Annotated in this window: 47 protein-coding genes and 2 pseudogenes; 32 read left to right on the plus strand and 17 right to left on the minus strand. The window is 60.2% G+C overall.

The genetic code is table 11. The annotated features are described in order from the left end of the window. Positions 1–134: 134 nt before the first annotated feature. Positions 135–1,541, minus strand: coding sequence for a type I glutamate--ammonia ligase (glnA, locus tag KGB25_RS22300; protein WP_008028021.1), 1,407 nt, complete (start codon positions 1,539–1,541; stop codon positions 135–137). 330 nt (positions 1,542–1,871) lie between these two features. Here glnA and thiI point away from each other — a divergent pair, with 330 nt between their 5' ends. Continuing rightward, positions 1,872–3,326, plus strand: a complete 1,455-nt coding sequence (gene thiI / locus KGB25_RS22305; RefSeq protein ID WP_223436690.1) for a tRNA uracil 4-sulfurtransferase ThiI — start codon at positions 1,872–1,874, stop codon at positions 3,324–3,326. 139 nt (positions 3,327–3,465) lie between these two features. Beyond that, a complete protein-coding gene (typA, locus tag KGB25_RS22310; RefSeq protein WP_008028025.1) occupies positions 3,466–5,286 on the plus strand; it encodes a translational GTPase TypA in 1,821 nt (606 codons plus the stop codon). A 202-nt stretch (positions 5,287–5,488) separates the two neighbouring features. On the opposite strand, the gene KGB25_RS22315 is transcribed toward typA, so the two are convergent. Further along, entirely contained in the window at positions 5,489–5,929 is a 441-nt protein-coding gene (locus KGB25_RS22315; RefSeq protein WP_085988407.1) for a YkgJ family cysteine cluster protein, read from the minus strand. A 259-nt stretch (positions 5,930–6,188) separates the two neighbouring features. Between KGB25_RS22315 and KGB25_RS22320 the strand changes: the two genes are divergently transcribed. The 5 genes from KGB25_RS22320 to KGB25_RS22340 all read left to right on the plus strand — a co-directional run bounded on the left by KGB25_RS22320 (position 6,189) and on the right by KGB25_RS22340 (position 15,710). Continuing rightward, positions 6,189–8,639: a glycogen/starch/alpha-glucan phosphorylase gene (locus tag KGB25_RS22320; protein ID WP_008028030.1), complete on the plus strand. Its 2,451-nt coding sequence runs from the start codon at positions 6,189–6,191 to the stop codon at positions 8,637–8,639. 215 nt (positions 8,640–8,854) lie between these two features. Next, on the plus strand, positions 8,855–12,448 hold the full coding sequence (locus KGB25_RS22325) for a DUF2339 domain-containing protein (RefSeq protein ID WP_223436692.1): 3,594 nt from the start codon (positions 8,855–8,857) through the stop codon (positions 12,446–12,448). Beyond that, positions 12,445–13,818 (plus strand): DUF3999 domain-containing protein, encoded by a 1,374-nt coding sequence (locus KGB25_RS22330; RefSeq protein ID WP_223436694.1) that lies wholly within the window; start codon positions 12,445–12,447, stop codon positions 13,816–13,818. Before KGB25_RS22325 ends, KGB25_RS22330 begins: the two co-directional genes overlap by 4 nt. A gap of 276 nt (positions 13,819–14,094) precedes the next feature. Beyond that, entirely contained in the window at positions 14,095–15,105 is a 1,011-nt protein-coding gene (locus KGB25_RS22335; RefSeq protein WP_008040991.1) for a class 1 fructose-bisphosphatase, read from the plus strand. Between the two features lie 2 nt (positions 15,106–15,107). After that, on the plus strand, positions 15,108–15,710 hold the full coding sequence (locus tag KGB25_RS22340) for a DUF924 family protein (RefSeq protein WP_223436696.1): 603 nt from the start codon (positions 15,108–15,110) through the stop codon (positions 15,708–15,710). A 147-nt stretch (positions 15,711–15,857) separates the two neighbouring features. Here KGB25_RS22340 and KGB25_RS30645 read toward each other — a convergent pair whose 3' ends face one another. Together KGB25_RS30645 and KGB25_RS30650 are read right to left on the minus strand one after the other, a co-directional pair. After that, on the minus strand, positions 15,858–16,622 hold the full coding sequence (locus tag KGB25_RS30645) for a methyl-accepting chemotaxis protein (protein WP_371927683.1): 765 nt from the start codon (positions 16,620–16,622) through the stop codon (positions 15,858–15,860). A gap of 93 nt (positions 16,623–16,715) precedes the next feature. Beyond that, positions 16,716–17,750 (minus strand): annotated as a pseudogene (locus KGB25_RS30650) (cache domain-containing protein); the annotation flags it as partial. Positions 17,751–18,033: 283 nt separating this feature from the next. Between KGB25_RS30650 and KGB25_RS22350 the strand changes: the two are divergent. After that, positions 18,034–18,288 (plus strand): hypothetical protein, encoded by a 255-nt coding sequence (locus KGB25_RS22350; RefSeq protein WP_008028040.1) that lies wholly within the window; start codon positions 18,034–18,036, stop codon positions 18,286–18,288. Between the two features lie 31 nt (positions 18,289–18,319). Next, complete coding sequence (locus tag KGB25_RS22355) at positions 18,320–18,889, plus strand: lipocalin family protein (protein ID WP_192417185.1); 570 nt, start codon at positions 18,320–18,322, stop codon at positions 18,887–18,889. Between the two features lie 112 nt (positions 18,890–19,001). Here KGB25_RS22355 and KGB25_RS22360 read toward each other — a convergent pair whose 3' ends face one another. Next, positions 19,002–20,366, minus strand: coding sequence for a formimidoylglutamate deiminase (locus KGB25_RS22360; protein ID WP_008036578.1), 1,365 nt, complete (start codon positions 20,364–20,366; stop codon positions 19,002–19,004). A gap of 146 nt (positions 20,367–20,512) precedes the next feature. On the opposite strand from KGB25_RS22360, the gene hutC reads away from it, so the two are divergent. The 20 genes from hutC (at position 20,513) to KGB25_RS22460 (ending at position 45,055) form a co-directional block, all read left to right on the plus strand. Next, positions 20,513–21,223, plus strand: coding sequence for a histidine utilization repressor (gene hutC, locus KGB25_RS22365; RefSeq protein WP_172435301.1), 711 nt, complete (start codon positions 20,513–20,515; stop codon positions 21,221–21,223). Beyond that, positions 21,220–21,789: a HutD family protein gene (locus KGB25_RS22370; RefSeq protein ID WP_223436700.1), complete on the plus strand. Its 570-nt coding sequence runs from the start codon at positions 21,220–21,222 to the stop codon at positions 21,787–21,789. The genes hutC and KGB25_RS22370 overlap by 4 nt, the downstream gene beginning before the upstream one ends. Before the next feature lie 445 nt (positions 21,790–22,234). Beyond that, positions 22,235–23,938: a urocanate hydratase gene (gene hutU, locus KGB25_RS22375; RefSeq protein ID WP_223436702.1), complete on the plus strand. Its 1,704-nt coding sequence runs from the start codon at positions 22,235–22,237 to the stop codon at positions 23,936–23,938. A 134-nt stretch (positions 23,939–24,072) separates the two neighbouring features. Continuing rightward, positions 24,073–25,542 carry a purine-cytosine permease family protein gene (locus KGB25_RS22380; protein ID WP_207284660.1) on the plus strand — a complete coding sequence of 490 codons (1,470 nt, stop codon included), beginning with the start codon at positions 24,073–24,075 and terminating at the stop codon, positions 25,540–25,542. Positions 25,543–25,611: 69 nt separating this feature from the next. Next, on the plus strand, positions 25,612–26,580 hold the full coding sequence (locus tag KGB25_RS22385) for an ABC transporter substrate-binding protein (protein ID WP_008025265.1): 969 nt from the start codon (positions 25,612–25,614) through the stop codon (positions 26,578–26,580). Between the two features lie 70 nt (positions 26,581–26,650). Further along, positions 26,651–27,502, plus strand: a complete 852-nt coding sequence (locus KGB25_RS22390) for an ABC transporter permease (RefSeq protein WP_008025264.1) — start codon at positions 26,651–26,653, stop codon at positions 27,500–27,502. Next, a complete protein-coding gene (locus KGB25_RS22395) occupies positions 27,499–28,329 on the plus strand; it encodes a glycine betaine/L-proline ABC transporter ATP-binding protein (RefSeq protein ID WP_008036590.1) in 831 nt (276 codons plus the stop codon). Before KGB25_RS22390 ends, KGB25_RS22395 begins: the two co-directional genes overlap by 4 nt. 127 nt (positions 28,330–28,456) lie before the next feature. After that, positions 28,457–29,980 carry a histidine ammonia-lyase gene (hutH, locus tag KGB25_RS22400; protein WP_207284661.1) on the plus strand — a complete coding sequence of 508 codons (1,524 nt, stop codon included), beginning with the start codon at positions 28,457–28,459 and terminating at the stop codon, positions 29,978–29,980. Between the two features lie 131 nt (positions 29,981–30,111). Beyond that, on the plus strand, positions 30,112–31,644 hold the full coding sequence (gene hutH, locus KGB25_RS22405) for a histidine ammonia-lyase (RefSeq protein WP_223436704.1): 1,533 nt from the start codon (positions 30,112–30,114) through the stop codon (positions 31,642–31,644). Between the two features lie 87 nt (positions 31,645–31,731). Beyond that, a complete protein-coding gene (hutI, locus tag KGB25_RS22410; RefSeq protein ID WP_223436707.1) occupies positions 31,732–32,937 on the plus strand; it encodes an imidazolonepropionase in 1,206 nt (401 codons plus the stop codon). 10 nt (positions 32,938–32,947) lie between these two features. After that, a complete protein-coding gene (gene hutG / locus KGB25_RS22415; protein ID WP_008036594.1) occupies positions 32,948–33,751 on the plus strand; it encodes an N-formylglutamate deformylase in 804 nt (267 codons plus the stop codon). Positions 33,752–34,018: 267 nt separating this feature from the next. Further along, positions 34,019–34,966: a choline ABC transporter substrate-binding protein gene (locus tag KGB25_RS22420; RefSeq protein ID WP_207284664.1), complete on the plus strand. Its 948-nt coding sequence runs from the start codon at positions 34,019–34,021 to the stop codon at positions 34,964–34,966. A 145-nt stretch (positions 34,967–35,111) separates the two neighbouring features. Further along, positions 35,112–36,041 (plus strand): alpha/beta hydrolase, encoded by a 930-nt coding sequence (locus KGB25_RS22425; protein ID WP_223436709.1) that lies wholly within the window; start codon positions 35,112–35,114, stop codon positions 36,039–36,041. A 104-nt stretch (positions 36,042–36,145) separates the two neighbouring features. Continuing rightward, positions 36,146–37,117, plus strand: a complete 972-nt coding sequence (pip, locus tag KGB25_RS22430) for a prolyl aminopeptidase (protein WP_008025251.1) — start codon at positions 36,146–36,148, stop codon at positions 37,115–37,117. Further along, positions 37,114–37,551, plus strand: a complete 438-nt coding sequence (dtd, locus tag KGB25_RS22435) for a D-aminoacyl-tRNA deacylase (RefSeq protein ID WP_008025248.1) — start codon at positions 37,114–37,116, stop codon at positions 37,549–37,551. The genes pip and dtd overlap by 4 nt, the downstream gene beginning before the upstream one ends. Before the next feature lie 321 nt (positions 37,552–37,872). Beyond that, a complete protein-coding gene (locus tag KGB25_RS22440) occupies positions 37,873–39,690 on the plus strand; it encodes a glucan biosynthesis protein G (RefSeq protein ID WP_008041899.1) in 1,818 nt (605 codons plus the stop codon). Beyond that, positions 39,683–42,253, plus strand: a complete 2,571-nt coding sequence (gene mdoH, locus KGB25_RS22445; protein WP_223436711.1) for a glucans biosynthesis glucosyltransferase MdoH — start codon at positions 39,683–39,685, stop codon at positions 42,251–42,253. The genes KGB25_RS22440 and mdoH overlap by 8 nt, the downstream gene beginning before the upstream one ends. Before the next feature lie 189 nt (positions 42,254–42,442). Then, positions 42,443–43,240 (plus strand): transporter substrate-binding domain-containing protein, encoded by a 798-nt coding sequence (locus tag KGB25_RS22450; RefSeq protein ID WP_008041897.1) that lies wholly within the window; start codon positions 42,443–42,445, stop codon positions 43,238–43,240. Positions 43,241–43,368: 128 nt separating this feature from the next. Then, positions 43,369–44,328: an amino acid ABC transporter permease gene (locus KGB25_RS22455; protein ID WP_008025242.1), complete on the plus strand. Its 960-nt coding sequence runs from the start codon at positions 43,369–43,371 to the stop codon at positions 44,326–44,328. After that, positions 44,321–45,055 (plus strand): amino acid ABC transporter ATP-binding protein, encoded by a 735-nt coding sequence (locus KGB25_RS22460; protein WP_008025241.1) that lies wholly within the window; start codon positions 44,321–44,323, stop codon positions 45,053–45,055. The genes KGB25_RS22455 and KGB25_RS22460 overlap by 8 nt, the downstream gene beginning before the upstream one ends. Before the next feature lie 86 nt (positions 45,056–45,141). Here the strand turns inward: KGB25_RS22460 and KGB25_RS30655 are convergent, their stop codons facing one another. From KGB25_RS30655 to ubiE, 11 genes and pseudogenes are all read right to left on the minus strand, one after another. Further along, positions 45,142–46,014 (minus strand): methyl-accepting chemotaxis protein, encoded by an 873-nt coding sequence (locus tag KGB25_RS30655; protein ID WP_404943240.1) that lies wholly within the window; start codon positions 46,012–46,014, stop codon positions 45,142–45,144. Continuing rightward, positions 46,000–47,058 (minus strand): annotated as a pseudogene (locus KGB25_RS30660) (methyl-accepting chemotaxis protein); the annotation flags it as partial. The gene KGB25_RS30655 and the pseudogene KGB25_RS30660, both read right to left, overlap by 15 nt. A gap of 80 nt (positions 47,059–47,138) precedes the next feature. After that, entirely contained in the window at positions 47,139–47,846 is a 708-nt protein-coding gene (locus KGB25_RS22470) for a 16S rRNA (uracil(1498)-N(3))-methyltransferase (protein ID WP_192226843.1), read from the minus strand. Further along, positions 47,843–48,637: a twin-arginine translocase subunit TatC gene (gene tatC, locus KGB25_RS22475; protein ID WP_008025235.1), complete on the minus strand. Its 795-nt coding sequence runs from the start codon at positions 48,635–48,637 to the stop codon at positions 47,843–47,845. Before tatC ends, KGB25_RS22470 begins: the two co-directional genes overlap by 4 nt. Next, the gene (tatB, locus tag KGB25_RS22480) at positions 48,634–49,095 is read right to left on the minus strand and encodes a Sec-independent protein translocase protein TatB (protein ID WP_008041893.1); all 462 of its coding nucleotides are present in this window, start codon (positions 49,093–49,095) and stop codon (positions 48,634–48,636) included. The genes tatC and tatB overlap by 4 nt, the downstream gene beginning before the upstream one ends. Positions 49,096–49,105: 10 nt before the next feature. After that, positions 49,106–49,378, minus strand: a complete 273-nt coding sequence (locus KGB25_RS22485) for a twin-arginine translocase TatA/TatE family subunit (RefSeq protein WP_008025233.1) — start codon at positions 49,376–49,378, stop codon at positions 49,106–49,108. Between the two features lie 25 nt (positions 49,379–49,403). Beyond that, on the minus strand, positions 49,404–49,736 hold the full coding sequence (locus KGB25_RS22490) for a phosphoribosyl-ATP diphosphatase (protein ID WP_008025232.1): 333 nt from the start codon (positions 49,734–49,736) through the stop codon (positions 49,404–49,406). After that, complete coding sequence (gene hisI / locus KGB25_RS22495) at positions 49,729–50,130, minus strand: phosphoribosyl-AMP cyclohydrolase (protein WP_007899278.1); 402 nt, start codon at positions 50,128–50,130, stop codon at positions 49,729–49,731. Before hisI ends, KGB25_RS22490 begins: the two co-directional genes overlap by 8 nt. An 80-nt stretch (positions 50,131–50,210) precedes the next feature. Further along, positions 50,211–51,815: a ubiquinone biosynthesis regulatory protein kinase UbiB gene (gene ubiB, locus KGB25_RS22500; protein WP_223436713.1), complete on the minus strand. Its 1,605-nt coding sequence runs from the start codon at positions 51,813–51,815 to the stop codon at positions 50,211–50,213. Next, positions 51,812–52,435, minus strand: coding sequence for an SCP2 domain-containing protein (locus KGB25_RS22505; RefSeq protein WP_223436716.1), 624 nt, complete (start codon positions 52,433–52,435; stop codon positions 51,812–51,814). Before KGB25_RS22505 ends, ubiB begins: the two co-directional genes overlap by 4 nt. Beyond that, positions 52,435–53,205 carry a bifunctional demethylmenaquinone methyltransferase/2-methoxy-6-polyprenyl-1,4-benzoquinol methylase UbiE gene (ubiE, locus tag KGB25_RS22510; protein ID WP_007948968.1) on the minus strand — a complete coding sequence of 257 codons (771 nt, stop codon included), beginning with the start codon at positions 53,203–53,205 and terminating at the stop codon, positions 52,435–52,437. Before ubiE ends, KGB25_RS22505 begins: the two co-directional genes overlap by 1 nt. A gap of 155 nt (positions 53,206–53,360) precedes the next feature. Between ubiE and KGB25_RS22515 the strand changes: the two genes are divergently transcribed. The 3 genes from KGB25_RS22515 (at position 53,361) to KGB25_RS22525 (ending at position 55,162) form a co-directional block, all read left to right on the plus strand. Next, on the plus strand, positions 53,361–53,636 hold the full coding sequence (locus KGB25_RS22515; RefSeq protein ID WP_008041889.1) for a polyhydroxyalkanoic acid system family protein: 276 nt from the start codon (positions 53,361–53,363) through the stop codon (positions 53,634–53,636). A 244-nt stretch (positions 53,637–53,880) separates the two neighbouring features. After that, positions 53,881–54,303 (plus strand): phasin family protein, encoded by a 423-nt coding sequence (locus KGB25_RS22520; protein ID WP_008025226.1) that lies wholly within the window; start codon positions 53,881–53,883, stop codon positions 54,301–54,303. A gap of 10 nt (positions 54,304–54,313) precedes the next feature. Next, on the plus strand, positions 54,314–55,162 hold the full coding sequence (locus KGB25_RS22525; RefSeq protein WP_008041887.1) for a phasin family protein: 849 nt from the start codon (positions 54,314–54,316) through the stop codon (positions 55,160–55,162). Positions 55,163–55,353: 191 nt separating this feature from the next. On the opposite strand, the gene KGB25_RS22530 is transcribed toward KGB25_RS22525, so the two are convergent. After that, entirely contained in the window at positions 55,354–55,974 is a 621-nt protein-coding gene (locus KGB25_RS22530; RefSeq protein WP_008025224.1) for a TetR/AcrR family transcriptional regulator, read from the minus strand. Positions 55,975–56,081 lie beyond the last annotated feature (107 nt).

Raw genomic sequence — 56,081 nt, forward strand, 5'->3', positions numbered from 1 at the left:
GCGATGGCGTTCTCACGGGCGCCATCGCCGGCAAGCCGGCTCCTACAAAGGGGCACCCGTTAATTGCGGGCACAAAAAAGGCCTCCCGAAGGAGGCCTCTTTTTTGTCACGCCGCTTGCGCAGGCGCTACCGGATCAGCAGCTGTAGTACAGCTCGTATTCCAGTGGGTGTACGAAGGTACGTACCTTGATTTCTTCTTCGCTTTTCAGAGCGATGTAAGCGTCGATGAAGTCATCGGAGAACACGCCGCCTTTGGTCAGGAACGCACGACCTTTGTCCAGCTCTTCCAGGGCTTCTTTCAGGCTGCCGCAAACTTGTGGGATCTCTTTCGCCTCTTCAGGCGGCAGGTCGTACAGGTTTTTGTCAGCTGCATCGCCAGGGTGGATCTTGTTCTGGATACCGTCCAGGCCAGCCATCATCAGTGCTGCGAAGCACAGGTACGGGTTGGCAGCCGGATCCGGGAAGCGTGCTTCGATACGGCGGCCTTTCGGGCTCGACACGTAAGGAATACGGATCGAAGCGGAGCGGTTACGGGCCGAGTAGGCTAGCATTACTGGAGCTTCGAAGCCTGGAACCAGACGCTTGTAGGAGTTGGTCGCCGGGTTGGTGAAGCCGTTCAGGGCCTTACCGTGTTTGATGATGCCGCCGATGAAGTACAGAGCGGTATCGGACAGACCGGCATAGCCTTCACCTGCGAAGGTGTTCTTGCCGTCTTTCCAGATGGACATGTGCACGTGCATGCCCGAGCCGTTGTCGCCGTACAGAGGCTTAGGCATGAAGGTAGCGGTGCGGCCGTAGGCATCGGCCACGTTGTGCACGACGTACTTCAGGGTTTGGGTTTCGTCGGCTTTCTTCACCAGGGTGTTGAACTTGACGCCGATTTCGTTCTGGCCGGCAGTTGCCACTTCGTGGTGGTGAACTTCGACGGTCAGGCCCATTTCTTCCAGTGCGTTGCACATGGAGGTACGGATTTCGTGGTCGTGGTCGAACGGCGGAACCGGGAAGTAACCACCTTTGACGCCTGGACGGTGGCCTTTGTTGCCGCCTTCCACGTCCTGGTCGGACATCCACGAGCCTTGTTCAGAGTAGATCTTGAACATGGAGCCGGAGATGTCGGACTTGAACTTCACTTGGTCGAAGATGAAGAACTCTGGCTCCGGACCGGCATACACAGTGTCGCCGATGGCGGTGGATTTGAGGTATTCCTCTGCGCGCTTGGCGATCGCACGTGGGTCGCGATCGTAGCCTTGCATGCTCGAAGGTTCGATGATGTCGCAGACCAGGATCAAGGTCGGCTCTTCGGTGAACGGGTCCAGTACGGCAGTGCTGTCGTCCGGCAGCAGGATCATGTCGGAGGCTTCGATGCCTTTCCAGCCAGCGATGGAGGAACCGTCGAACATCTTGCCGACTTCGAAGAAGTCTTCATCCAGCGCGTCGCGAGCCGGCATGGTCACGTGGTGCTGGGTGCCTTTGGTGTCCGTGAAGCGCAGATCAATCCACTTGACGTCATGATCTTTGATGAGTTGAACCGACTTCGACATAGTGTCCTCCGGGTGGCTTCGGGCTTAGTAGTGGATGCCCTTAGAATGTGGGTGATGCCGGCGCGAATACTCTGCCAAGGCAACCTGCCTCACAAGGGAGCAAATTGCATGCCAGTGCCCCACCATGGGTTTTTTGCCCCAATATCACGCTTATAAAGGTGTAATGCGCATTAATGGAGAAAATCCCGCCCTACAATGTGGCGCTAAAATCAATAAATGACCTGTTTTGGTGCGTGCAAAACCTTCTGCACATTAACTGGTTAAACCTTGAGCAATTTCCGCTATAATCCGCGCCCCCCTTTTTCGGCAGGCCTCGCGCGCGCTGTTTCCATGAAATTAATCGTAAAAGTCTTCCCAGAGATCACCATCAAGAGCCGCCCGGTACGGATGCGTTTCATCCGCCAGTTGGCCAAGAACATCCGTGCCGTGCTCCGCGATCTGGATCCGGCTGTGGTGGTGAACGGCGTGTGGGACAACCTCGAGCTGGAAACCCGCGTCAGCGATCCCAAGGCTCTGAAGGAGATGGGCGAGCGTCTGAGCTGCATGCCGGGCGTCGCGCACTTCCTGCAAATCGATGAGTACCCGCTGGGTGATTTCGACGACATCGTTGAAAAATGCAAGCAGCACTACGGTGACGCACTGGCCGGCAAGATTTTCTCGGTGCGTTGCAAACGCGCTGGCAAGCACCCATTCAGCTCGATAGATATTGAGAAATACGTCGGCAGCCAGTTGCGCCGCCAGTGCGGTGCCGCCGGGATCGACCTGAAAAAACCTGAAATCGAAGTCCGAATCGAAGTTCGCGACCAACGGTTGTTCGTGATCCATAGTCAGCACAACGGCATCGGCGGTTATCCGCTGGGTGCCCTGGAACAGACGCTTGTGCTGATGTCCGGCGGCTTCGACTCCACTGTGGCGGCCTACCAGATCATGCGTCGCGGCCTGATGGCCCACTTCTGCTTCTTCAATCTGGGCGGAAGGGCCCACGAACTGGGCGTGATGGAAGTCGCGCACTTCATCTGGAAGAAGTACGGCAGCTCCCAACGCGTGTTATTTGTCAGTGTGCCGTTCGAGGAAGTACTGGGAGAAATTCTCGGTAAAGTCGATAACAGTCATATGGGCGTAGTATTGAAGCGTATGATGTTGCGCGCTGCGACCCAAATTGCCGATCGACTGCAAATCGAAGCGCTGGTGACCGGGGAGGCGATCTCCCAGGTGTCGAGCCAGACATTGCCGAATCTGAACGTGATCGACTGCGTGACCGAGAAGCTGGTGCTGCGCCCGCTGATCGCCAGTCACAAGCAGGACATCATCGATCTGGCCAACGAAATCGGTACCGCCGATTTCGCCCGGCACATGCCGGAGTATTGCGGGGTCATTTCAGTCAACCCGAAGACGGCTGCCAAGCGCCACCGGGTGGAGCATGAAGAGAAAGAATTCGACATGGCAGTCCTTGAGCGTGCGCTCGAGAACGCCAAACTGGTGCCGATCGATCGCGTGATCGACGAATTGGGCCAGGACTTGCAGATCGAAGAAGTCAGCGAAGCACTGGCGGGCCAGATCATCATCGACATCCGTCACCCGGATGCCGCTGAAGACGAGCCGCTGGAACTCGCTGGCATTGAGGTACAGACGATGCCGTTTTATGCATTGAACGCTCGTTTCAAGGAACTGGACCCTACTCGCCAGTACCTGCTGTATTGCGACAAAGGCGTGATGAGTCGCCTGCATGCCCACCATTTGCTCAGTGAGGGGCATGCCAATGTGCGCGTTTATCGACCGAGCTAAGAGCCCGGGGCTGTTTGCCTGTGGCCTGCGTCATCGGCCCCCCGACTCTGCCGTCAAGCTGTAACGGCAAGGCCTGACTCTACTGTTAATCGCTGCCAAGACTTGTCAGCACACCGAATCCTCTGATCGAGATACACAAGTGATCGAAAATCTACGCAACATCGCCATCATTGCTCACGTTGACCATGGTAAAACCACCCTGGTAGACAAACTCCTGCGTCAATCCGGCACTCTGGAGCGCAACGAGCTCAACGACGAGCGCGTGATGGACTCCAACGACCAGGAAAAAGAGCGCGGTATTACCATTCTGGCGAAAAACACCGCCATCAACTGGAACGGCTACCACATCAACATCGTGGACACCCCGGGCCACGCCGACTTCGGCGGCGAAGTTGAACGCGTAATGTCGATGGTTGACTCCGTTCTGCTGCTGGTTGACGCTCAAGACGGCCCTATGCCGCAAACCCGTTTCGTGACCAAGAAGGCTTTCGAAGCCGGCCTGCGTCCGATCGTGTGCATCAACAAGGTTGACCGTCCAGGCGCGCGTCCGGACTGGGTTCTGGACCAGATCTTCGACCTGTTCGACAACCTGGGTGCCACCGAAGAACAGCTGGACTTCAAAGTCGTCTACGCCTCGGCCCTGAACGGCATTGCCGGTCTGGACCACACCGACATGGCTGAAGACATGACCCCGCTGTACCAGTCGATCGTCGACAACGTACCTGCGCCGAAAGTTGACCGTGAAGGCCCGTTCCAGATGCAAATCTCGGCACTGGACTACAACAGCTTCCTGGGTGTTATCGGTGTTGGCCGTATCGCTCGTGGTAGCGTCAAGCCGAACACTCCGGTTGTCGCCATCGGCGCCGACGGCAAGAAACGCAACGGCCGTATCCTGAAGCTGATGGGTCACCACGGTCTGCACCGTATCGACGTTGAAGAAGCGTTTGCCGGTGACATCGTGTGCGTGAGCGGTATGGACTCGCTGTTCATCTCCGACACCCTGTGCCAGCCGGACAACGTCGAGGCGATGAAGCCTCTGACCGTTGACGAGCCAACCGTTTCCATGACCTTCCAGGTAAACGACTCGCCATTCTGCGGTAAAGAAGGCAAGTTCGTGACTTCCCGTAACATCAAGGAACGTCTGGACAAAGAGCTGCTGTACAACGTTGCTCTGCGCGTTGAAGAAGGCGACTCGGCTGACAAGTTCAAGGTTTCCGGCCGTGGTGAGCTGCACCTCTCGGTACTGATCGAAACCATGCGTCGCGAAGGCTTCGAAATGGGCGTTGGTCGTCCTGAAGTGATCATCCGTCAGGTTGACGGCGTGAAGCAGGAACCGTTTGAAAACGTCACCATCGACACCCCTGAAGAATCCCAGGGCAAGGTCATGGAAGAGATGGGTCTGCGTAAGGGCGACCTGACCAACATGGTGCCGGATGGCAAAGGCCGTGTGCGTCTGGAATACAACATCCCTGCTCGTGGTCTGATCGGTTTCCGTAACCAGTTCCTGACCCTGACCAACGGTGCTGGCATCCTGACCTCGATCTTCGATCGCTACGACACCATGAAGTCCGGCGACATGTCCGGTCGTCAGAACGGTGTTCTGGTATCGGTAGAAACCGGCAAGGCTCTGACCTACTCCCTGGAAACCCTGCAGGCACGTGGCAAGCTGTTCGTTGAACACGGTCAGGAAATCTACAACGGTCAGATCGTTGGTCTGAACAGCCGTGATAACGACATGGGCGTCAACCCAACCAAAGGTAAGAAGCTCGACAACATGCGTGCTTCGGGTAAAGACGAAACCATCGCTCTGGTTCCACCTGTTCGCTTCACCCTGGAACAGGCCCTGGAATTCATCCAGGACGACGAGCTGTGTGAAGTTACTCCTAAGTCCATCCGTCTTCGCAAGAAGATCCTGGACGAAGGCGAGCGTACCCGCGCTGCCAAGAAAGCCAAGAACTGAGTTTTAGTTCAGGCTGAATGAAAACGCCCCCGGTCGAAAGGCCGGGGGCGTTTTTGTTTGTCTGCGATTTGTGTGGTGTTTTCAACGGCCCCTTCGCGGGCAAGTCGGATCGCCGCATCGCTCGCTCCTACAGGTTATGCGCTGCCCTTGTAGGAGCGAGGCTTGCCCGCGAAGGCGCCCGTTCAGGCGCCGATAATCCAGATCAGAATTTCTCGAGAGGCCGACGGCTGCTGCTGGTCTCGCGCGCCACTTCTTTCGGCTTGTAAGCGCAATACCCCGGTCGCGGCCCGATCTTCGGGTGATTGCGGCAAGTATCCGGGCGCTTTTCATAAATAGTGCACAGACGGCTCTTACGATCCAGATACAGGCAATCGTTGTTGCTCATGCGCTGGAGGGTGAAGATCTCGGTCTTCTGGCTGTAACGCTCGACGATCCCTTCCTTCTGCAAACGCTTGGCGATGTTCTTCGCCGGTTCGCCGCGCTCGAACTCGTCGACGATGCCGATGCGGATCAGGTCCTTGATCTTGACCTCGACCGGCAGGGTGCAGCAGCTGGATATGCAGGAACCGCACATCGGCGCAGAGTATTTGGCCCAGGTATCGAGACGATCGATCTCTGCGGCGGCGATCAGGTTGGGCTTCATCATCGGTTGTTACCAGCGTGTGCATCAGGGCGCGCGATCATACCGGGACTGGTGGATTTTTGAACAACCTTTCGCCAGATTTTTTTAACTGTGGTCAACAACCCTTGAATTCCGGCACGGCCCCTGCATTGATTCAGGTACACGACAAGGTAATGCCGACCTATCTCGCACTAACAGGAAAAACTGCCGAACCAGAGCCTCTACCGCCTGTCAGACCGTCTAGGCTCAGACAACTCAAAGCTCGCTCGAGGTCTTATCGATGACTCAAGAACCACTTGTTCGCGAAGCAGAGGTGGCCGCATTCCGCGACGCCGTCTTGACCAAACTCACCTACGCGGTGGGTAAAGACCCGGATCACGCCTTCGACCACGACTGGTTCGAAGCCATTGCGCTGGCTGCGCGCGATCACATGGTCGAGCACTGGATGGACCACACCCGGCAGATCTACCGCAAAGGTCAGAAGCGGGTTTATTACCTCTCCCTGGAATTTCTCATCGGCCGGCTGCTCTACGACAGTTTGAGCAACCTCGGCCTGCTCGACGTCGCCCGCGAAGCGCTGACCGAGCTCGGCGTCGACCTTGAACGTATCCGCTTGCTGGAGCCCGACGCAGCCTTGGGCAACGGCGGCCTCGGTCGTCTGGCGGCGTGCTTCATGGAAAGCATGTCGACCCTCGGCATCGCCGGCCACGGTTATGGCATCCGTTACGAACACGGCTTGTTCCGCCAGGCGATTGTCGATGGCTGGCAGCAGGAACAGACCGAACACTGGCTGGATTTCGGCAACCCGTGGGAATTCGAACGGCCGGAAGTGGTTTACCCGATCGGCTTCGGCGGCAGCGTCGAAACCGTGACCGACTCAAACGGCAAGTCCAAGCAAGTCTGGTCCCCGGCGGAAACCGTGCGCGCCATTGCTTATGACACTCCGGTAGTCGGCTGGCGCGGGGCGAGCGTCAACACGCTGCGCCTGTGGCGTGCCCGTGCGATGGAAGATTTGCACCTCGAACGCTTCAACGCCGGCGACCACCTCGGCGCGGTCGCTGAAGTGGCGCGGGCGGAAAGTATCTCCCGCGTGCTGTATCCGGCGGACAGCACCGAAGCCGGACAGGAACTGCGCCTGCGCCAGGAATACTTCTTTGTCGCGGCATCTCTCCAGGATTTGCTGCGCCGTCATCGCAACATGCACACCTCGGTGCTGACCCTGGGCGACCACGCGGCAATCCAGCTCAACGACACTCACCCGTCCATTGCCGTGGCCGAGCTGATGCGCCAATTGGTCGATGTCTACGACGTGGCGTGGGACGCCGCGTGGCAGGTCACCGTCGACACGCTTTCGTACACCAACCACACGCTGTTGCCGGAAGCGCTGGAAACCTGGCCGGTCGGTTTGATGGAGCGGATGCTGCCAAGGCACATGCAGATCATTTACCTGATCAACGCCCAGCACATCGATTCGCTACGCGCCAAAGGCATTCACGATTTTGACGTGCTGCGCGCGGTATCGCTGATCGAAGAGGACAACGGTCGCCGTGTGCGCATGGGCAACCTGGCGTTTCTCGGCTCCCACAGCGTCAACGGCGTGTCCGGACTGCACACGCAACTGATGCGCAAAACCGTGTTCTCGGAACTGCACAAGCTCTACCCGGAGCGGATCAACAACAAGACCAACGGCATTACCTTCCGCCGCTGGTTGTATCAGGCCAACTCGGAATTGACCTCGATGCTGGTCGATGCCCTCGGCCCTGATCTGTTGGATAACCCGGAGGAGCGCTTGCTCGATCTGGAACCGTTCGCGGAAAAAGCCGCGTTCCGCAAGGCCTTCGCCGAACAGCGCTTGCACAGCAAAAAAGCGCTGGCGTACATCATTCACGAGCGCCTTGGGGTCGCGGTCAACCCGGCGGCGATGTTCGACGTGCAGGTCAAACGGATCCACGAATACAAACGTCAGTTGCTCAACTTGCTGCACACCGTCGCGCTGTATCAGGCGATTCGCGCCGAGCCGGAAATCGACTGGGTGCCGCGGGTGAAGATCTTCGCCGGCAAGGCCGCCGCCAGTTATCACCAGGCCAAACTGATCATCAAACTGACCAACGACATCGCCCGGGTGGTGAACAACGACCCGACCGTGCGCGGCTTGCTCAAAGTGGTGTTCCTGCCTAACTACAACGTCAGCCTGGCGGAGAGCATCATTCCGGCGGCGGATTTGTCCGAGCAGATTTCCACCGCAGGCTTCGAAGCGTCGGGCACCAGTAACATGAAGTTCGGCCTCAACGGCGCGCTGACGATTGGCACGCTGGACGGCGCCAACGTGGAAATGTGCGAGCGCATCGGCGCCGAGCACATGTTCATCTTCGGCCTCAGTGCGCAGCAGGTTGAAGCGCGCAAACAGAATCATGAATTCAATGCGACGCCGGACATTGCCGCGTCCCATCGGCTCAATGATGTGCTGCAAGCGATTCGTGGCGGGGTGTTCTCGCCGGATGATCCGTCCCGTTACACCGGCTTGATCGATTCGCTGATCGACTACGACCGCTTCCTGGTCTGCGCCGATTTCGATTCCTACTGGGACGCGCAGATGCGTGTTGAAGCCCATTGGCACGATTCGAACGAGTGGTGGCGTTCGGCGGTGTTGAACACGTCCCGGATGGGCTGGTTCTCCTCGGACCGGACCATTCGCGAGTACGCGACGGATATCTGGAAAGCATTGGAGTAACTTTTAGCCACAAATGTGCGCAAGGTCCGACGGTTGTTGGACCTGACCGATATACTAAGCACCAGTTTGCCAGATGTTTCAGTGATGTCCTTGTGGGCATCTTCGCGGGCAAGCCTCGCTCCTACAGGATTTACGCATACCTGTAGGAGCGAGGCTTGCCCGCGAAAGCATCAGCGCAGACGCCACAGGCAATGGGCCGCTTAGGGATATCGACCATGCAATGGATGTTCATGCTGATTGGGCTGGTGCTGGGCTGGATACTCGACGAGTCGTTCAGCGACGCGCTGTTGGGGGCGTTACTCGGGTTGGGTATCGGCCAGGCCATTCGCATCGGCCGTTTGGGTTCACAGGCGGCTGAACAGCGCGCTCTGCTGGAGCAGGCGCAGGTCGCACTGAATGCGGTCCAGCAACGCCTGGCCACGCTGGAGGTGTCTGGCGTCAAGGCGCCTGAAACCAGCGAGCCGCTTGCCGAGGAACCGCTTGCCAGCGAACCGGCCCCGTCCCCCGTATTCATTCTCGAAGAAGTCCCTGTCTCTTCCCCGGAGATGGTCTGGGAACTCCCGCCCGAACTCGAACCGATCACCGCGACAACGACGCAAACCAGCCGTCCGCTGCCCGACGATGCCTGGAAATCCGAACCGGTTGCCCGCGAGCCCGCCGTCCCGCGCGGCCCGAACTTCATCGAGCGCGCCATCAGCGGTGCCCGTAACTGGCTGTTCGGTGGCAACACCGTGCTGCGGGTCGGTGTGGTGCTGTTGTTCCTCGGTCTGGCGTTTCTGCTGCGCTATGCCACCGAAGGCATGGTGGTGCCGATCGAACTGCGTTACGCCGGGGTGGCGGCGGCTGCGTTGGCCCTGCTCGGTCTGGGCTGGTGGCTGCGTCATCGCAACACTAACTATGCGTTGATGCTGCAAGGCACCGGGATCGCCGTGTTGTACCTGACGGTGTTCGCGGCCATGCGTTTGCATCCGCTGCTTGATCCGACGGCGGCGCTTGGGCTGCTGGTGGCGGTGACGGTGTTCTCGGCCATTCTGGCCATCACTCAAGACTCGCTGGCACTGGCGTGCGCCGCCGCGTTGGGCGGTTTCGCCGCGCCGATCCTGACGTCCACCGGCGCCGGCAACCATGTCGCGCTGTTCAGCTATTTCGCCTTGCTCAACGCCGGCATTCTCGCCATCGCCTGGTTCAAGGCCTGGCGGCTGCTCAACCTGATCGGCTTTGTCGGCACCTTCGGCATCGGTTTCGCCTGGGGCCTGCGCTCCTACACACCGGAGCTGCTTTGGAGCACCGAGCCGTTCCTGATTGTGTTTTTCCTGATGTACCTGGTCATCGGGCTACTGTTTGCACGACGCAAGTTGCTGGAAATGAGCGACGCGCCCGAGGACGACAGTCGCGAGGCGCTGCTGCACTGGTCGGCACGCAAAGGTGACTACGTCGACGGGACGATGTTGTTTGGCCCGCCGCTGGTGGGTTTCGGTTTGCAGTTCGCGCTGGTCCAGCATCTGGAGTTCGCTGCCGCTTTCAGTGCATTGGCGCTGGGCATGATTTACATGGGCCTGGCCCGCTTGCTGATGGGTGGCCGAGCGTTGTTGCTAGCGGAAACCTGTCTGGCGTTGGGCGTGATCTTCGCCAGTCTGGCGATCCCGTTGGGGCTTGATGCGCGCTGGACAGCGGCCGCTTGGGCGGTGGAAGGCGCCGGGATTTTCTGGCTCGGATTGCGTCAGCAACGACCGCTGGCGCGCGCCTTTGCATTGCTGCTGCAACTGGGTTCGGCGCTGGCGTTCCTCAGTGAGCTGCGGTTCGGCGAAAGCAGCCTGCTGGAAGGTGCGCCGCTGGGCGCGTTGATGCTCGGCGTGGCGCTGCTGTTCAGTTTCTACCAACTGCTTAACGCCTTGCCTGAGCAGACGTTGGCGTGGGAGCGCAAAGGCTTGCCGGTGCTGGCCTGCCTCGGTTTGACCTTCCTCTATCTGCTGGCGCCGCTGTTCTTCTTTACCCATGGCACGGCGATCAGTTGGGCGCTGGCCGGTCTGGCGACGTTGTTTGTCGGTCTGCGCCTGCAATCGCGCACCTTCCTCTTCACCGCGTTCGCTGTGCAATTGCTGGGCGGCGCGTTGTTCCTGCTGCGCCTGCAAGGTGCGAGCGGTGAGTCTGGCGCGGTGTTCAGCGCGGGCTGGAGCGGTTTGCTCAGCGCGTCGCTGATCGGTCTGGCGTTGATCGCCGGTATGTTGCTGGCTGCGCGCGATGACATGGTGCGCAGCGATGTTCGGCTGTTGCGCGGTTTGTCGGTGGTGTTGCTGGCCGGCCTGGTGCTGATCAATCTCGCTGTTCTGTTCGTGCTGCCGTGGCAAACCGCAAGTGCGGTGTGGGCGGCCAGTGGTCTGTTCATTGTCTGGCTGAGCCTTTATCTGAAGCAGCGCGTGAGTTTCGTCTTCGGTCTGCTGTTGCAGGTGATTGGCGGGGCGGCGTTCCTGTTCGCCGGGCCGGACCTGCTGGGGCCGCTGGCCAGCGAAGGGCTCAAACCATTGGCGCATAGCGGATTCTGGACGCCGTTGGTGCTGGGGCTGGCGGCGTTGGTCGGCGCCTGGCGCTTGCAGCTCGGCAACCATGCTTCGGCGTTCGATGTCCTGAGTTTGCAGCGTTTGTCCGAAGTGCTGCTGGTGTGGGGCGCGGGTTGGTGGGCGTTGGCGTGGATCAGTGAAGTGCTGCGTTTTGCACCGATGAATCTTCAGGCGACGTTGCTGCTGGCAGTCGCGGCGCTGAGCGTCGCGCTGTGGGCCGTGTTGGCGTTGCGCCTGAAATGGCCGTCGCTGGGTTTGCTCTGCACTTTGCTGATTCCTGTGGCGGGTGTGGTATTGCTCGGGGCATGGCACGCGCGTTACCACCCGGCGGCTGACTTCGGCTGGCTCGCCTGGGCGGCGGTGTTCGTCGTGCATTTCATCTCGCTGCGGCGTCTGGCGCCGATGCTCCCCGAGCGGGCTTTGAGCACCGCTCATGTACTCGGTTGCTGGCTGTTGATCGGTGTGCTGGCGCTGGAGTTGCGTTACGGGTTGCTGCTGTTGTCCGAGCAATACAACGCCTGGCGTTGGTTGGGTTGGGCGATTCTGCCAAGTGTTTATCTGGTGTTGATGGCCGCACCGCGTGCCTGGCCGTGGCCGGTGTCGGCTTATCCGCGCGAGTATCGACTGTACGCGGCGGCGCCGCTGGCCTTGCTCATGCTCGGCTGGTTCTGGCTGGCGAACATTGTCAGCGACGGCACCGCCGAGCCGCTGCCCTATGTGCCGCTGATCAATCCGCTGGAGTTGGGGCTACTGTTTGCGCTGTTCGGCGTTTATGTGTGGGCCCGCAGCGCCGTGACGCAACTGGCGATCCGCAAGGACATCTTCGATCACGCCACGCAGCTGATCGCAGGTGTTTCGCTGTTCGCGTTTTTCACCGCGCTGGTGAATCGCACGGCTCACCATTGGGGCGGCGTACCGTTCGAGCTGGATTTGCTGCTCGCGTCGATGCAGGTGCAGGCCGGTCTGTCGATCGTCTGGACCTTGATGGCGCTGAGTCTGATGATCGGCGGCCATCTACGTCATCGTCGCGAAGTCTGGCTGATTGGCGCGGCGCTGATCGGCGTGGTGGTCGCGAAACTGTTCTTTGTCGAATTGAGTAACCGTGGCGGACTCGCCCGGATCGTCTCGTTTATCGGTGTTGGCGTGTTGCTGTTGGTGGTGGGCTATTTCGCCCCGTTGCCGCCCAAGCGCGTCGATGCTGCGCCGGAATCTGAAAAACCGGCCCCGGAAACCGAAGGAGTGTCGTCTTGAGTCAGAAGCTGAACCTGGTCTGGTTGGGCGCTGTTGCGTTGGGCGTGGCGCTGTCGGCCAACGCGCAGGAAAAACCGGCGGACTTCGCCACGCAAGTGCCGTTGACCGTGAGCGGCGAAGGTCCGTGGTATCGCCTCGAATTGCCCTTGGCTGTGCAACTGAATGCGCGACAAACCGACCTTAGCGATGTGCGCGTGTTCAACGCGGCCGGTGAGGCTCAGGCCTACGCCGTGGCGCGGGAGACCGCGAAAACCGGCGAACCCCCCACCCTGACCGACGTGAAATGGTTCCCGTTGTACAACTCGGCGGACGCCACCGAGCGCGCGCCGAGTGTGCGGGTGCAATCGAGCGCCAATGGCACGCTGGTCGAAGTGCAGCCGTCGAGTCAGCTGGAGGTGGGCGAAGAAGTGCTGAGCGGTTGGCTGCTCGACGCCAGCGGCATCAAGGCGCCGTTGCAGCAATTGATCCTCGACTGGACCAGCGAGCGCGATGGCTTCCAGCGCTTCAGCATCGAAGCCAGCGACGATTTGCAGCATTGGCAGTCGTGGGGTGACGGGCAGGTGGCGCGGCTGACGTTTGCCGACGAGCGGGTCGAGCAGCATGAGGTCGGCTTGCCGGGACAATCGGCGCGTTATCTGCGTTTGTTGTGGAGCACGCCGCAATCGGCGCCGATATTGACCTCGGCGCAATTGCAAAGCGCCATCACGCGCAGCCTGCCGCTGCCATTGGTCTGGTCACAGCCGTTGGCGGGTGCCAGCGTGAAGGCGGGTGAATACACCTGGCAATTGCCGATGGGGTTGAACGTCGAGCGCGTGCAGGTCGAGCTGAATCAGCCAAACAGCCTGGCGCCGGTGACGTTGTCCGGTCGTCGGGAAAGCAGCCTGCCGTGGCAGCCGTTGAGCAGTGGTTTGCTCTATCGCCTGACCCAGAGTGGCCAGGACGTGGTGCAGAACGAATTGCAGTTGCCGGGGCAAACCGTGCAGCAGTTGAAGTTGACGGTGGACGAACGCGGCGGTGGCTTGGGCGTTGAGGCGCCGACGGTGCGTTTCGCTGTGCGTTCGACGCAACTGGTGTTCCTGGCGCGCGGTGCCGGGCCTTATACGCTGGCGCTGGGCAATGCGACGGTGAAAGCGGCGAACCTGCCGCTGGCAACGTTGATTCCGGATTACAGCGCGGCGAAGTGGGCGGCGTTGGGCAAGGCGACGGTGTCGGGCGGGGTGGTAGAGACGCCGAGCTCCACACTCACATCCGTTGCACAGGCTGAACCGAACTGGAAGAAGTTCGGGTTGTGGGCGGTGTTGTTGCTGGGTGTTTTGTTTTTGGCGGCGATGGCGTTCAGCTTGTTGCGTAAACCTCCGGCCAATTCCTGAGAAAGGCTGGCGCTACGCGCCATTCGCGGGCAAGCCTCGCTCCTACAGGTGTACGCGTTCCACTGTAGGAGCGAGGCTTGCCCGCGAAGACTGACTGTCAGGCACCAAAAATCCCAAAACTGCCGCCCGTCGCCGGCCCACATCCGGCCGGTTTCGATCTACGCTAAACCCGGCACATGAACTCTGTTGGACGTATCACGTCTGATAGGAGGAAATACGCCCCGACTCGCGTTAAACTGCGCGGGTTTTTAGCCCCCCATTCCACCGGAGCCTTCCATGTCCCGCGTTACCCTGAGTCGCTATTTGATTGAGCAGACCCGTAGCAACAACACCCCTGCCGATCTGCGTTTCCTGATCGAAGTGGTGGCGCGCGCCTGTAAAGAAATCAGCCACGCCGTCTCCAAAGGCGCCCTGGGTGGTGTTCTGGGCAGCATGGGCACTGAAAACGTCCAAGGTGAAGTGCAGAAGAAGCTGGACGTGATGTCCAACGACATCCTGCTCGAAGCCAACGAATGGGGCGGTCACTTGGCCGGCATGGCGTCCGAAGAAATGGACAATGCCTACCAGATCCCGGGCAAATACCCGAAAGGCGCGTACCTGCTGGTATTCGACCCGCTGGACGGTTCGTCGAACATCGACATCAACGCGCCGGTCGGTACGATCTTCTCGGTGCTGCGTTGCCCGAACGAATACCTGACCCAGAACGAGCCTTTGAACGAAAAGGCCTTCCTGCAGCCAGGCGCTCAGCAGGTTGCCGCCGGTTACGCGATCTACGGTCCACAGACCATGCTGGTGCTGACCCTGGGCAATGGCGTCAAAGGCTTCACCCTGGACCGTGAAATGGGCAGCTTCGTACTGACCCACGAAGACATCACGATCCCTGAGTCCACTCAGGAATTCGCGATCAACGCCTCCAACCAGCGTCACTGGGAAGCGCCGGTACAGCGTTACGTCAGCGAATTGCTGGCTGGCGATGAAGGCCCGTTGAAAAAGAACTACAACATGCGCTGGGTTGCCGCGATGGTTGCCGACGTGCACCGCATCCTGACCCGTGGCGGTCTGTTCATGTACCCACGCGACAGCCGTGAGCCGTCGAAGCCGGGCAAACTGCGCCTGATGTACGAAGCCAACCCGATGTCGTTCCTGGTTGAACAGGCGGGCGGCGCGTCCACCGACGGCCACCAGCGCATCCTCGACATTCAACCGGAAGGCCTGCACCAGCGCGTAGCAGTGTTCCTCGGTTCGAAAGAAGAAGTCGCACGCGTCACGGCTTACCACAAGGAATAAACATGACCGCGCCCTGGCAGCCGTTGCTCGAATGGTGGTTCGGAAATTCCGAATCGCCGAACGAAGTAGCGGCTGAGAAGGGCAGGTTATGGTTCGGCAAGCACGACAGCCAGGACCTCGAAGCGCAGTCGCGTTTCGGGGACTGGGTCGAGCAGGCACTGGCCGGTGGATTGACTGACTGGGCGCAACGCCCGGAAGGTTGGCTGGCCTTGGTGCTGCTGCTCGATCAACTGCCGCGAATGATCTTTCGCGAAACACCCAAATCCTTTTCCGGCGATCTCAGGGCTCAGGCACTGGTGGCGCAAGGCATTGCTGCGGATTTCGATCGGCAGTTGAAGCCGATTCAGCGGGTGTTCATCTATCTGGTGTTCGAGCACTGCGAGAATCTGGCGGTGCAGAATGAGGCCGTCTCACGCTATATCGATCTGGTGGCGCAACAGCCAGAGGGCGAGCGGAAACTCTTTAGCCATTATCTGGGCTACGCCGAGAAGCACCAGCAGGTGATTGCGCGGTTTGGACGGTTTCCGCATCGCAATGCGGTGTTGGGAAGGGAGTCTACGGTTGAGGAGTTGGTGTTTCTTTTGCAGCCTGGGTCAAGGTTCTAAATCTTCATTGCGGCTGATGCCGTCTTCGCGGGCAAGCCCGCTCCCACAGGTATCTCGTCGTACACATAATTTGTGTCCACCGAAGATCACTGTGGGAGCGGCGGTGCGACGATTCGACTTGCCCGCGAAGGGGCCCGCAAGAGCGCTTTAGATCCTGAAGCTACCGACCAACTGCTTAAGACGCGCCGCCTGCTGCTCCAGATCGGAACACGCCCGCAACGTCGCCTGCAGGTTCTCCACCCCTTCCTGGTTCAGCGTGTTGATCTCCGTGATGTCGACATTGATCGACTCCACCACCGCAGTCTGCTCTTCCGTCGCCGTGGCCACGGACTGGTTCATCCCGTCGATCTCGCCAATACGCTGTGTCACGCTACCCAGACGCTCGCCCGCCTGATTGGCGATGCCGACGCTGCTTTCACTCTGACGCTGGCTGTCGGTCATGGTGCTCACCGCTTCACGGGCGCCGACTTGCAGCTCCTCGATCATCTTCTGCACTTGCTGCGCCGAGTCCTGGGTGCGGTGGGCGAGGTTGCGCACTTCGTCTGCCACCACGGCAAAACCGCGCCCGGCTTCACCGGCACGGGCGGCTTCGATGGCGGCGTTCAGCGCCAGCAGGTTGGTCTGCTGCGAGATACTGGTGATCACTTCCAGAATCTGCCCAATGTTCACCGTGTTGCTGTTGAGCGTCTCAATGTTGCCGCACGAATCGCTGATCTTCGCCGAGAGCTGCTGCATCGCCGCGATGGTTTTATCCACCACTTGCTGACCGTCTTCGGCCAAGGCGCGTGCATCGCTGGAATGCTGCGAGGCGAGGGCGGCGTTCTGGGCGATTTCCTGAGCGGCTGCGCCCAGTTCATTGATGGCGGCGGCCACGCTGCTGGTGCGCGAGGCTTGCTGATCGGAGTTGAACATCGACGAGTTGGACGCGGCGACAACGCGCAGGGCGACCTCGTTGACCTGGCCGGTGGCCGAGGACACTTCGCGAATCGAGGTGTGAATCCGCTCGACAAAGCGGTTGAACGAAGTACCCAGCGCGCCGAATTCGTCGTGGCCGTGAATGGTCAGGCGTTTGGTCAGGTCGCCTTCACCTTCGGCGATGTCATGCATGGCGCGGCCCATGGTCAGCAGAGGCTGCATCAGGAAACTGATCAGCATGCCCAGCAGCGCGATGATGATCACTACGGCGATAACCATGGCGATGATCGCCGAGGTGCGGAATTCGCTGAGCATCGAGAACGCGGTGTCCTGATCCAGCACCAGCGCCACATACCAATCCGCCGACGGCACGCCGTTGACGTGGGTGAAGGAGATGAACTGGCGTTTGCCGTCGATCTCGACCTCTTTCATGCCCGGGCTGACTTGCGGCGCGCCGTTCGGGTAGGCCTCGGCGAGGTTCTTGAGCACCAGTTTGCTGTCCGGGTGAATCAGGATCTTGCCGTCGGCGCTGACGATAAACGCATGGCCGTGACCGCCGAAGTTCAGTGAGTTGATGATCGCGCTGACGCTGGACAGGTCAATGTCGGCGCCGGCGACGCCGATCATCTGGTTCTGATGCTTCACCGGTGTGGCCACGGTGATCACCAGTTTGCCGGAGGACGCAGCGATGTACGGTTCGGTGACGATGGTCTGTTGCGCGCCGTTGGCCGCCTTGTACCAGCCGCGTGCGCGGGGGTCGTAATCGGCGGCGCGATTGCCGGCCGGAACCGAGAACATCACGCCGTCAGTGCCGCCGAAGTAGCTCAGCTGGAAATTGCTGGTGTAGGCCGGCAGGTCGATGGCGCGCTTGAGGCTGGCCTGGACGCTGCCGTCCACGGCGATCTGTTGGGACAACGATTGCAACAGCTGGATGCGGCTTTCCAGCCAGGTTTGAATGTTGCTGGTGGTCAGGCTGCCGAGTTCCTGCATCGACGATTCGGTACTGCTGCGCAAGGTCTGGCGCTGGCGGTAGTCGTTGAAGAGGATGAAACAGGCGAATGCAACGGCCACCACGAGGGCAGCAGCCAACAAGATTTTGTGGCTGAACTTCATGTTTCTGGTCATTAAATGAACTACCGCGGAGGTGCTGGTCGACAAGGGGCGTCAATTTGCCACAGGAACGGGCTTTGCGCTGCCTTTTATGTCGACTGAGCGGCGCCAAAGATTAGGCGAATTCTGTCAAAACCGACGAAATGCTCAACAACGCGAGAAAGTGGCTGATTTTTCGGCAAAAGGCAGACGAGCGGCCCGATAAATAGGCACTCGGTCAGGGAACCAGACAGGGGTTTTCTCTTCTAAGCTTCAGCTTGGCTGTCATGCCATTCCCCTTTGTCCCAGGAGCTACACAATGTCGCTGCGTTCCATCGCCCTGCTTTCGTTCTGCGTCTTGCTGGCCGCGTGCGGCAAAATCAATCAGGAAAACTACTCCAAGTTGTCGACAGGCATGGCCAAGGCCGAGGTGGAAACCTTGCTGGGCAAACCTACCGACTGCGCGGGCGCGCTCGGCATGTCCAGTTGCACCTGGGGCGACAAGAACAGCTTTATCAGCGTGCAGTACGCCGGTGACAAAGTGTTGATGTTTTCCGGCCAAGGCCTGAAGTAAACCGGGGCGATATGCCCACGGGAGAAAAACAATGAAGCGGTTATTGATCCTCCTTTTTGCCAGCCTGGTATTGGCCGGCTGCGCCACTTCTGGTGAAAATCCGTTGGCGCCGAAAACGGTCAACAGCGTCAATCTCAAGAAGTACCAAGGGACCTGGTACGAGTTGGCGCGTCTGCCGATGTATTTCCAGCGCAACTGCGCGCAATCCGAAGCGCATTACACGCTCAAGCCGGACGGCAACATCCTGGTGCTGAATCGCTGCCTGACGGCGGATTGGCAATGGGAAGAGGCCAAGGGCACGGCTTATCCACAGGTGCCGGGCAAGACTGACAAGTTGTGGGTCGAGTTCGATACCTGGTTTTCGCGGTTGATACCGGGCGTGGCGAAGGGCGAGTACTGGGTGTTGTTCGTCAGCGACGACTACAAGACTGCGATCGTCGGCGACCCGAGCCGCCGCTATCTGTGGCTGCTGTCGCGAACCCCGACGGTCAACGGTGTAGTGCGCGAAGAACTGCTGAGCAAGGCGCGCCAGCAGGGGTATGACACCACGCGGCTGATCTGGCGTGCGACGGATACGCAGATGGCCAAGACCTCGAATTGATTACGCACCCTTTGTAGGAGCCGGCTTGCCGGCGATGGGGCCGTCATGTTCAACATCACTTTTGACAGACAGTCCGCCATCGCCGGCAAGCCGGCTCCTACAAGGGTTTGTGTTAACCCAAGAGGTCGCGCAGGACCTGGGTGAACGCGCGGTTACTTTCTTCTTCTGCGGCATGTCGCCCATCGCGCACAACCCACTGGCCATTGACCAGCACATCGCGCACCTGGCGATCGCCGCCGGCAAACAACCAACGATTGAGAATCCCGTCACCACTGGCGGTCGCCAGGTACGGATCGTTGCCGTCCAGCACCAGCCAATCTGCCCGTTTGCCAACTTCCAGCGCACCGATCGGCTGCCCCATCGCCTGCGCGCCGCCGTCGAGTGCCGCGTCGTACAGCGTGCGGCCGACCATCGGCTGATCCGCGCCATACAACCGGTTGCGCCGCTGATCCCGCAGGCGCTGGCCGTATTCCAGCCAGCGCAATTCTTCCACCACGCTCAGCGACACATGGCTGTCAGAACCGATGCCCATGCGCCCGCCTTGAGCGAGGAAGTCCACCGCCGGGAAAATCCCGTCGCCGAGGTTGGCTTCGGTGGTCAGGCACAAACCGGCAATGGCGCGACTCTTGGCCATCAGCGTGACTTCTTCCGGGTTGGCGTGGGTCGCGTGGACCAGGCACCAGCGTTGGTCGACTTCGGTGTTTTCATACAGCCATTGCAGCGGGCGGCGACCGCTCCAGCTCAGGCAGTCGTCGACTTCCTTCTGCTGTTCGGCGATGTGAATGTGCACCGGGCACTGCTTGTCGCTGGCCGCCAGCACTTCGCTGATCTGCTGCGGTGTTACCGCGCGCAACGAGTGGAAACACAGACCCAGCGATTGCGCCGGTTGCTGCGCCAGGATCGGCTGCAAGCGCGATTGAAGCTTCAGGTAGTTTTCAGTGCTGTTGATAAAGCGGCGCTGGCCGTCGTTCGGCGTCTGGCCGCCGAAACCGGAATGGCTGTAGAGCACCGGTAGCAGGGTCAAACCGATGCCGGCCGAGCTGGCCGCCTGGCTGATGCGCAACGCCAGTTCGGCCGGATCCGCATACGGTTGGCCGCTTGTGTCGTGGTGCACGTAATGAAATTCCGCCACCGAGGTGTAACCGGCCTTGAGCATTTCGATGTACAGCTGACGGGCGATCACGCCGAGTTGATCCGGGCTGATTTTTCCGACGAGACGGTACATCAAATCGCGCCAGGTCCAGAAACTGTCGTTCGGATTACCGGCCACTTCCGCCAGCCCGGCCATCGCTCGCTGGAACGCGTGGGAGTGCAGATTCGGCATGCCTGGCAGCAGCGGACCGCTTAGCCGTTCGGCGCCATCTGCGTGGGAATCGGCCTGGATATGGGTCAAAACGCCGTCGGCGCTGACCTCAAGACGTACATTGTTGGCCCATCCACTAGGCAGCAGCGCGCGTTCGGCAAAGAAGGCGGACATGGTTCAGCACCCCATCGTGTGTTATTTGTATATACATATACAGACGTTTGCCTGCCCGGTAAACTCCGGCAAGCTAGCAACCTCTCTTCAACGAACAAGGATTAACCGTGCCGACTCCGCCTGCAGTGTCACCGTTGGCCGCGAACATGGGCGACAGTCCGGCGCCCTTGTACGCCCGCGTCAAACAGATGATCACCCAGCAAATCGACAGTGGAAACTGGCCACCGCACTACCGCGTTCCGTCGGAAAGCGAGCTGGTCAGCCAACTCGGTTTCAGCCGCATGACCATCAACCGCGCGCTGCGCGAGATGACTGCCGACGGTCTGTTGGTGCGTATGCAAGGCGTCGGCACGTTCGTCGCCGAGCCGAAAAGCCAGTCCGCGCTGTTCGAAGTGCACAACATCGCCGACGAAATCGCCTCCCGTGGCCATCGCCATACCTGCAAGGTCATTACCCTTGAAGAAGAGGCCGCCGGTTCCGAGCGCGCCCTGGCGCTGGACATGCGTGAAGGTCAAAAAGTCTTCCACTCGCTGATCGTGCATTTCGAAAACGATATTCCGGTGCAAATCGAAGACCGTTTCGTCAACGCGCTGGTCGCCCCGGACTACCTCAAGCAGGACTTCACCCTGCAAACGCCTTACGCCTATCTGAACCAGGTCGCTCCGCTGACCGAAGGCGAACATGTGGTCGAGGCGATTCTGGCCGAGGCCAGCGAGTGCAAGTTGCTGCAGATTGAGAAAGGCGAGCCGTGCCTGCTGATTCGTCGCCGCACCTGGTCTGGCCGTCAGCCAGTGACCGCCGCCCGTTTGATCCACCCTGGTTCCCGTCATCGTCTGGAAGGTCGGTTTCATAAATGAGTCAGATAAAGGTTTTACGTGCCGTTGATTACCCGCGCATGCCGTGGAAAAACGGCGGCGGCAGCACTGAAGAAATCACCCGCGATGCGGGTACTGGCCTGGATGGTTTCGGCTGGCGCCTGTCGATTGCCGATATTGGTGAGTCGGGCGGCTTCTCGACGTTCACTGGCTATGAGCGGGTGATCACCGTGCTGCAAGGCGACGGCATGACCTTGCGCGTCGATGGCCAGGACACGCATCCGTTGTTACCGCTGGAACCGTTTGCGTTCAGTGGCGAGAGCCAGGTGTCGTGCACTCTGCTTGGCGGGCCGATTCGCGACTTCAACCTGATTTATGCGCCGCAGCGTTACAGCGCACGGTTGCAGTGGCTGGACGGCGAACAACGGTTTTTCAGTTCGGCGGGCACGGTGTTGGTGTTCAGTGTCGGCGAGGCGCTGGAAGTGCAGGTTGGTAACAACACCCAGCAATTGGGTCGCCATGACTGCCTGCAACTCGACGGTAATAACGGCCTGCTGGAAGTCTCCAGTAAAGGCCCGTGCTGTGTGGTCGAGCTGACTGCACGCTGATCCAAAATCCTTTCGCGGGCAAGCCTCGCTCCTACAGTGGACCGCAGATCCCCTGTAGGAGCGAGGCTTGCCCGCGAAGTTTTTCCACCGATCAAATCCGTTCCCTAATGCGCACCACTTTGTTACCGAACGCCCCAGCGTGGCGCAAAACCACGCTCAAGTAACAACAGTCCTCCCCTCCGCAAAATCCTCCCGAAAAATTTCATCTTCTCCAAAACCCTTGATCCAGGGGGCTTCCAGCCTTCCAAAAACTTTTCTTGAACACCCATCCAACAAGTTGGCCGCTTGATTGCATATGCTTGTATGTACAAGTAAAGACGTATGCGTATGAGTCGATCGAGACTCTCCGCAGCGTCCACTGATTCGCTTGTGTCGCGTTGACGCGCACAGGCTGGCTTACCCACCGCCAGGGTTGGTTTGAATTGATCGCTGAGGAGTCTTTTTCGTGACTGACAATACCCAGAAACCTACTACCGCCTCTTTTACAAAGTACCGTGATGTTGAAATACGTGCGCAGCGCGGTAACAAGCTGACCGCCAAGAGCTGGCTGACCGAAGCGCCGCTGCGCATGCTGATGAACAACCTCGACCCGGAAGTCGCCGAGAACCCTAAAGAGCTGGTGGTTTACGGTGGTATCGGTCGTGCGGCGCGTAACTGGGAATGCTACGACAAGATTGTCGAAAGCCTGACCAACCTGAACGAAGACGAGACCCTGCTGGTGCAATCCGGCAAGCCGGTCGGCGTGTTCAAGACCCACAGCAACGCTCCGCGCGTACTGATTGCCAACTCCAACCTGGTGCCACACTGGGCGAGCTGGGAACACTTCAACGAACTCGACGCCAAAGGCCTGGCCATGTACGGCCAGATGACCGCCGGCAGCTGGATCTACATCGGTAGCCAGGGCATCGTTCAAGGCACCTACGAAACCTTCGTCGAAGCCGGTCGCCAGCACTACAACGATGACCTCAAAGGTCGTTGGGTCCTGACCGCAGGCCTGGGCGGCATGGGCGGCGCTCAACCTCTGGCTGCAACTTTGGCCGGCGCTTGCTCGCTGAACATCGAATGCCAACAGGTCAGCATCGACTTCCGTTTGAACAGCCGCTACGTCGACGAGCAAGCCAAAGACCTCGACGACGCTCTGGCCCGCATCGAGAAATACACCAAGGAAGGCAAAGCGATTTCCATCGCCCTGCTGGGTAACGCCGCTGAAATCCTGCCGGAACTGGTCCGTCGCGGTGTGCGTCCGGACATGGTCACCGACCAGACCAGCGCCCACGACCCGCTCAACGGTTACCTGCCGGCCGGCTGGACCTGGGAAGAGTACCGCGCTCGTGCCAAGACCGAGCCTGCTGCCGTGGTCAAAGCCGCCAAGCAATCGATGGCCGTGCACGTTAAAGCGATGCTGGATTTCCAGAAAATGGGCATCCCGACTTTCGACTACGGCAACAACATCCGTCAGATGGCCCAGGAAGAAGGCGTGGAAAACGCATTCGACTTCCCAGGCTTCGTACCGGCTTACATCCGTCCGCTGTTCTGCCGTGGCATCGGCCCGTTCCGTTGGGCTGCACTGTCGGGCAACGCCGAAGACATCTACAAAACCGACGCCAAGGTCAAGGAGCTGATCCCGGACGACGCCCACCTGCACAACTGGCTGGACATGGCGCGCGAGCGCATCAGCTTCCAGGGGCTGCCGGCACGTATCTGCTGGGTTGGCCTGGGTCTGCGCGCCAAGCTCGGTCTGGCGTTCAACGAAATGGTACGCAGCGGTGAATTGTCCGCGCCAATCGTTATCGGTCGCGACCACCTGGACTCCGGTTCGGTGTCGAGCCCGAACCGCGAAACCGAATCGATGCAAGACGGTTCCGATGCCGTGTCCGACTGGCCTCTGCTCAACGCCCTGCTCAACACCGCGAGCGGCGCGACCTGGGTTTCCCTGCACCACGGCGGCGGCGTCGGCATGGGCTTCTCCCAGCATTCCGGCATGGTGATTGTCTGCGACGGTACTGACGAAGCGGCCGAGCGTATTGCCCGCGTTCTGCACAACGACCCGGCCACCGGCGTTATGCGTCACGCCGATGCGGGTTACCAGATCGCGATCGACTGCGCCAAGGAACAAGGGCTGAACCTGCCGATGATTACCGGTAAATAACGCAACACCTCTGTAGGAGCCAGCTTGCTGGCGATGGCGATTTACCTGATACATCAGGGTGCCTGAATCGCCGGCAAGCCGGCTCCTACAAAGATTTTTACCAACCCGGAAGAACAATCCACAGAGGTTGAATCATGGCTGTTAACAACGATCGTGCAGGCAGCAAACCGTTGATCGAGAAACGCTCGATCGACTACATCCCGGAAGCGGAAAGACACGGTCGTCTGTTCAGCCAGTTCACGCTGTGGATGGGTGCCAACCTGCAAATCACCGCGATTGTCACCGGGGCCCTGGCCGTGGTGCTGGGCGGTGACGTGTTCTGGTCGTTGATCGGTCTGTTGATCGGTCAACTGCTCGGCGGCGGGGTGATGGCGCTGCATGCTGCGCAAGGGCCCAAGCTTGGCCTGCCGCAGATGATCTCCAGCCGTGTGCAGTTTGGCGTTTATGGCGCGGCGATCCCGATCGTTCTGGTGTGCCTGATGTACCTGGGTTTCACCGCAACGGGCACCGTGCTGTCCGGCCAGGCGCTGGGCCAGTTGTTTGGCGTCAGTGACACCGTCGGTATCCTCATCTTCGCCAGTGTCATCGTGCTGGTCACGGTGCTCGGGTATCGGGTGATCCATTGGATTGGCCGTATTGCCAGCGTCATTGGTGTGATTGCCTTCGTTTACCTGTTCAGTCGTTTGATGAGCCAGACTGACGTTGGCGCACTCCTGCAAATCCGCCACTTCAGCTGGAGCAGCTTCCTGCTGGCGGTGTCGCTCGCGGCGTCCTGGCAGATCGCCTTTGGTCCTTACGTGGCTGACTATTCACGCTACTTGCCGAGCAAGACTTCCTCGGTGAAAACCTTTTTCGCCGCGGGTGCAGGTTCGGTCATTGGCGCGCAGGTGGCGATGATCCTCGGCGTGTTTGCCGCCGCCTCGGCCAATGGGCAATTCGCCGGTCACGAAGTGGCCTACATCGTAGGTCTGGGTGGTACCGGTGCCACCGCTGCGCTGCTGTACTTCAGCATCGCGTTCGGCAAGGTCACCATCTCCACGCTGAACTCCTACGGCAGCTTCATGTGCATCGCGACCATCATCAGCGGTTTCCGTGGTGACCTGAAAGTAACGCGCTTGCAGCGTCTGCTGTTTGTGCTGGTCATCGTCGGTGCGGCGACCCTGATGGCGTTGCTCGGCCAGCACTCGTTCCTCGGTGCGTTCAAGTCCTTCATCCTGTTCTTGCTGGCGTTCTTTACCCCATGGAGCGCGATCAACCTGGTGGACTACTACTGCATCACCCGCGAGCGCTATGACGTGCCGGCGCTGTCCGATCCGAACGGTCGTTACGGTCGTTGGAACGTTCTGGGTATCAGCGTCTATGTTTTCGGTGTGCTGGTGCAGCTGCCGTTCATCTCCAGCAAGTTCTATACAGGTCCGCTGGTGGCCGCTCTGGGTGATGTGGATATCTCCTGGATCATCGGCCTGGTGATTCCCGCCGCCCTGTATTACGTGTGTGCAAAAAAATGGCACGGCACAGTGCCCGATCAACTGATCCTGCCGGTCGAGCGGGACGTTATTACCGAACAAAAGCTGAATGTCGGTCGCGCTGCGGCGCAGGCCTGATTGGACGTGGACAGGGCTGGATGCCTCTTGACTGCCGTAAGCCAATTCATGATTAGGAGCGTCACAACAATGAAATCGAACAAGACCCTGCTGACCACATTGCTTTCCATGGGCCTGCTGGCCAGCGCCGGCGCCACTCAGGCAGCCGGTTGGTGCGAATCGGGCAAACCGGTGAAATTCGCCGGCCTGAACTGGGAAAGCGCCATGCTCCTGACCGACGTGCTGCAAGTCGTGCTGGAGAAAGGCTACGACTGCAAGACCGACAGCCTGCCGGGCAACTCCATCACCATGGAAAACGCCCTGAGCAGCAACGACATTCAAGTGTTTGCCGAAGAGTGGGTCGGCCGCAGTGAAGTCTGGAACAAGGCCGAGAAGGCCGGCAAAGTTGTCGGTGTCGGCGCGCCAGTCGTGGGCGCAGTCGAAGGCTGGTACGTGCCGCGCTACGTGATCGAAGGCGACGCCAAGCGCAAACTGGAAGCCAAGGCGCCGGACCTGAAAAACATTGCTGACCTGGGCAAGTATGCCGCCGTGTTCAAGGACGCCGAAGAGCCAGCCAAGGGCCGTTTCTACAACTGCCCGGCGGGCTGGACCTGTGAGCTGGACAACAGCGAAATGCTGAAAAGCTACGGCCTGGAAAGCAGCTACACCAACTTCCGTCCGGGCACCGGCCCGGCACTGGATGCCGCAGTGCTGTCGAGCTACAAGCGTGGCGAGCCGATCCTGTTCTACTACTGGTCGCCAACGCCGCTGATGGGCCAGGTTGACCTGGTGAAACTCGAAGAGAAGCCGGGCGTGGACAAGCGCGTGACCATCAAGGTTGGCCTGTCCAAGACCTTCCACGAGCAAGCGCCGGAACTGGTGGCCGTGCTGGAAAAGGTCAACCTGCCGATCGACCTGCTGAACCAGAACCTCGGGCGTATGGCCAAAGAGCGGATCGAGTCGCCAAAACTGGCCAAGATCTTCTTGAAGGAACATCCTGAAGTCTGGCACGCATGGGTGAGCGAAGACGCAGCCAAAAAGATCGACGCGGCCTTGTAGGTTGAGCTTTTCCGACTGCCGTCAGCGGCAGTCGGATGCTTGATCGCAACCCCTTGATTGAGAGTCTCTTATGTTTCCCGAAAGCTTTACCTTTTCCATCGCCGACTGGGTTAACGGTTGGGTCGATTCGCTGGTCACCAACTACGGCGATGTGTTCCGCAGCATCTCCGACACCCTGTTGTGGGCCATCGTCAATCTTGAAGGGCTGCTGCGTGCAGCGCCCTGGTGGCTGATGCTGGCGATCGTGGCGGGCGTTGCCTGGCACGCGACCCGCAAGGTCGTGACCACCTCCGTGATCGTCGGTTTGCTGTTCCTGGTGGGCGCGGTCGGCCTCTGGGACAAGCTGATGCAAACCCTCGCGCTGATGATGGTCGCGACGGTCATTTCGGTGCTGATCGGCATTCCGCTGGGCATTCTCTCGGCACGCAGCAATCGCCTGCGTTCGGTGCTGATGCCGTTGCTGGACATCATGCAGACCATGCCGAGCTTCGTGTATCTGATCCCGGTGCTGATGCTGTTCGGCCTGGGCAAGGTCCCGGCGATTTTCGCTACCGTGATCTACGCCGCGCCGCCGCTGATCCGCCTGACTGATCTGGGCATCCGCCAGGTCGACGGTGAAGTGATGGAAGCGATCAACGCCTTCGGTGCCAACCGCTGGCAGCAACTGTTTGGCGTGCAATTGCCGCTGGCCCTGCCGAGCATCATGGCCGGGATCAACCAGACCACCATGATGGCCCTGTCGATGGTGGTGATTGCCTCGATGATCGGTGCTCGTGGCCTGGGTGAAGATGTGTTGGTGGGGATTCAGACCCTCAACGTCGGACGCGGCCTTGAAGCCGGTCTGGCGATCGTGATTCTGGCAGTGGTGATCGACCGCATTACACAGGCGTACGGTCGTGCACGGCATGAGGTGAGCAAATGAGCAACGCAGCCATCAGCAAGATCGAAGTCAAAAACGTCTTCAAGATTTTCGGTAACCGTTCCAAGGAAGCGCTGGGCATGATCGGCCAGGGCAAGACCAAGGATCAGGTGCTGGCCGAAACCGGCTGCGTGGTCGGTGTGAACGACCTGTCGTTGAGCATCGGCAGCGGCGAGATCTTCGTGATCATGGGCCTGTCCGGTTCCGGCAAATCGACCCTGGTGCGCCACTTCAACCGCCTGATCGACCCGACCAGCGGCGCGATCCTGGTGGATGGCGTGGACATCCTGCAGTACGACATGGAAGCCCTGCGCGAATTTCGTCGTCGCAAGATCAGCATGGTGTTCCAGAGCTTCGGCCTGTTGCCGCACAAGACCGTGGTGGACAACGTCGCCTACGGCCTGAAAGTGCGCGGCGAGAGCAAGCAGATGTGCACCGAACGCGCGCTGCACTGGATCAACACCGTGGGCCTCAAGGGCTACGAAAACAAATACCCGCATCAGCTCTCGGGCGGCATGCGTCAGCGTGTGGGCCTGGCGCGTGCGTTGGCGGCGGACACCGACATCATCCTGATGGACGAAGCCTTCAGTGCGCTCGATCCGCTGATTCGCGCCGAGATGCAGGACCAGTTGCTGGAGCTGCAAAAGACCCTGCACAAGACCATCGTCTTCATTACCCACGACCTCGACGAGGCCGTGCGCATCGGCAACCGCATCGCGATCCTCAAGGATGGCCGCCTGATTCAGGTCGGCACCCCGCGAGAGATCCTGCATTCGCCGGCGGATGAGTATGTCGACCGGTTCGTACAGCGGCGGGCGGCGGTGGTTTAAAGGTTTGCGGCGTTTGTGCCGGCCCCATCGCGAGCAGGCTCGCTCCCACACCTGTAGGAGCGAGGCTTGCCCGCGAAGGCGCCGGTGAAGCTGCATCAATATTCTGGTTGTACGGTTGAGGTTAATGATGTCCCAGGCTGAAAAAATCGTTATCGCCGATGCCCCGTTGCGTTGGCAGGATGTGGTCGCGGTAGCCCGTCACGGCGCACAACTCGAGCTGTCGGCCCAGACCTGGGCACGCATCGACAATGCCCAGGCGATCGTCCAGCGCATCGTCACCAGCGGCGAACGCGCCTATGGCGTCAACACCGGTCTGGGCGCGCTTTGCAACGTATCGCTCAAAGACGAACAGCTCAGCCAACTGTCACGCAACACCTTGCTCAGCCATGCCTGTGGCGTCGGCGCACCACTGGCCGACGAGCAGACCCGCGCGATCATGTGCGCAGCGATCCGCAACTACTCCCAGGGCAAATCCGGCATTCACCGGCAAGTGGTCGAAGCCTTGCTCGCGCTGCTCAATCGGGGCATCACCCCGCAAGTGCCGTCCCAGGGTTCGGTCGGTTACCTGACCCACATGGCGCACATCGGCATAGCACTGCTGGGTGTCGGCAATGTCAGCTATCGCGGGCAGATTGTTTCCGCTCAACAGGCGCTGGCTGAAGAAGGCCTGCAACCGGTTCAACTCGGCGCCAAGGACGGTCTGTGCCTGGTCAACGGCACGCCGTGCATGAGCGGCCTCAGCTGCCTGGCGATTGCCGATGCGACGCGCCTGCTGCAGTGGGCCGACGTGATCAGTGCCATGAGCTTCGAAGCCCAGCGTGGCCAGATTGCTGCGTTCGACGCCGAGATCATCGCGCTCAAACCGCATCCGGGTATGCAACAGGTCGGGATCAACCTGCGGGCGCTGCTCGATGGCAGCGAAGTGATTGCTAGCAGCAAAGGCATTCGTACGCAGGATGCGCTGAGCATCCGGTCGATCCCGCAAGTCCACGGCGCTGCTCGCGATCAACTCGATCACGCGATCAAGCAAGTCGAAACCGAACTCAACGGCTGCACGGATAACCCGTTGCTGCTGGGCACACCGGACAACTTCCGCGTCATGTCCCAAGCAAACCCGCATGGCCAGTCGGTCGCGTTGGCAGCTGATTTGCTGGCCATCGCCATGGCCGAAATCGGCTCCATCGCCGAACGACGTCTGGACCGTTTGATCAACCCGCACGTCAGCGGTCTGCCGGCGTTCCTGGTGGCCAATCCGGGGGTGAACTCCGGGATGATGATCGTGCAATACGTCGCCGCTTCGCTGTGTGCGGAAAACCGCCAGTTGGCGCAACCGGCGGTGCTCGACAACTACGTCACTTCCGGCTTGCAGGAAGACCACCTGAGCATGGGCACCAACGCCGCGCTGAAGCTGCATCGCGCGCTGGAAAACTGCACGCAGATCCTCGCCATCGAGTACCTGCTGGCGGCCCAGGCTTTTGAGTTCCTCAAAGAGCAACGCTTCGGCGCCGGCACCGATGCGGCGTGGCGTCTGCTGCGTGAGCGTGTTCCGGCCTACGACCAGGATCGCTGGCTGGCGCCGGACATCGCCGCCGCTGCCGGCGTATTGAAAGACTCGAATTTGCTGCACAAGGCTTTACCGAATCTGAACTGATTTCCACACAACACCAACGTGCCAAGGCGCGGCTCCCAAAAAGCGAGTCGCGACGGACAACGGATATCTCCGGAGCGTCTGGTGAGTCTTCTTCGTTTATGAAGAATAAAAACTCTCAAAAGGAGCACAAAATGACTGCACTAAACCTGATCCCCGGCCAACTGAGCCTTGCCCAACTGCGTGATGTCTATCAGCAACCGGTCAAAATCACCCTCGATAACAGCGCTGCTGCCCAGATCGAAGCCAGCGTTGCCTGCGTGGAACAGATCCTCGCCGAGAACCGTACCGCTTACGGCATCAACACCGGTTTCGGCCTGCTGGCCTCGACCCGCATCGCCAGCGAAGACCTGGAAAACCTGCAGCGCTCGCTGGTGCTGTCCCACGCTGCCGGCGTCGGCGAGCCGATCAGCGACGCGTTGGTGCGTCTGGTCATGGTGCTCAAGGTCAACAGCCTGAGCCGTGGTTTCTCCGGTATTCGTCGTGTGGTCATCGACGCGCTGATCGCCCTGATCAACGCCGAGGTTTACCCGCACATTCCATTGAAAGGTTCGGTCGGTGCCTCCGGCGACCTGGCGCCATTGGCCCACATGTCGCTGGTGCTGCTGGGTGAAGGCAAGGCTCGTTACAAAGGCGAGTGGATGGAAGCGACCGAAGCGCTGAAAGTCGCCGGTCTGACCCCGCTGACCCTGGCCGCGAAAGAAGGCCTGGCGCTGCTCAACGGTACTCAGGTGTCCACCGCTTACGCATTGCGCGGCCTGTTCGAAGGTGAAGATCTGTTCGCGGGCGCCCTGGCCCTGGGCGGCCTGACCGTCGAAGCGGTGCTGGGTTCGCGCTCGCCGTTCGACGCCCGTATCCACGCTGCCCGTGGCCAGAAAGGCCAGATCGACGCCGCTGCCGCTTACCGCGACCTGCTGGGCGAGCGCAGTGAAGTGTCCGATTCGCACGAGAACTGCGAAAAGGTCCAGGACCCGTACTCCCTGCGCTGCCAGCCGCAAGTCATGGGCGCCTGCCTGACCCAGTTCCGTCAGGCTGCCGAAGTCTTGGCCGTCGAAGCTAACGCCGTTTCGGATAACCCGCTGGTGTTCGCTGCTGAAGGTGACGTGATCTCTGGCGGTAACTTCCACGCCGAACCTGTCGCGATGGCCGCCGACAACATGGCCCTGGCCATCGCTGAAATCGGCTCGCTGAGCGAACGCCGCATCTCGCTGATGATGGACAAGCACATGTCGCAACTGCCGCCGTTCCTGGTGGCCAATGGCGGCGTGAACTCCGGTTTCATGATCGCCCAGGTGACCGCTGCGGCACTCGCCAGCGAGAACAAGGCGTTGTCCCATCCGCATTCGGTGGACAGCCTGCCGACCTCCGCCAACCAGGAAGACCACGTGTCGATGGCTCCGGCTGCCGGCAAGCGTCTGTGGGAAATGGCCGAGAACACCCGTGGCATCCTTGCGGTGGAATGGCTGGCCGCCGCTCAAGGCCTGGACCTGCGCGACGGTCTGAAGACCTCGCCGAAACTGGAAAAGGCTCGGGCGATTCTGCGTAAAGAAGTGCCGTTCTATGAGAAGGACCGTTTCTTTGCGCCGGACATCAATGCGGCTAGCGAGTTGTTGGCGACGCGTTGCCTGAATGAACTGGTGACGGCGAAGTTGCTGCCTAGTCTGTGATGGCCTCTTCGCGGGCAAGCCTCGCTCCTACATTGTAGGAGCGAGGCTTGCCCGCGAACCGATTTTGAACATTGTGGAGATTACGGGATGAAAACTCTCTGGCAACACTGCCACGTCGCAACCATGGCGCAAGGCGTCTACTCGATCATCGAGGACGCGGCCATCGTGACGTCCGGTGCGCACATTGAGTGGATCGGCCCACGTGCTGAACTGCCGGCGGGTGAATACCCGGCCGTCAACGATTTGAACGGGGCCTGGGTTACGCCGGGCCTGATCGACTGCCACACCCACACGGTGTTTGGCGGTAACCGCAGCGGTGAATTCGAACAGCGTCTGCAAGGCGTCAGCTATGCGGAAATCGCCGCGGCCGGCGGCGGCATCGCCAGTACCGTGCGCGCCACGCGGGCGGCCAGTGAAGACGAGTTGTTCGCCAGCGCCGCCAAGCGGTTGAAGAGTTTGATGCGCGATGGCGTGACCAGCATCGAAATCAAATCCGGCTACGGTCTCGACCTGGCCAACGAACGCAAGATGCTACGCGTGGCCCGCCGTCTCGGGGCCGAACTGCCGATCAGTGTGCGCAGCACCTGCCTGGCGGCCCACGCCTTGCCGCCGGAATACAAGGATCGCGCCGACGACTACATCGATCACATCTGCGCCGAGATGCTCCCGGCCCTGGCCGCCGAAGGGCTGGTGGATGCGGTGGACGCGTTTTGCGAATACCTGGCGTTCTCGCCGGCACAGGTCGAGCGCGTGTTCGTCACTGCGCAAAAACTGGGCTTGCCGGTGAAGCTGCATGCCGAGCAACTGTCGTCATTGCACGGTTCGAGCCTGGCGGCGCGTTATCACGCTCTGTCCGCCGATCACCTGGAATTCATGACCGAAGAAGACGCCATCGCCATGGCCGCGTCCGGCACGGTCGCCGTGTTGCTGCCCGGCGCGTTCTACTTCCTGCGCGAAACCCAATTGCCGCCAATGGATGCGTTGCGCAAACACGGGGTGAAAATCGCCATCGCCAGCGACCTCAACCCCGGCACGTCACCGGCGCTGTCGCTGCGCTTGATGCTGAACATGGCTTGCACCTGTTTCCGCATGACCCCGGAAGAAGCCCTGGCCGGTGCGACGATTCATGCCGCCACCGCGCTGGGCATGGCCGACACCCATGGTTCGCTGGAAGCCGGCAAGGTCGCTGACTTCGTCGCCTGGCAAATCGATCGTCCCGCCGACCTGTCGTACTGGCTGGGCGGTGACCTGGAAAAACGCGTCGTGCGTGACGGCGTCGAAACAAGCGTTTAGGAGAGCAGTTGTGGATAAGGTTCTGAACTTCAAACAAGGCCGCGTGCCGCTGCTGATCAGCATGCCCCACGCCGGCGTGCGCCTGACCCCGGCGGTTGAAGCCGGGTTGATCCCCGACGCGAAAAGCCTGCCGGACACTGACTGGCATATCCCGAAACTCTACGAATTCGCTGCCGAACTGGGTGCCAGCACTCTGGCTGCCGAGTACTCGCGGTTTGTCATCGACCTGAACCGACCTTCGGACGACAAACCGTTGTACGTCGGCGCCACCACCGGTTTGTACCCGGCGACGCTGTTCGACGGCATTCCGTTGTTCCGTGAAGGCATGGAACCGTCGGCGGCTGAGCGTGCGACGTATCTGGAGCAGGTCTGGACGCCGTATCACAGCACGTTGCAGAACGAGCTGGCTCGTATGAAAGCCGAATTCGGCTATGCATTGCTGTTTGATGCGCACTCGATCCGCTCGATCATCCCGCACCTGTTCGACGGCAAGCTGCCGGACTTCAACCTCGGCACGTTCAACGGCGCCAGTTGCGATCCACAGTTGGCGACTCAACTGGAAGCGATCTGCGCCAGGCACACCGATTACAGCCATGTGCTGAACGGGCGCTTCAAGGGCGGCCACATCACCCGGCACTATGGCAATCCGGCGCAAAACATCCACGCCGTGCAACTGGAGTTGGGCCAGTGCACGTACATGGAAGAGTTCGAGCCGTTCCGTTATCGCCCGGACCTGGCAGAGCCGACGCAAGTGGTGCTCAAGGAGTTGCTGCAAGGGCTGCTGGCCTGGGGCCAAAAACACTACAACGCCTGACCCTGGTGGGAGCGGCGGTGCGACGATTCGACTTGCTCGCGAAGGCGGTGTGTCAGACACCATTGATGTCGACTGACACACCGCTTTCGCGAGCAAGTCGAATCGTCGCACCGCCGCTCCCACAGGTAACGCGTTCACTTTAGTCGCCACCGTGCAAATCTCGGTCGCCACAGTTCGCTTTTACCCTCTCGACGCTGCGTAATGTTCTGGACACGGTGCATCAAGACACCGGACCCATAATAATTCTGCCGCACGAGATCATTCCCAATGAAAAGACTGTTGACCTGCTGTCTCTCAATCCTCTGCGGTACCGCTCTCCTGAGCACCCCTGTCCTGGCCAGTGACGATGCTTCCTGCAAAGCCGTGCGCATGGGCGTGGTCAACTGGACCGACGTCATCGCCACCAGCGGCATGGCCGATGTGCTGCTCAACGGCCTTGGCTACGAAAGCAAGCAAACCAGCGCCGTGCAGCAAATCATCTTCGCCGGTATCCGCGACAAGCGCCTGGACATCTTCCTCGGTTACTGGAAACCGGCGATGGACAAGAACATCGCGCCGTTCCTGGCCGCCAATCAAGTGAAGGTCCTGGAAAAACCGAGCCTGGCCGACGCCCAGGCAACCCTCGCCGTGCCGGAATACGTGGCCGAGGCGGGGCTGAAAACCTTTTCCGATATCGCCAAATTCAAAGACAAGCTCGGTGGCAAAATCTACGGCATCGAGCCGGGCAGTGGCGCCAACACCACGATCAAAACCATGATCGAGTCCAATCAGTTCGGCTTGAAGGATTTCAAACTGATCGAGTCCGGTGAGGCCGGCATGCTTGCGGCTGTGCAACGGGCGGTGAATCGCAAGGAGTTCGTGGTGTTCGTCGGCTGGACGCCGCACCCGATGAACATCAACATGAAAATCGCCTACCTGACCGGCAGCGAAGATGTTTACGGGCCGAACGAAGGCGCGGCGACGGTCTCCACCGTGACGTCCCCGGACTACGCCGAGCGTTGCCCGAACGTGAACCGCTTGCTGGAGAACCTGACCTTCACCGCCGCCCAGGAAAGCCAGCTGATGGTGCCGATCATGGAGCGCAAGACGCCGCAGGACGTGGCCAGGCAGTGGCTGCGTGATCATCCGCAAGACCTGCAGCGCTGGTTGGCCGGTGTCAGCAGTTTTGATGGCAAGGATGGCGTTGCAACCGTCCAGGCCAGCCTGAAAAACTGACCGTAACGCAAAACCCCTGTGGGAGCGAGCCTGCTCGCGATGGCGGTGGGTCAGTCAAAATTAATGCTGATTGACCCACTGCCATCGCGAGCAGGCTCGCTCCCACAGGGTTATCCACTCGTCACAAATCCTCGGCGGCAGGTCCATGGAAACTTATCCCCTTTCTGACCAAATGACGGCATTTGTCGAGAAAACCGTCAGCTTCAACGCCACCGACACCAGCCTCGCCGGACTGCGCCAGGCCTACAGCGAGATGTGCCGGGCGTTCACCCCGCCGCGTCCCGCCGGGCTATACGTGGTGGATTTTGTATTGGCCGGTGTACCGATTCGGTCCTATCAGCCCGCAGCTTTGCCATCGACCGACGGTAGCCCGTGCATTGTGTATCTGCACGGCGGCGGTTGGGTGGTGGGGGATCTGGATTCCCACGACTTCATCTGCGCCGAGCTGGCGTCGACGCTCGACGTGTTGGTGATCGCGGTCGATTATCGTCTGGCGCCGGAGCATCCGTTTCCAGCGGCGTTCGATGACTGCCTGACGGTCTGGCGAGCGCTGCGCACCGGGCCGTTTCAGCTGGACCCCGCACGTACGCTGGTGGCCGGCGACAGCGCCGGTGGCAATCTCGCCGCCGCGCTGTGCCTGGCACTGCGCGATGCGGGCGAACCACTGCCGGCGGCGCAAGTGCTGATCTATCCCGGCCTCGGTGGCGATCACCGTTTGCCTTCACGCAGTGAATGCAGTGACGCGCCTCTGCTCAGCAGCAGTGACGTGGATTGTTATCACGCCTTGTATTTGCGCGGCACTCAAACGCCTGGCACCTATGCCATGCCTTTGCTCGCCGGGGATTTGCGCGGATTGCCGCCGGCATTGATCGCGGTGGCGCAATTCGACCCGCTACGCGATGACGGCGTGCTGTACGCCGAGCGCCTGAACGCTGCGGGCGTGGCCGCGACGCTTTATTACGGGGAAGGGCTGGTTCATGGCTGTCTGCGGGCGCGGGGTCAGGTCGCGGAGGTCGATGCGCTCTACGAAACGCTGCTCGGCTATTTGGCAAAAAAACGGGTGGCAAAACTCTGACTCTGCATGGACATGCTCATTGACGTAAATCGGGTTTATGATGCCCAACGGCAGAATAATAGAAGTCCCCCCAGGGATGACCTCGACCCCTTACGGAGCGCGCAATGCAGACTTTGTACCCGCAGATCAAACCCCACGCCCGGCACGATCTGGCTGTCGATGAAACCCACACCCTGTATGTAGACGAAAGCGGTTCACCGGAAGGTTTGCCGGTGGTGTTCATCCACGGCGGTCCCGGTGCCGGGTGTGATGCACAGAGTCGCTGCTTTTTTGATCCGAACCTGTATCGCATTGTCACCTTCGACCAGCGCGGTTGTGGTCGCTCCACGCCCCACGCCAGCCTGGAAAACAACACCACCTGGGATCTGGTCGCCGACCTTGAGCGGATTCGCCAGCATCTGGGCATCGATAAATGGGTGCTGTTCGGCGGCTCATGGGGCTCGACCCTGGCGCTGGCCTACGCGCAAACCCATCCGGAGCGTGTGCACGGTCTGATCCTGCGCGGGATTTTTCTCTGCCGTCCGCAGGAAATCGAGTGGTTCTATCAGGCGGGCGCCAGTCGTCTGTTCCCTGATTACTGGCAAGACTACATTGCGCCGATCCCGCTGGATGAGCGCGAAGACTTGCTCGGCGCTTTCCACAAGCGCCTGACCGGCAACGATCAGATCGCCCAGATGCACGCGGCCAAAGCCTGGTCCACCTGGGAAGGGCGGACCGCGACCTTGCGTCCGAACCCGCTGGTGGTCGATCGTTTCTCCGAGCCGCAACGGGCGTTGTCCATCGCGCGCATCGAATGTCACTACTTCACCAACAATGCGTTCCTTGAGCCGAATCAGTTGATCCGCGACATGGGAAAGATCGCCCATCTGCCGGGCGTGATCGTTCACGGTCGCTACGACGTGATTTGCCCGCTGGATAACGCCTGGGAACTGCATCAGAACTGGCCGAACAGTGAACTGCAGGTCATCCGTGATGCCGGGCATGCCGCCTCCGAACCCGGCATTACCGATGCCTTGGTACGCGCCGCCGATCAGATGGCCCGGCGCCTGCTCGACCTGTCCCCAGCAGAAGCATGAAGGGCCTGTTGCAGCGCGTGCGTGGCGCGCGCGTCGAGGTAGCGGGGGAGGTGGTCGGTGCCGTCGATCAGGGTTTGCTGGTACTGGTGGCGGTCGAGCCCGAGGACACTCGGGCCAGTGCCGACAAACTTCTGCATAAGCTGCTTAACTATCGTGTGTTCAGTGACGCCGAGGGCAAGATGAATCTGTCCCTGGCGGATGTCGGGGGCGGGTTGCTGCTGGTCTCTCAGTTCACCCTGGCCGCCGACACCAAAAACGGGTTGCGCCCGAGTTTTTCAACCGCTGCCCCTCCGGCGCTGGGCGAGGAGCTTTTCGACTATCTATTAGAGAAAGCGAAACAGGTGCATGGCACAGTGGCATCAGGTAGATTCGGCGCGGATATGCAGGTGCACCTGGTCAATGATGGCCCGGTAACCTTCCTGTTACAGACCTGAAAGCGCTTGAAACAAGTTTTTAAGCGCTTTTTCACTGAAAACAGGGGTTTTTCGCGAGAAATACTTTGTTGCGCCTGATGCGTTGTAACGCGGCCTACTAGATAATCGCGCGCTACGGGGATCAGCGTTCGTTGGTCCGTTTTGACTTAGGTAGAGACTTGTCCTGGGCCTGTTGGGGAATCATTTAGCCCCATAGGAGTCGGAACAATGCTCGCCAACTTGGCAAGAGTGGTTTGTAGGGACGGGTTTTTCATCCCGTTTACCTCACAGGCCCTTTAACTGGCCGTTGGTTTTTTGATCTGTTTTCGGCGAGGGTTGCTCGTGATTGTTAGTCCCTGTAATGCACCAAGATTGTCAGCCAAACGGCTACGAAGCGCACTGGTAGCGGGCTCTGCACTGCTCTGCCTGTTCGGCGCCGGCCAGCTTTGGGCATTCAATCTGGATGATGTATCGGTCAAGGCAAAAGAGCTGGCCGGGCAGAAATTCGAAGCCCCGCGCAGTAACCTGCCGAACGAATTCCGTGAGATGAAATTCGCGGACTATCAGAAAATTCGTTTCCTGACCGAAAAAGCCGAATGGGCCGATCAGAAAACCCCGTTCAAGCTTTCGTTCTATCACCAGGGTATGCATTTCGATACTCCGGTGAAAATCAACGAAATCACGGCCAACACCGTCGAAGAGATCAAATACGACCCGTCTCGTTTCGATTTCGGCGACCTGAAATTCGATCCTAAAGCCACCGAACAACTGGGTTATGCCGGTTTCCGTGTGCTGTACCCGATCAACAAGGCCGACAAGCAAGACGAAATCATGACCATGCTCGGCGCGAGTTACTTCCGCGTTGTCGGCAAGGGTCACACGTATGGCTTGTCCGCTCGGGGCCTGGCAATCGATACCGCGTTGCCGTCCGGCGAAGAATTCCCGCGTTTCCGTGAGTTCTGGATTCAACAGCCGAAGCCGGGCGACAAGCACCTGGTGATCTTCGCGCTGCTGGATTCGCCACGCGCCACCGGTGCCTATCGCCTGACCCTGCGTCCGGGCAGCGACACCATTGTCGACGTCAAGGCGCAGATGTTCCTGCGTGACAAGGTCACCAAGCTTGGCGTTGCGCCGCTGACCAGCATGTTCCTGTTCGGCGCCAACCAGCCGTCGAAAGTGCTGAACTACCGCCGCGAACTGCACGATTCCAGCGGCCTGTCGATCCATGCCGGCAACGGCGAGTGGATCTGGCGTCCGCTGAACAACCCGAAACACTTGGCGGTGAGCAACTTCTCGATCGAGAACCCGCGCGGTTTCGGCTTGCTGCAACGTGGCCGTGACTTCAGCCACTACGAAGACCTCGACGACCGCTACGACAAGCGCCCAAGTGCCTGGATCGAGCCAAAAGGCGATTGGGGCAAGGGTTCTGTCGACCTGGTCGAAATTCCGACTGCCGATGAAACCAACGACAACATCGTTGCCTTCTGGAGCCCGGAAAAACTGCCTGAGCCAGGTCAGCCGCTGGAATTCGGCTACCGCCTGCACTGGACCATGGACGAAGCGGCGATTCACGCACCGGACAGCGCCTGGGTCAAACAGACCTTGCGCTCCACCGGCGACGTCAAGCAGTCCAACCTGATTCGTCAGCCGGACGGCAGCGTTGCCTATCTGGTGGATTTCGAAGGCCCGTCCCTGGCAGCGTTGCCGGCCGATTCAGACGTTCGCAGCCAGGTCAGCGTGGGTGATAATGCCGAGCTGGTCGAGAACAGCGTGCGCTACAACCCTGAAACCAAGGGCTGGCGCCTGACCCTGCGCATGAAGATCAAGGATCCGGGCAAGTCCACCGAGATGCGTGCCGCACTGGTGCAGAACATCGTGCCTGCCGATCTGGCCAAGACTTCGATTCCATCGTCCACCTCTTCCGTTGCCAAGGCCGACAAAGTGGCCGCCAAGCAAGCGGAGAAAGCGGACAAGGACGCGAAGGCCGCCGAGGCCAAGCAGGCCGAAGCCAAGCCAGTTGCAGATGCCAAGGACAAGGCGAACAACAAAGACGCCAAGCAGCCTGTCGCTGCCGACGCGGCCCCAGCCACACCGGAATCGGCACCGACTGAAGAAGTCCTGACCGAGACCTGGAGCTATCAGTTGCCTGCCGATGAGTAATTCTCAAGTTCAGCCAGAAACTCTTGCCGAGTATCTGGCGCATCTGCCGATGACCGACGAGCAGCGCGCGGAACTCGCGGGCTGCAAGTCGTTCAGCGAACTTCACGAGCGTCTGTCGTCCTCGACGTTCGATGCACCGGTCGAGGCTGCTCAAGCCTCGGTCGGCCGTCGCTTGACCCTGAGCACCGCTGAAGAGCTGGAAGAAGCGGAAATGCTGGTGCTCGACGCCAGCGGTCGTGTTTGCCTCAAGGCAACCCCGCCGATCCGCCGGACCAAAGTCGTGCCGGAGCCGTGGCGCACCAACATTCTGGTGCGTGGCTGGCGGCGTCTGACCGGTCGCACCAACCCGCCGGCTCCGCCGAAAGACGAGAACGTGCTGCCGGCAGCCCGCTGGCGCACCGTGGGTTCGATCCGCCGCTACATCTTGCTGGTACTGATGCTCGGTCAAACCATCGTTGCCGGCTGGTACATGAAAGGCATCATGCCGTACCAGGGTTGGTCGTTCGTCGACCTCAACGAAGTCCTGCATCAGCCGCTCCTGCAAACCGTCACGCAAGTGCTGCCGTATGCGCTGCAGACCACCATCCTGATCATGTTCGGGATTCTGTTCTGCTGGGTCTCGGCCGGTTTCTGGACCGCACTGATGGGCTTCCTCGAGTTGCTCACCGGTCACGATAAATACCGCATCTCCGGTAAAAGTGCCGGCAACGAGCCGATCCCCAAAGACGCGCGCACCGCACTGGTGATGCCGATCTGCAACGAAGACGTGCCACGGGTATTTGCCGGTCTGCGCGCGACGTTCGAGTCGGTCGCTGCCACGGGTGACCTGGACCGTTTCGACTTCTTCGTCCTCAGCGACAGTAACGATGCCGACATCTGCGTCGCCGAACAGCAGGCCTGGCTGGACGTCTGTCGCGAAGCCAAGGGTTTCGGCAAGATCTTCTATCGCCGCCGTCGCCGTCGCGTAAAACGCAAAAGCGGCAACCTCGACGACTTCTGCCGTCGCTGGGGCGGTGACTACAAGTACATGGTCGTGCTCGACGCTGACTCCGTGATGAGCGGCGAATGCCTGACCAGTCTGGTGCGCCTGATGGAAGCCACGCCGGACGCCGGGATCATCCAGACCGCGCCGCGTGCGTCGGGCATGGACACTCTTTATGCGCGCATGCAGCAGTTTGCGACCCGCGTGTACGGTCCGCTGTTCACCGCCGGTCTGCACTTCTGGCAGTTGGGCGAATCGCACTACTGGGGCCACAACGCGATTATCCGCATGAAGCCGTTCATCGAGCACTGCGCCCTGGCGCCGTTGCCCGGTAAAGGCGCGTTCGCCGGCGCGATTCTGTCCCACGACTTCGTTGAAGCAGCGCTGATGCGCCGTGCCGGTTGGGGCGTGTGGATTGCCTACGACTTGCCGGGCAGCTACGAAGAATTGCCGCCGAACCTGCTGGACGAACTCAAGCGTGACCGTCGCTGGTGCCACGGTAACCTGATGAACTTCCGCCTGTTCCTGGTCAAGGGCATGCACCCGGTTCACCGTGCGGTGTTCCTCACCGGCGTGATGTCTTACCTGTCGGCGCCGTTGTGGTTCTTCTTCCTCGTGCTGTCGACGGCGCTGCTGGCGGTCAACACGCTGATGGAGCCGCAGTACTTCCTTGAACCGCGTCAGCTCTACCCGCTGTGGCCACAATGGCACCCGGACAAGGCCATCGCGCTGTTCTCGACCACTATCGTGCTGCTGTTCCTGCCGAAGCTGTTGAGCATCATCCTGATCTGGGCCAAGGGCGCGAAAGAGTTCGGTGGCAAGTTCAAGGTGACCCTGTCGATGCTGCTGGAGATGTTGTTCTCCATGTTGCTGGCGCCGGTGCGGATGATTTTCCACACCCGTTTCGTACTCGCCGCGTTCCTCGGCTGGGCCGCGACCTGGAACTCGCCGCAACGTGACGACGACTCCACGCCATGGAGCGAAGCGGTCAAGCGCCACGGTCCGCAAACCCTGCTGGGCTTCTTCTGGGCCCTGTTGGTGATCTGGCTGAACCCGAGCTTCCTCTGGTGGCTGGTGCCGATCGTCGGTTCGTTGATGCTGTCGATCCCGGTTTCCGTGATCTCCAGCCGTGTCGGCCTGGGCCTGAAGTCCCGTGACGAGAGCCTGTTCCTGATCCCTGAGGAATACAATCCGCCACAGGCGTTGCTGGCAACTGACCAGTACACCCATGAAAACCGTTGGCATGCGCTGAAAGACGGCTTCATCCGGTCGGTGGTCGATCCACAGCAGAACGCCCTGGCGTGCTCGCTGGCGACGTCGCGCCACGGTCAGGCCGAGCCAATCGAGTGGCTGCGGATCGAGCGGGTTCGCCATGCATTGAAAGTCGGGCCTGACGGTCTGACCAACAATGAGCGTGTGCAACTGCTGAGCGACCCGGTGGCACTGGCTCGGTTGCATGAGCAGGTCTGGAGCGAAGGTCATCCCGAGTGGCTGGAAGCCTGGCGCAAATCGGTGAAATCCGATCCCCATGCGCCGTTGCTGCCGCTCAAGCCGCTGAGTGCACAACCGCAGTTGGCATAACAAAGAGAACCCCGCGAAAGCGGGGTTTTTTTTGCCTCATCGTTCCCAAACACTTGTGCAAACGAGCGAGTACGTTAGCATCCGTCCCCGAATTGGTGCGCCCGGATAATTTTTGTCCGTATCGATGCGTTTCCTGAGGGGAGCCGCCGTTTGCGCGCCTCATAACGCACTGGTTTTGGGGACATGAAGATGAAGAAGTATCTCTCGATGCTGCTGGTCGGCGTCACGGCATTGGTTGCAGTCAGCACGGCGCAGGCCGGTGCCATCGATGACGCGGTCAAGCGCGGCACGTTGAAAGTCGGCATGGACCCGACCTACATGCCGTTCGAAATGACCAACAAGCGCGGCGAGATCATCGGCTTCGAAGTCGACATCCTCAAAGCCATGACCAAGGCCATGGGCGTCAAGCTGGAGCTGGTGTCCACCGGCTACGACGGCATTATCCCGGCCCTGCTCACTGACAAGTTCGACATGATCGGCAGCGGCATGACCCTGACCCAGGAACGCAACCTGCGCCTGAACTTCAGCGAACCGTTCATCGTGGTCGGCCAGACGCTGCTGATTCGCAAAGAGCTGGAAGGCACCATCAAGTCCTACAAAGACCTGAACACCGCCGACTACCGCATCACCTCCAAGCTCGGCACCACCGGCGAGATGGTCGCCAAGAAGCTGATCTCCAAAGCCAAGTACCACGGCTACGACAACGAGCAGGAAGCAGTGCTCGACGTGGTCAACGGCAAGGCTGACGCCTTCATCTACGACGCGCCTTACAACGTCGTGGCGGTGAACAAGGTCGGCAACGGCAAACTGGTGTTCCTCGACAAGCCGTTCACCTACGAGCCGCTGGCCTTTGGTCTGAAGAAGGGTGACTACGACAGCATCAACTTCATCAACAACTTCCTGCACCAGATCCACGAAGACGGCACCTACGATCGCATCCATGACAAGTGGTTCAAAGACACCGCTTGGTTGAAGGATATGGAATAAGGCCCGGTCAGATAGACCGCGTCGCTCCCATTCGCGGGCAAGCCTCGCTCCTACAGGATATGACTTTGTAGGAGCGAGGCTTGCCCGCGAAGGCGGCCTCCCTGGCGACATAGAATCCGGAACCTGCAATGAAACAGAAAAAAGCCCAATGGCCCTGGCACGTGTTGACCGTGCTGGTGCTGATCGGCCTGGCCGGCGCGTTGTATTACGCCACCTCGCTGATGTCCTACGAATGGCGCTGGAACCGCGTCCCGCAGTACTTCGCCTACCACGCCGAAGAGTCCCAACGCGCCGCCGACATCTCCACCGTCAGCGAACTGGTGCGCAAAGGCGACAAGGCTGAAGTCACGTTGCGCAACGACGCGGGTGACGAGCAGCGCGTGACCGTCGACGACAACAGCCTGCAAGTCGCCCAAGGCGATGATGTGGCCGAAGGCGACGTGATCGGCGTGACTCGCCATTGGGCCGCCGGACCGCTGATGTGGGGGCTCTGGACCACCCTGTGGTTGTCCGTGGTGTCTGGCGTGCTCGGCCTGCTGATCGGCCTCGCCACGGGCTTGTGCCGTCTCTCGAACAATCCGACCCTGCGCGACCTCTCTACGATTTACGTCGAACTGGTGCGCGGTACGCCGCTGCTGGTGCAGATTTTCATTTTCTACTTCTTCATCGGCACCGTGATGAACCTGTCCCGGGAGTTCGCCGGGATCGCTGCGCTGTCGCTGTTCACCGGTGCCTACGTGGCGGAAATCATCCGCTCCGGCGTGCAATCCATCGCCCGTGGCCAGAACGAAGCTGCGCGCTCCCTGGGCTTGAGCGCGGGTCAGTCGATGCGCCACGTGGTGCTGCCGCAAGCGTTCAAACGCGTGCTGCCGCCGCTTGCCGGGCAGTTCATCAGCCTGGTCAAGGACACCTCGCTGGTGTCGGTGATTGCGATTACCGAGCTGTTGAAAAGCGGTCGCGAAGTCATCACTACCTCGTTTTCGCCATTCGAAATCCTGTTCTGCGTGGCTGGCCTGTACTTGTTGATCAACCTGCCGCTGTCGAAAATCGCCAGCCGGCTTGAGCGGAGGCTCGCGCAAAGTGATTGAAGTCCGCGATCTGGTAAAAGTCTTCGACACTCGCGGCCACGTGGTGCGCGCGGTGGATAACGTCTCCACCCAGGTGGCGAAGGGCGAAGTATTGGTGGTGATCGGTCCGTCCGGCTCCGGCAAATCGACCTTTCTGCGCTGCCTCAATGGCCTGGAAGAGTTCGACTCGGGCTCGGTGAGCATCGACGGCCTGCAACTGGCCGATCCGAAAACCGACGTGAATGCCTACCGCCGCGAAGTCGGCATGGTGTTCCAGCATTTCAACCTGTTCCCGCACATGACCGTGCTGGAAAACCTCTGCCTCGCCCAGAAAGTCGTGCGCAAGCGCGGCAAGAAGGAGCGTGAAGCCAAGGCCTTGGCATTGCTGGAAAAGGTTGGCATTGCGCAGAAGGCCAACGAGTTTCCGTCACGCCTGTCCGGCGGTCAGCAGCAGCGCGTGGCGATTGCACGGGCGCTGGCCATGGAGCCGAAGGTCATGCTGTTTGATGAGCCGACTTCGGCGCTCGATCCGGAAATGGTCGGTGAAGTGCTGGATGTGATGAAAACCCTGGCCGTGGAAGGCATGACCATGGTCTGCGTGACCCACGAAATGGGCTTTGCGCGGGAAGTGGCGGATCGGGTGCTGTTTTTCGATCACGGCAAATTGCTGGAAGACGCCTCGCCAGCCGAGTTCTTCGATGCGCCGAAGGATCCGCGGGCGCAGGCCTTCCTTCGTCAGGTCCTCTGACGCCTTCGCGGGCAAGCCTCGCTCCTACAGGGATCTGCGATTAACTGTAGGAGCGAGGCTTGCCCGCGAAGGGGGGCGACTCGGTTTTAAACCTTGAACCTGCCCACCAGCATCTGCAAATGCGTCCCCAGCCGCGCCAGCTCAACGCTGGACGCCGCGGTCTCTTCGCTGGCTGCCGAGGTCTGCTCGGACACATCGCGCACGTTCAGCACGCTGCGGTTGATCTCTTCCGCCACCGCGCTTTGCTGTTCGGCAGCGGCGGCAATCTGCTGGTTCATCGACTGAATCGCCGACACGGTGCGGGTGATGCTTTCCAGCGAGCCACCGGCGCGGCGGGTCAGTTCGACGCTGCTGTCGGTCAGGGTGCGGCTGTTGTCCATGATGGTCGCGACTTGCTGGGTGCCGCTCTGCAGGCCGACGATCAGCTCTTCGATTTCTTCGGTGGACTTCTGGGTGCGCTGGGCCAGGCTGCGGACTTCGTCGGCGACCACCGCAAAACCCCGTCCGGCTTCACCGGCGCGAGCGGCTTCAATGGCCGCGTTGAGCGCCAGCAGGTTGGTTTGCTGAGCCACGGATTTGATCACGTCGAGCACACTGCCGATCTTGTCGCTTTCGCGTTTGAGATGCCCCATGGCGTCGGTGGAGTTGCCGACTTCCTTGGCCAGGCGTTCGATTTGAGCGATGGCTTCGCCGACCACCTTGTCGCCTTCGCGGGCCTGCTGATCGGCGGCGAGCGCGGCTTCGGAGGCTTCTTCAGCGTTACGTGCGACTTCCTGCACAGTGGCGGTCATTTCGTTCATCGCGGTCGCCACCTGGTCGGTCTCGACCTTCTGGCTGTTGACGCCGGCGCTGGTCTGCTCGGTGACTGCGGACAGTTCTTCAGCAGCACTGGCGATTTGCGTGACGCCATCGCTGATGCCGCCGATCAATTCGCGCAGGCCCAGGGTCATGCTTTGCATCGCCCGCTGGAGCTGACCGAGTTCGTCCTGACGCTCGGACACGAGGTTCTGGGTCAGGTCGCCGGCGGCGATGCGCTCGGCCACTTTCAGCGTCTGGCCCAGCGGAACGACGATCTGCCGGGTGATGGCCCATGCCGCGAACAGGCCGAAGACCAACGCCAGGGCGGTGGCCAGTAACAGCATGTTCTTGGCGTGCGCGGCGTCAGTGTCACGGATGACGGTTTGCGAGGCGGTGAGCTTTTTGCTGACGTCTAACAGGATGTTGCCCTGATCGGCCATGCGTTTCAGCGCGGCGGCGCTGGCGACCTGGGAGTCACGGAACTGGCTGACGGCGGCGCGGTAGGCTTTGAGTGAATCGGCGGCCTGTTGCAGGTTGGCGATGTGCTGTTCCGGCAATCTGGACGGCAGGCTTTCGAGGTTTTTCAGCGCATTGTCGATGGCGTCCAGCGCCGGTTGTTCGGCTTCGGTCTTGCCGCTGTAGGTATAGCCGCGCACCTGGAAGCGAGCTTGTTGAATCAGTTTGCTCAGGTCGATGACGCTATTGAAATCGGCGACGCTGTCGCCTTGCAGCAAGGATTTCTCGACTTCACCCACGCGCGCCACGGCGTTATCGGCCGTGGCGCCGAGTTTGCTGCGAGCATCTTCGCGGTTGGCGCCGGCCTGGGTCATGGCGGCGAAGGCTTGTTTGTACTCGCTGACCGCGGCCAGTTGCTGATCGACCATGGCTGCGTCGGCAGGTTGCTCGATCAGTGTGCGGGCGGTTTTCAAACCGGTGTCGAGTTGGCCGAGCAGGTCGTTGACGGCGCCAGGGCCTTGTTCGCCACGACGCATTTCGTAGTCCAGGCGGGCCAGGCGCAGGTCTTTGGTCAGTTCATTGAGGCTGGCAATGAACCCAAGCTTGTCGCCGCGATTCACCACGTCACTCAGGCCGGTCCAGCCCGTGACGGTGATCAACAATGTCAGCAGCAGCACCAGACCGAAGCCGACACCCAGTTTGCGATTGACGCTGACGTTCCCCAGTTTCTCGGCTAGCCATCGGTACATGCTGCAACTCCCACGGACCACAAGTTGGTTTTATGGGAACTGTATCGGCAGGCGGTCAGGATTCTGTAGGAGCGTAATGGCTAGAACAGGCGGGCGAGCAGCGCGGTGACGGCGGTCTCGACGCGCAGGATGCGCTCGCCGAGCTGCACCGGTTGCAGGCCGGACTTGGCCAGCAGGTCGATTTCGTAGGGGATCCAGCCGCCTTCCGGACCGATAGCCAACGTGACCTGCTCGTCGAGGCCGCGGGGGCAGGGCGGGTAGTTGCCCGGATGGCCGACCAGGCCAAGGGTGCCTTCGGCAATCGCTGGCAGTCGATCTTCGACAAACGGCTTGAAGCGCTTCTCGATGACAATTTCAGGCAACACGCTGTCCCGAGCCTGTTCGAGGCCGAGGATCAGTTGCTCGCGAATCGCTTCCGGTTCCAGGAACGGGGTCTGCCAGAAGCTTTTCTCGACGCGATAGCTGTTCACCAGCACGATCCGTGGCACACCCATGGCCGCCACGGTCTGAAACACCCGGCGCAGCATTTTGGGACGTGGCAGGGCCAGCACCAGAGTCAGCGGCAGCTTGGCCGGTGGCGGTTGGTCGAGGGTGACGCGCAGTTCGGCTTCATCGGCGTCCAGGCGCAGCACTTCGGCCGAGCCCATCAGGCCGCCGATACGCCCGACACGCATGCTGTCGCCCACTTCACAGCGGTGGACTTCCTGCATGTGCGTCAACCGGCGATCACGCAGGATCACCCGGTCGGCCGCAATGAAATCGGCCTCTTCGAGGAGCAGCAGGTTCACGCTTGGGTCGCTGGCGGCTGGTCGTTGTGATCGTCAACCGGTTGGTCGTCCGGATGGTCGCCGCGCTTGCTGATCAAGCCGCCGAACAGGATGCCGATTTCAAACAGCAGCCACATCGGTACGGCCAGCAGCGTCTGCGAGAAGATGTCCGGTGGCGTCAGGATCATGCCGACCACGAAGCAGCCGATGATCACGTACGGGCGGATTTTCTTCAGGTATTTGACGTCGACTACGCCGATCCACACCAGCAGCACCACGGCCACCGGAATCTCGAACGCCACGCCGAAGGCGAAGAACAGCGTCATGACGAAATCGAGGTAGCTGCTGATGTCGGTCATCATTTCCACGCCGGCCGGGGTGGCGGCGGCGAAGAATTTGAAGATCAGCGGGAATACCAGGTAATAGGCGAATGCCATGCCGGCATAAAACAGCATGATGCTCGATACCAGCAACGGCACCGCGATGCGTTTTTCATGCTTGTACAGGCCCGGCGCAATGAAACCCCAGATCTGATGCAGGATCACCGGGATCGCCAGGAACAGCGACACCATCATGGTCAGCTTCAGTGGCGTCAGGAACGGCGACGACACGTCGGTGGCGATCATCGTCGCGCCCACTGGCAGATACTGGCGCAGCGGCGTGGAGACGAAGGTGTAGATCTGCTGGGTGAACGCAAACAGCCCGGCGAAGATGATGAAGATCGCCGCTACGCAGCGCAGCAGACGGGTACGCAACTCGGTGAGGTGCGAAACCAGCGGCATGTGCTGGTCGTTTTCTGGGAGATCGCTCATGAGGCTCGCGGCGGCAAAGTGGTGTCGTGAGGAGCCGGCGTTGTCGGCACGGCGGCAGGAGCAACGGGTTCTGCATGCGCCACGACCGGCGCCGCTTCAACCGCTTCCACCGCTTTCACGGTTTCCGTCGGCGCAGCAGCAGGCGCGGATTCTGTCGTCGATGCATGGATCGTCTGCTCCGCCACCGGCTGAACCGGAGTGGCTTCCTGCTGGGTCGGCGTGAAAATCTTCCGCGCCTCCTGTTCCAGCGACAGAATGTGCTCGTTGTGCAGTTGCCGACGAATCTCGTCGGCACCGATTTCACGCTCAACTTCCTGTTTGATCGCATTGAAGCTGCGCTTCAGGCGACCGACCCACAGGCCGGCGGTGCGCGCAGCACCCGGCAGACGCTCGGGGCCCAGCACCAGCAGGGCCACGAGGCCGACGAGCAGCAGTTCAGAGAAGCTGATACCAAACATTAGTCAGTGCTCACACGTCTTTGCGGATCGGCTCTTCGACTTTTTGCGCCTGCACGTCGATGGTGTGCGGCTGGTTCACGGACTGGGTGGTCTGTGGCTGAACAGGTGGAACCGGTTGGGCCGCTGCCGGATCGGCGGGTTTTTCGTCGTCGTTCATGGCTTTCTTGAAGCCCTTGATCGATTCGCCGACGTCAGTGCCGAGGTTTTTCAGTTTCTTGGTGCCGAACACCAGCACGACAACAACCAGGATGACGATCCAGTGTTTCCAGTCAAAAATGCCCATGTTGCTGCTCCTCTCTAATAGTTGTTCAGGCGGACGGGCGCGAGGCTTTCTCTGCGTGTCCGGACAGACCGAAACGACGGTCCAGTTCATCGAGTACAGCCTGTGGATGCTGCCCCAGTTGGGCGAGCATGACCATGCTGTGGAACCACAAATCGGCGGTCTCGTAGATCACATCGCTGCAGTCGCCGCTGATGGCGGCATCCTTGGCGGCAATGATGGTTTCGACCGACTCTTCGCCGACTTTTTCCAGAATCTTGTTCAAGCCCTTGTGGTACAGGCTGGCGACGTACGAGCTGTCGGCGGCGGCGCCTTTGCGCGCTTCCAGTACCTCGGCCAGTCGGGTCAGAGTGTCACTCATGTGTGTGTCCTGCGGAATAGATGGCGTGCGGGTCTTTGAGAACCGGGTCGACGGTTTTCCAGTCGCCGTTCTCGAAGACGCGATAGAAGCAGCTCTGCCGACCGGTATGGCAGGCGATGTCGCCGATCTGCTCGACCATCAGGATGATCACGTCGGCGTCGCAGTCCAGGCGCATCTCATGCAGGGTCTGCACGTGGCCGGACTCTTCGCCCTTGCGCCACAACTTGCCACGGGAACGTGACCAGTAGATGGCGCGGTTTTCGGCAGCGGTCAGTTCCAGCGCTTCGCGGTTCATCCAGGCCATCATCAGGACGCGCCCGGTCTTGTGATCCTGGGCGATTGCCGGCACCAGGCCGTCGGCGTCCCACTTGATCTCGTCCAGCCAGTTTTTCATCTTCGACTCCGACAGCGGGCTCCGCACTACATGAGCAGAGTCCAACGTTCAAACAGTGTGCCAGTGGATCACACAACTGGCTATCGGCGAACGACCAGATACAAGCCGACGGCCATCATGATTCCTGCCGGCCAGTAGGCCAGTTCGTTCAACGGCCCGCCCATGGCCAGTATTGCGCCGCCGGCCAGGTGCGCGGTACCGAGCAGGCGCAGGAACCAGTCGTCCCGGCGTCGATGCCACGGTGGCGGCGGGTCGTAAGCGTGGGGCTGCGACATGCGTTCGAGCAGGTCGCGCGCCATGTTGGCCAGGTGCGGCAGTTGTTCGAACTGGTTCTGCACGTTGCCGAGCAAGGCTTTGGGGCTGACGCGCTCGCGCATCCAGCGTTCGAGGAACGGCTGGGCGGTGTTCCACAGATCGAGGTCCGGGTACAGCTGACGGCCCAGGCCTTCGATGTTCAACAGGGTTTTTTGCAGCAAAACGAGTTGTGGCTGCACTTCCATGTTGAACCGTCGAGCGGTCTGGAACAGGCGCATCAGCACCTGACCGAAGGAAATATCTTTTAACGGTTTTTCGAAGATAGGCTCGCAAACGGTACGGATCGCCGCTTCGAATTCGTTGAGTTTGGTTTCCGCCGGTACCCAGCCCGAGTCGATGTGCAGTTGCGCCACACGCCGGTAATCGCGTTTGAAGAACGCGAACAGGTTGCGCGCCAGATAATCCTGGTCTTCGGGGGTCAGGCTGCCGACGATGCCGCAGTCGATCGCAATGTACTGCGGGCTCCACGGGTTGACGGTGCTGACGAAGATGTTGCCCGGGTGCATGTCGGCGTGGAAGAAACTGTCGCGGAACACCTGGGTGAAAAAGATCTCGACGCCGCGCTCGGCGAGCATTTTCATGTCGGTGCGCTGGTCGGCCAGGGTTGCGAGGTCGGTGACCTGAATGCCGTAGATGCGCTCCATCACCAGCACTTTCGGCCGGCACCAGTCCCAATAGACTTGTGGCACGTACAGCAGCGGCGAACCGTCGAAGTTACGCTTCAACTGGCTGGCGTTGGCCGCCTCACGCAACAGGTCGAGTTCGTCGTAGATGGTTTTTTCGTAGTCGCTGACCACGTCCACCGGGTGCAGCAGACGCGCGTCGGCGGAGAGTTTTTCCGCTGCGCGGGCGAGGATGAACAACCACGCCAGGTCTTGCGCGATGATCGGTTTCAGGCCGGGGCGGATGACTTTGACGACGACTTCTTCACCGGTTTTCAACTGCGCGGCGTGCACCTGCGCCACCGAAGCCGAGGCCAGCGGCTCGACGTCGAAACGGCTGAACACTTCACTGATCTTTTTGCCGAGCTGTTCTTCGATCAGCTTGACCGACACTTGCGAATCGAACGGCGGCACGCGGTCCTGCAGCTTCATCAGCTCATCGGCGATGTCTTCCGGCAGCAGGTCGCGGCGGGTGGACAGGATCTGCCCGAACTTGATGAAGATCGGCCCCAGGTCCTGCAGCGCCAGGCGCAATCGCGCGCCACGGCTCAGGTCCAGCGGCTTGCGCGGGAACCAGCGCCACGGCAAGGCGTAGCGCAGCGCCAGCAGAAACCACGGCAGCGGCAGGGCAAACAGCAGGTCATCGAGGCGGTAGCGAATCACAACGCGCTGGATGCGCAACAAACGGCGGACGGCAAGCAGCTTCATGCGTTATCGCTTGGGTCGAGGGATCGGGAAAGGCGCTCGAAACGCGCCTCGAGACGTTCCAGATCGAGTTTGATCTGGTCCAGTTCACTGAATCGGGCTTCGGCTTCGCGCTGACCGACGAGGGTGCGCGATTCTTCGGCCAGGTATTCGCCCAGGTTCTGACCCAGGCTGGCAAATCCTTGCTGATACCAGCGTGCGCGACTGCGCAGGTGACCGCCGACCAGTTGCGTGGCCACAGGTCCCAGCCAGCGCGAAAGTTCGTATTCCCAGTCCAGCTCCAGGTCCTGGAGGATCGCGGCCAGTTCCAGCAGCACGCCGCTGTCGCCGTCGAGTTCGACTTCAGGGGCATGCAAAACCGAGGTCTTGTCCTTGCTCATCGCCAGTTTCAACAGGCTGGAAGCCGGTGCACGCAAGGTGCAGTCGGCGCCGGTTTCCCAGTGGGTCGCCAACATCAAGCCTTCGTCGCTGGGCAGGATGAACAGTTGCAGTGCCGGGCTGCGGCAATCGACGGCAATCACCCGGCCGCTCAAATGCGCCAGCCGCGGCAGCGCCGTGCTGTCGAGACGCAGCACCCGGTTCAGGCCGAGTTCAACGCTGGCGAGCAGACCGGCCAGCAACATCAGGGTTTGATGCCGCGGTGCAGGGCCACGATGCCTGCGGTCATGTTGTGGTAGGTCACGCGGTCGAAACCGGCCTCGACCATCATCGACTTCAGTGTTTCCTGGTTCGGGTGCATGCGGATCGATTCGGCCAGGTAGCGATAGCTTTCCGAGTCGTTGGTGATCAGCTTGCCCATCAGCGGCATGAAGGCGAACGAGTAGGCGTCGTAGGCTTTGGACATCAGCGCGTTGGTCGGCTTGGAGAATTCCAGCACCAGCAAACGGCCGCCCGGCTTGAGTACACGCAGCATCGAGCGCAGTGCGTCTTCTTTATGCGTCACGTTGCGCAGGCCGAATGCGATGGTCACGCAGTCGAAATGGTTGTCCGGGAACGGCAGCTTTTCAGCGTCGGCCTGAACGAACTCGACGTTGCCGGCCACACCCAGGTCCAGCAGGCGGTCACGACCGACCTTGAGCATGGATTCGTTGATGTCGGCCAACACCACCTGGCCGGTCGGGCCCACGAGGTGCGAGAATTTTTTGGTCAGGTCGCCGGTGCCGCCGGCAATGTCCAGCACGCGGTTGCCGGTGCGAACGCCCGACAGCTCGATCGCAAAACGCTTCCACAAACGGTGCATGCCGCCCGACAGGAGGTCGTTCATCAAGTCGTACTTGGCGGCTACCGAGTGGAAAACCTCAGCGACTTTTTCCGCTTTTTGGCTTTCCGGAACGTTTTTGAAACCGAAGTGCGTGGTGGGTTCGGCATCGCTGCCTTTGCGCTGATCAGTCATATCGCTGTCACCAGAAGAGAATGCGGGACATTCTAATCCCGGTGGCCTGCTTTGTCTTGGCAAGGCTGAAGGTAAGATGTAGAACCGCCGGGACGTTTTGCCGCAGGCGCGGTCAAGATGCTTCAGGAAAGTATTCATAAAGCAGGAGTCATTCGATGGCCCGTATTAGTGTTGAACGTGCCCACGGCCTGGGCAAGGAAGCGGCCCGCGAGAAGGCCGACCAGTTGGCGCAGAAACTGTCCGATCAATATGGCCTGGAGCCGCAGTGGTCCGGCGACACCCTGAACCTCAAGCGTTCCGGGGTGAAAGGCGCGGTGCATGTTGCTGAGGATTCGATTCGCGTTGATGTGGAATTGGGCCTGATGATGTCGGCCATGAGCGGCATGATCAAATCGGAAATCGAAAAGGCCCTCGATAAAGCCCTGGTCTGATTTCCGAGTCGAACCACATCCCCTGTGGGAGCCAGCCTGCTGGCGATGGCGGTGTATCAGTCAACATTGATGTTGATGGATAGATCGCTATCGCCAGCAGGCTGGCTCCCACATTTGTTTTAAGGCGCGCCCGAGGTTTTATGTCAGTTGTTAGGGTGCCGTTTCTAATTTTTCTCCCTACTTTGTGCATGAGCCCGACACTTTCGCGGGCAGTTCCTCAAACCTTCTGCGCGTGAGGTGCACCATGGCCAAAGTTATTTTGAAGAAAAAAATCGACGCTTCGACAACCGCTCTGAGCGACGTCAAATCCTATGCCCGCAAGATCTGGCTGGCAGGCCTGGGTGCCTACGCCAAGGTCGGCCAAGAGGGCAGCGATTACTTTCAAGAGTTGATCAAGGCTGGTCAAACTGTTGAAAAGAAAGGCAAAAAGGTAGTTGCCGAGAAACTTGAAGCAGCTAACGCCGAGATTGATGAAGCCAAGAGCGAAGTAAGCACTTTCAAAGGCAAGGTCGAAGTTCAACTCGACAAGGTCGAGAAGGCTTTTGACTCGCGTGTCGCAAGTACCTTGAATCGTATTGGCATTCCGTCTAAACATGACGTTGAGGCACTCTCTGCTAAGCTCGATGAGCTGACGGCATTGCTCGAACGCGTCGCGCGTAAATCTTAAGGAGAACGGGATGGCTGGTAAAAAGAACACCGAAAAAGAAGGCAGCTCGTGGATCGGGAAAGTCGAAGACTACTCCCGCAAAATCTGGCTTGCTGGTTTAGGCGTGTACTCGAAGATCGACACTGACGGCAGCAAGCTCTTCGATACATTGGTCAAAGACGGCGAGAAAGCCGAGAAGCTCACCAAGAGCGCTGTCGGCAAGAAAGTCGATGCCGCCAAGGACTCCGCTACCTCTGCCAAATCGCGCATCACTGGCGTGAAAGATCGTGCGCTGGGCAAGTGGGATGAGCTGGAAGGGGCTTTCGACAAGCGCCTGAACAGCGCCATTTCGCGCCTGGGTGTCCCGAGCCGCAACGAAGTGAAAGCGCTGCACAGCAAGGTCGATACTCTGACCAAGCAAATCGAAAAACTCACCGGTGCCAAGGTTGCGCCTGTTGCGGCGAAAACCGCAGCAGCCAAACCAGCGGCTAAAACCGCTGCCAAGCCACTGGCAAAAGCTGCCGCTAAACCGGCTGCAAAACCCGCCGCGAAAGCAGCGGCCAAGCCGGCTGCCAAAACGGCCGCAGCAAAACCTGCCGCAGCCAAGCCAGCAGCGAAACCGGTTGCCGCCAAAGCCGCCGCTAAACCGGCTGCTAAACCTGCAGCAGCCAAGCCTGCGGCAAAACCTGCCGCCGCGAAAAAACCAGCAGTGAAAAAACCGGCAGCGCCGAAAGCTGCTGCTCCAAAACCAGCAGTGGCTGCCGCCAAACCGGCAACCCCGGCGCCGACAGTGAGCAGCTCCAACTCTGCTACCGCGCCGACCCCTGCTGTAACCCCGACTGCCGCGCCAGCTCCATCGACGCCAACCAGTCAGTCCTGATTTCAGGGCTCAAAAAAACGCCCGGCCTGCAAAGGTCGGGCGTTTTTGTTTGTGCACGATCCTGCAAACACCACCGCCCTTGTAGGAGCTAGCCTGCTAGCGATATCGGTTCATCAGTCAACAACAATGTCGCCGGATAAATCGCTATCGCTAGCAGGCTAGCTCCCACAGGGGGCCGTGGTATTCAGGTGTTATTCGTGTTCTTCGAGGTATTGGAGTGCCAGTTGCTCCGTCGCGACCTTGATTGGCGGCAGCAGATGCGGCGCCACCAGCATCATGATCTGATACACCACCAGCCTCACCTCACCTTCACGATCCAGAATCCGCTGGTAATCCAGCGAAAACAGCAGCGTCATGGTGATCTGTTCCACCAACTGCCCCAACGCCTGCGTGTCGCTGACCAAATGCCCCTGAGCCTTCAACCGCGCCAGCAATGAAGCCAGTGTGCGCTTCAGCGCATTGAGCAGGTTGCGAATCCCTTTGGCCAGTTTCGGCAGGCGCCCGGCGAGGTTCGACAGGTCCTGAAAGAGAAACCGATAGTGCGACAGGCGCTCGACGATCAGGTGCAGGAACAGCCAGTAATCTTCCGGTGCCAACTCCACATCGGACGGCGGATCGAGCAGCGGCGCAAGCTCTGCCTGGAAGCGCTCGAACAGCCCGAGAATCAGCGGTTCCTTGCCGTGAAAGTGGTAGTAGAGGTTGCCCGGGCTGATGCCCATTTCGTTGGCAACTTCCATGGTGGAGACGTTCGGTTCGCCCTTCTGATTGAACAACTGCAGGGCACATTCGAGGATCCGGTCGCGGGTTTTCATCCAGTCTTCTTAATGTTCAAGTCCTGCCGCGCTTAAACCCTGTAGGAGCCGGCTTGCTGGCGATCGCATCACCGCGGTGGGTCGTGAACCGCGGTGATGCGATCGCC

This window comes from Pseudomonas sp. BF-RE-21 (assembly GCF_019947305.1).
Taxonomy (GTDB): domain Bacteria; phylum Pseudomonadota; class Gammaproteobacteria; order Pseudomonadales; family Pseudomonadaceae; genus Aquipseudomonas; species Aquipseudomonas migulae.

Bases quoted from the DNA above. Each gene is read 5' to 3' on its own strand.
- glnA (WP_008028021.1), bottom strand. From the start codon at position 1,541: ATGTCGAAGTCGGTTCAACTCATCAAAGATCATGACGTCAAGTGGATT.
- thiI (WP_223436690.1), top strand. From the start codon at position 1,872: ATGAAATTAATCGTAAAAGTCTTCCCAGAGATCACCATCAAGAGCCGC.
- KGB25_RS22315 (WP_085988407.1), bottom strand. From the start codon at position 5,929: ATGAAGCCCAACCTGATCGCCGCCGCAGAGATCGATCGTCTCGATACC.
- KGB25_RS22320 (WP_008028030.1), top strand. From the start codon at position 6,189: ATGACTCAAGAACCACTTGTTCGCGAAGCAGAGGTGGCCGCATTCCGC.
- KGB25_RS22325 (WP_223436692.1), top strand. From the start codon at position 8,855: ATGCAATGGATGTTCATGCTGATTGGGCTGGTGCTGGGCTGGATACTC.
- KGB25_RS22335 (WP_008040991.1), top strand. From the start codon at position 14,095: ATGTCCCGCGTTACCCTGAGTCGCTATTTGATTGAGCAGACCCGTAGC.
- KGB25_RS22340 (WP_223436696.1), top strand. From the start codon at position 15,108: ATGACCGCGCCCTGGCAGCCGTTGCTCGAATGGTGGTTCGGAAATTCC.
- KGB25_RS30645 (WP_371927683.1), bottom strand. From the start codon at position 16,622: ATGTTCAACTCCGATCAGCAAGCCTCGCGCACCAGCAGCGTGGCCGCC.
- KGB25_RS22350 (WP_008028040.1), top strand. From the start codon at position 18,034: ATGTCGCTGCGTTCCATCGCCCTGCTTTCGTTCTGCGTCTTGCTGGCC.
- KGB25_RS22355 (WP_192417185.1), top strand. From the start codon at position 18,320: ATGAAGCGGTTATTGATCCTCCTTTTTGCCAGCCTGGTATTGGCCGGC.
- KGB25_RS22360 (WP_008036578.1), bottom strand. From the start codon at position 20,366: ATGTCCGCCTTCTTTGCCGAACGCGCGCTGCTGCCTAGTGGATGGGCC.
- hutC (WP_172435301.1), top strand. From the start codon at position 20,513: ATGGGCGACAGTCCGGCGCCCTTGTACGCCCGCGTCAAACAGATGATC.
- KGB25_RS22370 (WP_223436700.1), top strand. From the start codon at position 21,220: ATGAGTCAGATAAAGGTTTTACGTGCCGTTGATTACCCGCGCATGCCG.
- KGB25_RS22380 (WP_207284660.1), top strand. From the start codon at position 24,073: ATGGCTGTTAACAACGATCGTGCAGGCAGCAAACCGTTGATCGAGAAA.
- KGB25_RS22385 (WP_008025265.1), top strand. From the start codon at position 25,612: ATGAAATCGAACAAGACCCTGCTGACCACATTGCTTTCCATGGGCCTG.
- KGB25_RS22390 (WP_008025264.1), top strand. From the start codon at position 26,651: ATGTTTCCCGAAAGCTTTACCTTTTCCATCGCCGACTGGGTTAACGGT.
- KGB25_RS22395 (WP_008036590.1), top strand. From the start codon at position 27,499: ATGAGCAACGCAGCCATCAGCAAGATCGAAGTCAAAAACGTCTTCAAG.
- hutH (WP_207284661.1), top strand. From the start codon at position 28,457: ATGTCCCAGGCTGAAAAAATCGTTATCGCCGATGCCCCGTTGCGTTGG.
- hutH (WP_223436704.1), top strand. From the start codon at position 30,112: ATGACTGCACTAAACCTGATCCCCGGCCAACTGAGCCTTGCCCAACTG.
- hutI (WP_223436707.1), top strand. From the start codon at position 31,732: ATGAAAACTCTCTGGCAACACTGCCACGTCGCAACCATGGCGCAAGGC.
- KGB25_RS22420 (WP_207284664.1), top strand. From the start codon at position 34,019: ATGAAAAGACTGTTGACCTGCTGTCTCTCAATCCTCTGCGGTACCGCT.
- KGB25_RS22425 (WP_223436709.1), top strand. From the start codon at position 35,112: ATGGAAACTTATCCCCTTTCTGACCAAATGACGGCATTTGTCGAGAAA.
- pip (WP_008025251.1), top strand. From the start codon at position 36,146: ATGCAGACTTTGTACCCGCAGATCAAACCCCACGCCCGGCACGATCTG.
- dtd (WP_008025248.1), top strand. From the start codon at position 37,114: ATGAAGGGCCTGTTGCAGCGCGTGCGTGGCGCGCGCGTCGAGGTAGCG.
- mdoH (WP_223436711.1), top strand. From the start codon at position 39,683: ATGAGTAATTCTCAAGTTCAGCCAGAAACTCTTGCCGAGTATCTGGCG.
- KGB25_RS22450 (WP_008041897.1), top strand. From the start codon at position 42,443: ATGAAGAAGTATCTCTCGATGCTGCTGGTCGGCGTCACGGCATTGGTT.
- KGB25_RS22455 (WP_008025242.1), top strand. From the start codon at position 43,369: ATGAAACAGAAAAAAGCCCAATGGCCCTGGCACGTGTTGACCGTGCTG.
- KGB25_RS30655 (WP_404943240.1), bottom strand. From the start codon at position 46,014: ATGCAAAGCATGACCCTGGGCCTGCGCGAATTGATCGGCGGCATCAGC.
- tatC (WP_008025235.1), bottom strand. From the start codon at position 48,637: ATGAGCGATCTCCCAGAAAACGACCAGCACATGCCGCTGGTTTCGCAC.
- tatB (WP_008041893.1), bottom strand. From the start codon at position 49,095: ATGTTTGGTATCAGCTTCTCTGAACTGCTGCTCGTCGGCCTCGTGGCC.
- KGB25_RS22485 (WP_008025233.1), bottom strand. From the start codon at position 49,378: ATGGGCATTTTTGACTGGAAACACTGGATCGTCATCCTGGTTGTTGTC.
- KGB25_RS22490 (WP_008025232.1), bottom strand. From the start codon at position 49,736: ATGAGTGACACTCTGACCCGACTGGCCGAGGTACTGGAAGCGCGCAAA.
- hisI (WP_007899278.1), bottom strand. From the start codon at position 50,130: ATGAAAAACTGGCTGGACGAGATCAAGTGGGACGCCGACGGCCTGGTG.
- ubiB (WP_223436713.1), bottom strand. From the start codon at position 51,815: ATGAAGCTGCTTGCCGTCCGCCGTTTGTTGCGCATCCAGCGCGTTGTG.
- KGB25_RS22505 (WP_223436716.1), bottom strand. From the start codon at position 52,435: ATGTTGCTGGCCGGTCTGCTCGCCAGCGTTGAACTCGGCCTGAACCGG.
- ubiE (WP_007948968.1), bottom strand. From the start codon at position 53,205: ATGACTGATCAGCGCAAAGGCAGCGATGCCGAACCCACCACGCACTTC.
- KGB25_RS22515 (WP_008041889.1), top strand. From the start codon at position 53,361: ATGGCCCGTATTAGTGTTGAACGTGCCCACGGCCTGGGCAAGGAAGCG.
- KGB25_RS22520 (WP_008025226.1), top strand. From the start codon at position 53,881: ATGGCCAAAGTTATTTTGAAGAAAAAAATCGACGCTTCGACAACCGCT.
- KGB25_RS22525 (WP_008041887.1), top strand. From the start codon at position 54,314: ATGGCTGGTAAAAAGAACACCGAAAAAGAAGGCAGCTCGTGGATCGGG.
- KGB25_RS22530 (WP_008025224.1), bottom strand. From the start codon at position 55,974: ATGAAAACCCGCGACCGGATCCTCGAATGTGCCCTGCAGTTGTTCAAT.